The 55,802-nt window shown below is 73.9% G+C and carries 53 protein-coding genes and 3 pseudogenes (1 of these 56 running past the window's edge); 29 read left to right on the top strand and 27 right to left on the bottom strand.

Going from position 1 to position 55,802, the window contains the following annotated elements; all coding sequences use genetic code 11:
• The 3 genes in view from ACP4J0_RS24975 to crtI are tightly spaced (each overlapping or abutting the next) and all read right to left on the bottom strand, a layout consistent with a single transcriptional unit that may run on beyond the window.
• On the bottom strand, positions 1-387 hold the start of the coding sequence (locus ACP4J0_RS24975; protein ID WP_426600916.1) for a DUF5914 domain-containing protein. The gene continues 648 nt to the left of window position 1, outside the view; the window shows 387 of its 1,035 coding nt (coding positions 1-387); it begins with the start codon at positions 385-387; its stop codon lies beyond the left edge, outside the window.
• The gene (locus tag ACP4J0_RS24970; RefSeq protein WP_426600914.1) at positions 384-1,391 is read right to left on the bottom strand and encodes a phytoene/squalene synthase family protein; all 1,008 of its coding nucleotides are present in this window, start codon (positions 1,389-1,391) and stop codon (positions 384-386) included. Before ACP4J0_RS24970 ends, ACP4J0_RS24975 begins: the two co-directional genes overlap by 4 nt.
• A complete protein-coding gene (gene crtI, locus ACP4J0_RS24965) occupies positions 1,388-2,905 on the bottom strand; it encodes a phytoene desaturase family protein (protein WP_426600912.1) in 1,518 nt (505 codons plus the stop codon). Before crtI ends, ACP4J0_RS24970 begins: the two co-directional genes overlap by 4 nt.
• A 526-nt stretch (positions 2,906-3,431) precedes the next feature.
• Here crtI and ACP4J0_RS24960 point away from each other — a divergent pair.
• The 3 genes and pseudogenes from ACP4J0_RS24960 (at position 3,432) to ACP4J0_RS24950 (ending at position 7,186) form a co-directional block, all read left to right on the top strand.
• The gene (locus ACP4J0_RS24960) at positions 3,432-4,640 is read left to right on the top strand and encodes a lycopene cyclase family protein (protein WP_426600911.1); all 1,209 of its coding nucleotides are present in this window, start codon (positions 3,432-3,434) and stop codon (positions 4,638-4,640) included.
• Positions 4,641-4,679: 39 nt separating this feature from the next.
• A pseudogene (locus tag ACP4J0_RS24955) lies at positions 4,680-5,399 on the top strand (class I SAM-dependent methyltransferase); the annotation flags it as partial.
• 233 nt (positions 5,400-5,632) lie between these two features.
• On the top strand, positions 5,633-7,186 hold the full coding sequence (locus tag ACP4J0_RS24950; RefSeq protein WP_426600910.1) for an FAD-dependent oxidoreductase: 1,554 nt from the start codon (positions 5,633-5,635) through the stop codon (positions 7,184-7,186).
• A 247-nt stretch (positions 7,187-7,433) separates the two neighbouring features.
• Here ACP4J0_RS24950 and ACP4J0_RS24945 read toward each other — a convergent pair whose 3' ends face one another.
• From ACP4J0_RS24945 to ACP4J0_RS24935, 3 genes are read right to left on the bottom strand one after another with little or no spacing between them, the layout of a single operon-like run.
• Entirely contained in the window at positions 7,434-8,315 is an 882-nt protein-coding gene (locus ACP4J0_RS24945; protein ID WP_426600909.1) for an SDR family oxidoreductase, read from the bottom strand.
• A gap of 47 nt (positions 8,316-8,362) precedes the next feature.
• Positions 8,363-9,982: a phytoene desaturase family protein gene (locus ACP4J0_RS24940; RefSeq protein WP_426600908.1), complete on the bottom strand. Its 1,620-nt coding sequence runs from the start codon at positions 9,980-9,982 to the stop codon at positions 8,363-8,365.
• Positions 9,975-10,481: an SRPBCC family protein gene (locus ACP4J0_RS24935; protein ID WP_426600906.1), complete on the bottom strand. Its 507-nt coding sequence runs from the start codon at positions 10,479-10,481 to the stop codon at positions 9,975-9,977. The genes ACP4J0_RS24940 and ACP4J0_RS24935 overlap by 8 nt, the downstream gene beginning before the upstream one ends.
• Positions 10,482-10,529: 48 nt before the next feature.
• Here ACP4J0_RS24935 and ACP4J0_RS24930 point away from each other — a divergent pair.
• A pseudogene (locus tag ACP4J0_RS24930) lies at positions 10,530-10,940 on the top strand (glycoside hydrolase domain-containing protein); the annotation flags it as partial.
• Between the two features lie 189 nt (positions 10,941-11,129).
• Positions 11,130-12,290, top strand: a complete 1,161-nt coding sequence (locus tag ACP4J0_RS24925; RefSeq protein WP_426600966.1) for a S1 family peptidase — start codon at positions 11,130-11,132, stop codon at positions 12,288-12,290.
• A gap of 105 nt (positions 12,291-12,395) precedes the next feature.
• Here the strand turns inward: ACP4J0_RS24925 and ACP4J0_RS24920 are convergent, their stop codons facing one another.
• Together ACP4J0_RS24920 and ACP4J0_RS24915 are read right to left on the bottom strand one after the other, a co-directional pair.
• Positions 12,396-12,827, bottom strand: a complete 432-nt coding sequence (locus ACP4J0_RS24920) for a hypothetical protein (protein WP_426600905.1) — start codon at positions 12,825-12,827, stop codon at positions 12,396-12,398.
• A gap of 231 nt (positions 12,828-13,058) precedes the next feature.
• A complete protein-coding gene (locus ACP4J0_RS24915; RefSeq protein WP_426600904.1) occupies positions 13,059-14,405 on the bottom strand; it encodes a cation:proton antiporter in 1,347 nt (448 codons plus the stop codon).
• 1,111 nt (positions 14,406-15,516) lie between these two features.
• Here ACP4J0_RS24915 and ctaD point away from each other — a divergent pair.
• Both ctaD and ACP4J0_RS24905 read left to right on the top strand, forming a co-directional pair.
• Complete coding sequence (ctaD, locus tag ACP4J0_RS24910) at positions 15,517-17,235, top strand: cytochrome c oxidase subunit I (protein ID WP_426600903.1); 1,719 nt, start codon at positions 15,517-15,519, stop codon at positions 17,233-17,235.
• A gap of 240 nt (positions 17,236-17,475) precedes the next feature.
• Positions 17,476-18,318: an MBL fold metallo-hydrolase gene (locus ACP4J0_RS24905; RefSeq protein ID WP_426600902.1), complete on the top strand. Its 843-nt coding sequence runs from the start codon at positions 17,476-17,478 to the stop codon at positions 18,316-18,318.
• Between the two features lie 121 nt (positions 18,319-18,439).
• On the opposite strand, the gene ACP4J0_RS24900 is transcribed toward ACP4J0_RS24905, so the two are convergent.
• On the bottom strand, positions 18,440-18,853 hold the full coding sequence (locus tag ACP4J0_RS24900) for an SRPBCC family protein (protein ID WP_426600901.1): 414 nt from the start codon (positions 18,851-18,853) through the stop codon (positions 18,440-18,442).
• A 194-nt stretch (positions 18,854-19,047) separates the two neighbouring features.
• Here ACP4J0_RS24900 and ACP4J0_RS24895 point away from each other — a divergent pair, with 194 nt between their 5' ends.
• Entirely contained in the window at positions 19,048-20,205 is a 1,158-nt protein-coding gene (locus ACP4J0_RS24895; protein WP_426600965.1) for a PP2C family protein-serine/threonine phosphatase, read from the top strand.
• 24 nt (positions 20,206-20,229) lie between these two features.
• On the opposite strand, the gene ACP4J0_RS24890 is transcribed toward ACP4J0_RS24895, so the two are convergent.
• On the bottom strand, positions 20,230-20,562 hold the full coding sequence (locus ACP4J0_RS24890; protein ID WP_426600900.1) for a hypothetical protein: 333 nt from the start codon (positions 20,560-20,562) through the stop codon (positions 20,230-20,232).
• A gap of 149 nt (positions 20,563-20,711) precedes the next feature.
• On the opposite strand from ACP4J0_RS24890, the gene ACP4J0_RS24885 reads away from it, so the two are divergent.
• The 3 genes from ACP4J0_RS24885 to ACP4J0_RS24875 are packed head-to-tail and all read left to right on the top strand — an operon-like array spanning position 20,712 to position 22,431.
• The gene (locus tag ACP4J0_RS24885; protein ID WP_426600899.1) at positions 20,712-21,410 is read left to right on the top strand and encodes a nucleotidyltransferase family protein; all 699 of its coding nucleotides are present in this window, start codon (positions 20,712-20,714) and stop codon (positions 21,408-21,410) included.
• Entirely contained in the window at positions 21,407-21,703 is a 297-nt protein-coding gene (locus ACP4J0_RS24880) for a BON domain-containing protein (RefSeq protein WP_426600898.1), read from the top strand. The genes ACP4J0_RS24885 and ACP4J0_RS24880 overlap by 4 nt, the downstream gene beginning before the upstream one ends.
• A complete protein-coding gene (locus ACP4J0_RS24875; protein ID WP_426600897.1) occupies positions 21,703-22,431 on the top strand; it encodes a metallophosphoesterase family protein in 729 nt (242 codons plus the stop codon). The genes ACP4J0_RS24880 and ACP4J0_RS24875 overlap by 1 nt, the downstream gene beginning before the upstream one ends.
• A 15-nt stretch (positions 22,432-22,446) precedes the next feature.
• On the opposite strand, the gene ACP4J0_RS24870 is transcribed toward ACP4J0_RS24875, so the two are convergent.
• Positions 22,447-23,085: a GNAT family N-acetyltransferase gene (locus ACP4J0_RS24870; protein ID WP_426600896.1), complete on the bottom strand. Its 639-nt coding sequence runs from the start codon at positions 23,083-23,085 to the stop codon at positions 22,447-22,449.
• 109 nt (positions 23,086-23,194) lie between these two features.
• Here ACP4J0_RS24870 and ACP4J0_RS24865 point away from each other — a divergent pair, with 109 nt between their 5' ends.
• The 4 genes from ACP4J0_RS24865 (at position 23,195) to ACP4J0_RS24850 (ending at position 27,569) form a co-directional block, all read left to right on the top strand.
• Positions 23,195-25,684 carry a molybdopterin oxidoreductase family protein gene (locus tag ACP4J0_RS24865; RefSeq protein WP_426600895.1) on the top strand — a complete coding sequence of 830 codons (2,490 nt, stop codon included), beginning with the start codon at positions 23,195-23,197 and terminating at the stop codon, positions 25,682-25,684.
• The gene (locus ACP4J0_RS24860) at positions 25,681-26,172 is read left to right on the top strand and encodes a hypothetical protein (protein WP_426600893.1); all 492 of its coding nucleotides are present in this window, start codon (positions 25,681-25,683) and stop codon (positions 26,170-26,172) included. Before ACP4J0_RS24865 ends, ACP4J0_RS24860 begins: the two co-directional genes overlap by 4 nt.
• 163 nt (positions 26,173-26,335) lie before the next feature.
• A complete protein-coding gene (locus tag ACP4J0_RS24855) occupies positions 26,336-26,917 on the top strand; it encodes a DoxX family protein (RefSeq protein ID WP_426600892.1) in 582 nt (193 codons plus the stop codon).
• An 88-nt stretch (positions 26,918-27,005) separates the two neighbouring features.
• Complete coding sequence (locus tag ACP4J0_RS24850) at positions 27,006-27,569, top strand: hemerythrin domain-containing protein (RefSeq protein ID WP_426519946.1); 564 nt, start codon at positions 27,006-27,008, stop codon at positions 27,567-27,569.
• 114 nt (positions 27,570-27,683) lie between these two features.
• Here ACP4J0_RS24850 and ACP4J0_RS24845 read toward each other — a convergent pair whose 3' ends face one another.
• Complete coding sequence (locus ACP4J0_RS24845; RefSeq protein WP_426600891.1) at positions 27,684-28,694, bottom strand: NAD-dependent epimerase/dehydratase family protein; 1,011 nt, start codon at positions 28,692-28,694, stop codon at positions 27,684-27,686.
• 438 nt (positions 28,695-29,132) lie between these two features.
• Here ACP4J0_RS24845 and ACP4J0_RS24840 point away from each other — a divergent pair, with 438 nt between their 5' ends.
• Positions 29,133-30,491 (top strand): MFS transporter, encoded by a 1,359-nt coding sequence (locus ACP4J0_RS24840; RefSeq protein WP_426600890.1) that lies wholly within the window; start codon positions 29,133-29,135, stop codon positions 30,489-30,491.
• A 175-nt stretch (positions 30,492-30,666) separates the two neighbouring features.
• Here ACP4J0_RS24840 and ACP4J0_RS24835 read toward each other — a convergent pair whose 3' ends face one another.
• The 3 genes from ACP4J0_RS24835 to ACP4J0_RS24825 form a co-directional block, all read right to left on the bottom strand.
• Positions 30,667-31,206: a hypothetical protein gene (locus ACP4J0_RS24835; RefSeq protein ID WP_426600889.1), complete on the bottom strand. Its 540-nt coding sequence runs from the start codon at positions 31,204-31,206 to the stop codon at positions 30,667-30,669.
• A gap of 326 nt (positions 31,207-31,532) precedes the next feature.
• Entirely contained in the window at positions 31,533-32,297 is a 765-nt protein-coding gene (locus ACP4J0_RS24830) for a maleylpyruvate isomerase family mycothiol-dependent enzyme (protein WP_426600888.1), read from the bottom strand.
• 71 nt (positions 32,298-32,368) lie between these two features.
• A complete protein-coding gene (locus tag ACP4J0_RS24825; protein WP_426600887.1) occupies positions 32,369-32,692 on the bottom strand; it encodes a hypothetical protein in 324 nt (107 codons plus the stop codon).
• A 92-nt stretch (positions 32,693-32,784) separates the two neighbouring features.
• On the opposite strand from ACP4J0_RS24825, the gene ACP4J0_RS24820 reads away from it, so the two are divergent.
• Positions 32,785-33,654 carry a fructosamine kinase family protein gene (locus ACP4J0_RS24820; protein ID WP_426600886.1) on the top strand — a complete coding sequence of 290 codons (870 nt, stop codon included), beginning with the start codon at positions 32,785-32,787 and terminating at the stop codon, positions 33,652-33,654.
• A gap of 12 nt (positions 33,655-33,666) precedes the next feature.
• On the opposite strand, the gene ACP4J0_RS24815 is transcribed toward ACP4J0_RS24820, so the two are convergent.
• The gene (locus tag ACP4J0_RS24815) at positions 33,667-35,325 is read right to left on the bottom strand and encodes a catalase (RefSeq protein ID WP_426600885.1); all 1,659 of its coding nucleotides are present in this window, start codon (positions 35,323-35,325) and stop codon (positions 33,667-33,669) included.
• A gap of 200 nt (positions 35,326-35,525) precedes the next feature.
• The gene (locus tag ACP4J0_RS24810) at positions 35,526-35,762 is read right to left on the bottom strand and encodes a hypothetical protein (protein ID WP_426600884.1); all 237 of its coding nucleotides are present in this window, start codon (positions 35,760-35,762) and stop codon (positions 35,526-35,528) included.
• Positions 35,763-35,995: 233 nt separating this feature from the next.
• Between ACP4J0_RS24810 and ACP4J0_RS24805 the strand changes: the two genes are divergently transcribed.
• Genes ACP4J0_RS24805 through ACP4J0_RS24795 form a run of 3 tightly spaced genes read left to right on the top strand, consistent with a single transcriptional unit; the run spans position 35,996 to position 38,568 of the window.
• Positions 35,996-36,661 (top strand): TetR/AcrR family transcriptional regulator, encoded by a 666-nt coding sequence (locus ACP4J0_RS24805; RefSeq protein WP_426600883.1) that lies wholly within the window; start codon positions 35,996-35,998, stop codon positions 36,659-36,661.
• Between the two features lie 10 nt (positions 36,662-36,671).
• Positions 36,672-37,472, top strand: a complete 801-nt coding sequence (locus ACP4J0_RS24800) for an SDR family NAD(P)-dependent oxidoreductase (protein WP_426600882.1) — start codon at positions 36,672-36,674, stop codon at positions 37,470-37,472.
• A 55-nt stretch (positions 37,473-37,527) separates the two neighbouring features.
• A complete protein-coding gene (locus tag ACP4J0_RS24795) occupies positions 37,528-38,568 on the top strand; it encodes an NAD(P)-dependent alcohol dehydrogenase (protein WP_426600881.1) in 1,041 nt (346 codons plus the stop codon).
• A gap of 204 nt (positions 38,569-38,772) precedes the next feature.
• Here the strand turns inward: ACP4J0_RS24795 and ACP4J0_RS24790 are convergent, their stop codons facing one another.
• Entirely contained in the window at positions 38,773-40,305 is a 1,533-nt protein-coding gene (locus ACP4J0_RS24790; protein ID WP_426600880.1) for a helix-turn-helix domain-containing protein, read from the bottom strand.
• Between the two features lie 205 nt (positions 40,306-40,510).
• On the opposite strand from ACP4J0_RS24790, the gene ACP4J0_RS24785 reads away from it, so the two are divergent.
• Entirely contained in the window at positions 40,511-41,131 is a 621-nt protein-coding gene (locus ACP4J0_RS24785) for an L-threonylcarbamoyladenylate synthase (protein WP_426600879.1), read from the top strand.
• Positions 41,132-41,429: 298 nt separating this feature from the next.
• Positions 41,430-42,185, top strand: a complete 756-nt coding sequence (locus ACP4J0_RS24780) for a dienelactone hydrolase family protein (RefSeq protein ID WP_426600878.1) — start codon at positions 41,430-41,432, stop codon at positions 42,183-42,185.
• Between the two features lie 44 nt (positions 42,186-42,229).
• On the opposite strand, the pseudogene ACP4J0_RS24775 reads toward ACP4J0_RS24780, so the two are convergent.
• From ACP4J0_RS24775 to ACP4J0_RS24760, 4 genes and pseudogenes are all read right to left on the bottom strand, one after another.
• Positions 42,230-42,331 (bottom strand): annotated as a pseudogene (locus ACP4J0_RS24775) (TauD/TfdA family dioxygenase); the annotation flags it as partial.
• 165 nt (positions 42,332-42,496) lie between these two features.
• Entirely contained in the window at positions 42,497-44,866 is a 2,370-nt protein-coding gene (locus tag ACP4J0_RS24770; RefSeq protein WP_426600877.1) for a SpoIIE family protein phosphatase, read from the bottom strand.
• A gap of 32 nt (positions 44,867-44,898) precedes the next feature.
• Positions 44,899-45,396 (bottom strand): peroxiredoxin, encoded by a 498-nt coding sequence (locus ACP4J0_RS24765; protein WP_426600875.1) that lies wholly within the window; start codon positions 45,394-45,396, stop codon positions 44,899-44,901.
• The gene (locus ACP4J0_RS24760) at positions 45,393-45,773 is read right to left on the bottom strand and encodes a DoxX family protein (RefSeq protein WP_426600873.1); all 381 of its coding nucleotides are present in this window, start codon (positions 45,771-45,773) and stop codon (positions 45,393-45,395) included. The genes ACP4J0_RS24765 and ACP4J0_RS24760 overlap by 4 nt, the downstream gene beginning before the upstream one ends.
• Before the next feature lie 194 nt (positions 45,774-45,967).
• Here ACP4J0_RS24760 and ACP4J0_RS24755 point away from each other — a divergent pair, with 194 nt between their 5' ends.
• The 3 genes from ACP4J0_RS24755 (at position 45,968) to hemC (ending at position 48,879) form a co-directional block, all read left to right on the top strand.
• A complete protein-coding gene (locus tag ACP4J0_RS24755) occupies positions 45,968-46,948 on the top strand; it encodes an ATP-dependent DNA ligase (protein ID WP_426600871.1) in 981 nt (326 codons plus the stop codon).
• Positions 46,949-47,092: 144 nt separating this feature from the next.
• The gene (locus ACP4J0_RS24750; protein WP_426600869.1) at positions 47,093-47,869 is read left to right on the top strand and encodes an NPP1 family protein; all 777 of its coding nucleotides are present in this window, start codon (positions 47,093-47,095) and stop codon (positions 47,867-47,869) included.
• Between the two features lie 74 nt (positions 47,870-47,943).
• Positions 47,944-48,879 (top strand): hydroxymethylbilane synthase, encoded by a 936-nt coding sequence (gene hemC / locus ACP4J0_RS24745; protein ID WP_426600868.1) that lies wholly within the window; start codon positions 47,944-47,946, stop codon positions 48,877-48,879.
• 18 nt (positions 48,880-48,897) lie between these two features.
• Here hemC and ACP4J0_RS24740 read toward each other — a convergent pair whose 3' ends face one another.
• Positions 48,898-49,422: a hypothetical protein gene (locus ACP4J0_RS24740; protein WP_426600867.1), complete on the bottom strand. Its 525-nt coding sequence runs from the start codon at positions 49,420-49,422 to the stop codon at positions 48,898-48,900.
• Between the two features lie 298 nt (positions 49,423-49,720).
• On the opposite strand from ACP4J0_RS24740, the gene ACP4J0_RS24735 reads away from it, so the two are divergent.
• Complete coding sequence (locus tag ACP4J0_RS24735; protein WP_426600866.1) at positions 49,721-50,515, top strand: SigB/SigF/SigG family RNA polymerase sigma factor; 795 nt, start codon at positions 49,721-49,723, stop codon at positions 50,513-50,515.
• A 21-nt stretch (positions 50,516-50,536) separates the two neighbouring features.
• Here ACP4J0_RS24735 and ACP4J0_RS24730 read toward each other — a convergent pair whose 3' ends face one another.
• Together ACP4J0_RS24730 and ACP4J0_RS24725 are read right to left on the bottom strand one after the other, a co-directional pair.
• Entirely contained in the window at positions 50,537-50,917 is a 381-nt protein-coding gene (locus ACP4J0_RS24730; RefSeq protein WP_426600865.1) for an ANTAR domain-containing protein, read from the bottom strand.
• 2 nt (positions 50,918-50,919) lie between these two features.
• Complete coding sequence (locus tag ACP4J0_RS24725; RefSeq protein ID WP_426519899.1) at positions 50,920-51,153, bottom strand: hypothetical protein; 234 nt, start codon at positions 51,151-51,153, stop codon at positions 50,920-50,922.
• Between ACP4J0_RS24725 and ACP4J0_RS24720 the strand changes: the two genes are divergently transcribed.
• A complete protein-coding gene (locus ACP4J0_RS24720; RefSeq protein ID WP_426600864.1) occupies positions 51,145-51,951 on the top strand; it encodes a VOC family protein in 807 nt (268 codons plus the stop codon). The genes ACP4J0_RS24725 and ACP4J0_RS24720 overlap by 9 nt on opposite strands.
• Before the next feature lie 14 nt (positions 51,952-51,965).
• Here ACP4J0_RS24720 and glgX read toward each other — a convergent pair whose 3' ends face one another.
• Complete coding sequence (glgX, locus tag ACP4J0_RS24715) at positions 51,966-54,113, bottom strand: glycogen debranching protein GlgX (protein WP_426600863.1); 2,148 nt, start codon at positions 54,111-54,113, stop codon at positions 51,966-51,968.
• Entirely contained in the window at positions 54,110-54,625 is a 516-nt protein-coding gene (locus tag ACP4J0_RS24710) for a pep a2 (RefSeq protein ID WP_426600862.1), read from the bottom strand. The genes glgX and ACP4J0_RS24710 overlap by 4 nt, the downstream gene beginning before the upstream one ends.
• A gap of 296 nt (positions 54,626-54,921) precedes the next feature.
• Between ACP4J0_RS24710 and ACP4J0_RS24705 the strand changes: the two genes are divergently transcribed.
• Positions 54,922-55,194: a DUF5133 domain-containing protein gene (locus ACP4J0_RS24705; protein ID WP_426600860.1), complete on the top strand. Its 273-nt coding sequence runs from the start codon at positions 54,922-54,924 to the stop codon at positions 55,192-55,194.
• A 51-nt stretch (positions 55,195-55,245) separates the two neighbouring features.
• Positions 55,246-55,802, top strand: a 557-nt coding sequence (locus tag ACP4J0_RS24700) for a maltotransferase domain-containing protein (protein ID WP_426600858.1), incomplete at its 3' end; no start/stop codon positions are given.

The raw sequence follows: 55,802 nt of genomic DNA, 5'->3' as shown, positions 1-55,802 counted from the left end.
CTCCCAGCCGGCGAACGGGGCGCCGCTCAGGGCGAGTCCGTGCCAGTGGCACACGAGCGTGCCGCACCGCACCGGGCTGTCGGCCAACGGGGCACCGAGGTGGGGGCACACACCGGGTCCGCCCACCAGGCGCCCGTGCGCGTCCCGCCAGACGACGACCTCGACACCGGCGACCGTGCCGGACAGCGGACGGGTGGACCGTACGCCGGTGCTCGCGCCGAGGACGTACCAGTTGCCCGAGGGGCGTGCCCGGGCGCGCTCGAGGGCCCCGGCGATGACGGCGGGCCGGGCCTCGCGCCAGGTGGGCCGCTGGGCCTGCCAGGGGACGGGGCGGCGACGCAACCGCAGGGGCCAACGCCCCCGGTGCGGGCGGGGGTTCGGACTCATCCGGTCTCCTTCGCGGAGCAGGCGTCGGGCCGGTTCGGCACCGGCGCGGCGCCGCGGGCCGCGGCGGCGCGCGCTCCCAGCCGGGCGGCGAGCACGCGCGAGAGCCCGTCGGCCGCGACGGCCGCGCGCCGTCGGCGGCGCACCACCGCGCGCCGGTGCAGTACCGCGTACCCGTCGTCCGCGATGGCGTCGAGGATGTGCCGGTAGAGGATGAACGCGGTGCGGATACAGGGCCGCGCGACCGGGTCCAGCATGGCGAGTCCGGGTGCGGCCTCGCGGTAGACGGCGCGGGTGAGGTCCTCGGCGGCTCGCAGCGCGGCGGTGATGCGCCGGTCGTGGCGGCCGGTGCGTCTGCTCCACAGCAGCAGGTCCCGCTGGACGCCGTGCGCGGCCAGCAGGTCCGCCGGGAGGTAGATCCGGCCCCGGTCCAGGTCCTCGCCGACGTCCCGCAGGAAGTTGGTCAGCTGGAAGGCGACACCGAGCGCGGCGGCGTGCGGCGCGGCCCGGGCGCGGGAGGTCACGGTGCCGAGCACGGGCAGCATCTGCAGTCCGATGACGGCGGCCGAGCCGTGCATGTAGGCGCGCAGGTCGTCGTAGGTGGCGTAGTCGGTGACCGTGAGGTCGCTGCGCATCGAGGCCATGAAGTCGGTGAAGTGTGCCGGTTCGATGGCGTACCGGGCGGCGGTGTCGGCCAGGGCGAGGACCACGGGTTCGGCGGCGGGCCGCGCACCGGTCAGCGCCTGCCTCAGTTGCTCTTCGAGGCGGGCGAGGGTGGCCGCCCGCTCGGCGGTCGTCGCCTGTGCCCCCGTGTCGTCGACGATGTCGTCCGCCCACCGCGCGAACCCGTACAGGGCGTGCACGGCCGGCCTGCGGTCGGCGGGCAGGAGGCGGGTCGCCAGGAAGTAGGTGCGGCCGTGGCGTGCGTTGAGGAGCCGGCAGTGGGTGTAGGCGGAGCGCAGGGCCGGGTCGGTGATGCCCGCGGCGTCCAGTTCGCGGTGGGTCATCGGCGGCCGCCCCTCGCCGCCGTGGCGCGGGCCGGTGTTCCGGTGATGCGGGCGGCGGCCAGCTTCCCGGAGATCAGCACGGTCGGCACGCCGACTCCCGGGGTGGTCCCGCAGCCCGCGAGGACCGCGTTGTCCGTGCCGCGCACCAGGTTGCGGGGGCGGAAGGGCCCCGTCTGGGCGAAGGTGTGGGCGACGGAGAAGGGCGTGCCCGCGGCATGTCCCTGGGCGGTCCAGTCGGCGGGCGTCACCAGGCACTCCTCCTCGATGGCGGCGGCGATGCCGGTCAGTCCCCGGCGTTCCAGGGTGGCGAGCAGGCGGTCGCGGTAGCGGGGAGCGAGGTCGGTCCAGTCCCGGGCGCCCGGCCCGGTGTCGGTGTTGGGACAGGGCGCGAGGACGTAGTGGAGGTGGCGGCCCTCGGGGGCCAGGGACGGGTCGCCGGCGGTGGGCCGGGTGATCAGCAGGGAGGGGTCGGTCATGAGGGTGCCGGTCCTGGTCAGCTCGTCGAAGGTCCGGTGCCACGCGGCGCCGAAGGAGAGGGTGTGGTGGGCGAGGTGCGGCCAGGTGCGGGTGGTGCCGGTGTGCAGGACGACGGCGGAGGGCGCGTGCCGCAGTCCGAGCGGGCGGCGCGGTCGGCGGCCCAGCAGCCGGTGGACGGCGGGCAGGTCGGGGGTGAGGACGACGGCGTCGCAGGGGATGCGTTCGTGGGCGGTGACGACCGCGGTGACGCGGTTGCCGGAGCGTTCCAGGCCGGTGACGTCCCGGCCGAGGCGCAGGTCGGCTCCGGCGTCGGCGGCGGCGTCCGCCATGGCGCGGGGCAGGGCGTGCATGCCGCCGCGCGGGAAGTACACGCCGGCCACGGTGTCCATGTAGGCGATGACGGCGTAGGCGGCCAGCGCCCGGGCCGGTGCGACACCGGCGTACAGGGCCTGGAAGGAGAAGACGCGCTTGAGCCGTTCGTCCGTCAGGAAGCGTCCGATGCGTGCGTCCAGCCGGCCGAAGCCGCCGAGGGCGGCGAGCCGGGCCAGGTCGGGGGTGAGCAGGCCGAGCGGCGAGTCGAAGTTGGTGTCGATGAACCGGCACATCTGCACGGCGTACAGCTGCCGCAGCCAGGCGCGCAGCCGCCGGTACCCGGCCGCCTCCCGGGCCCCGGCGAACCGTTCGACCTCCGCCTCCATCGCGTCCGCGTCGGTGTGGACGTCGAGCGTGCCGCCGTCGGCGAAGCACGCCCGGTAGGCGGGGTGCAGGGGGAGGAGTTCGACGCGGTCGGCCAGCCGGTCGCCGACGGCGGCGAACGCCTCGTCGGCCAGTTGGGGCATCGTCAGGACGGTCGGGCCCGTGTCGAGGCGGTAGCCGCCGAGCTCGCGCCGTCCGGCACGGCCGCCGGGCAGGGGGTCGCGTTCCACGACCGTCACCCGCCGTCCGGAGCCCAGCAGGTGCAGTGCGGCCGACAGGCCCGCGAGCCCCGCCCCGACGACCACGACGTGGTCGGTGCGGCCGGTCACCGTCCGCGTCATCGCGGGGCCCCTCCCGTGGGCGGCCGGTCCCGCGGCTGTTCCCGGCCGTGGCCGGCCGTTCCGTGGCGCATCCCGGATCCTCTCGTCGTCGGCCGCGGCGGTGGGCCGTGCCGGGCACGCCGGCCGCCGCCGCTTCGGGCGGACGGCGCGCCGCGAACGCACCGTCCGTCGTCGGTCATGGGCCGCCGCCGGTGGGTGACCCGGCGTCATGTCTTCCCCCGTCGCCTCCGGCGCGACGCCGCCCGGGCCCGTTCACACCCGGCTGTCACCCGTCCGGCGGGTGTCCGCCGCGCCGGGTGGGTAGCCGCGCCGGGCCGTCCAGCGCGCCGTGCGTCCGCGGGCCGCGCGGGGGCGGAATACTCCGGCGGAACCGAGCCGTCGCACGCTCGTCGTACACGTTGTCGTGCGGACCGTCATACGGGGCCGTCCTACAGGGACGTGGTGCGGCCCGTCGTACAGGGACGTCGTACGCCGGTCCGACCGCGGCGGCCGGGCGGGCGGGCGGGGCGGACGGAAAGGAGGCGCCGTGGTCGACGCGGACATCGTGGTCGTCGGTGCCGGGGCCGCGGGGCTGTCCCTGGCCCACCGGCTGCCGGCCCCGGCGGACGCACCGCACCGGGCGGTGCCCTCCGTGGTCCTGATCGATCCGCCGCCCGGCCCGCTGCGGGCACCGCGCCGCACCTGGTGCTTCTGGGAGTCGGGCCCCGGCCGCTTCGACCCGGCGACGACGGCGTCGTGGGAGTGGCTGCGGGTGCGCGGCCGGGACGGGGCGGTCGTCCTGCGGCACATCGCGCCCGCGCGCTACAAGATGATCCGCTCGGACGACTTCGAGGCGCTGGTGGACCGCGACCTGAAGGACCGGCCCGGGGTGCGTCGTCTGGAGGCCACCGTCGGCACGGTGACCACCCTGCCGGACGGAACCGCGTGCGTGTCCGCCACGGACGCCGCCGGGGCCCGGGCGGGCCTGCGCGCCCGCTGGGTCTTCGACTCCCGCCCGCCGGACCGTCCGCCGCCGGCCCGCACCCGCCTCCTCCAGCACTTCCGCGGCTGGTTCGTCCGCACCCGGCAGCCGGTCTTCGACCCGGGGGTGGTCGAGCTGATGGACTTCCGCACCGTCCAGCCGGCGCACGGCCTGTCCTTCGGCTACGTCCTCCCGACCGGCCGGCACACCGCACTCGTCGAGTACACCGAGTTCGGGCCGGCACCGCTGACGTCCGGCGCGTACGACAGCGCACTCGAGGACTACACGCGCCGCGTCCTGCGCACCGGCGCCACGGAGATCCTGTCGACGGAGCAGGGGGTGATCCCGATGACCGACGCCGTCTTCGAGCGGCGGGCCCGGGGCTCCGGTGCCGTCTTCCGGATCGGCGTCGCGGGTGGGGCCACGCGCGCCTCCACCGGGTACACGTTCGCCGCCGTGCAGCGGCAGTCCGACGCCATCGCCCGCGCCGTGCGCGCGGGCCGCCGCCCCGTGCCGCCGCCCCCGCACCCGGCGCGGGCCCGGCTGATGGACGCGGTGCTGCTGCGCGCGCTGGGGACCGGGCGGGTGGACGGCCCCGACCTCTTCTTCCGGCTGTTCGACCGCGTACCCGCCGGGCGGCTGCTGCGCTTCCTCGACGGGCGGTCCCGGCTGTACGAGGACGTCGCGGTCGGGATACGCACCCCTGTCCTGCCGATGCTGCGTACGGCGGCGGAGCTGCCGTGGCTGCCGCGTCGCCACACCCCCGTCCGCTGAGAGCCGCCGGTCCGAGAGACCCCGTCACCAGGAGCGCCGATGCCCTTGCTGCGCGACGCCGCGCTGACCGCCGCCTTCGACCACGGCGCCGGCCGCTACGACCGCATGGTCGCGCTCAACCCGGGATACCACGCCCAGTTGCGCCGCTCCGCCCGCCGGCTCGGCCTCGCGGACGGCGGCGCCGGCCGCCGGGTGCTGGACCTGGGCTGCGGCACGGGCGCGTCGACGGCGGCGCTGGCCGCGGCCTTCCCCGCCGCGGAGATCGTGGGGGTGGACGCCTCGGCGGGCATGCTGGCGCGGGCCGAGTCCAAGCGGTGGCCGCCGCGGGTGCGCTTCGTGCACGCCCCGGCGGAGGAACTGCACCGGGCCGGGCCGGCCGGGCCCTTCGACGCCGTCCTCGCCGCCTACCTGTTCCGGAACCTGACCGATCCCGACGCCGTCCTGCGTACGGTGTACCGGCTGCTGGCTCCCGGGGGCAGGCTGGCGGTGCACGAGTACGCGCTCAGTGGGCGGCGCGCGCACCGTCTGGTGTGGGCCGCGGTGTGCCGGGGCGTCATCCTGCCGCTGGGCACGGTCACGGGCGACCGGGACCTCTACCGGCATCTGCGGCGCAGCGTCGCGGCGTTCGACACCGCGCCCGCGTTCGGCGAGCGGCTGGGCCGGGCCGGGTTCGAGCGGGTCCGGATCCTGCCGCTGCCGGGCTGGCAGACGGGCATCACCCACACCTTCGTCGGCCGCCGCGCCGACGCGGAGACGGGCGGGGCGCCCACGGGCCGCACGGAGACGGGCCGGGCAGGGGCGGACCGGGCAGAGGCGGACCGGGCGCAGACCGGCGGCCCGCGAGCCCGCGGTACGCGAACAGGCCAGGCGGTGACGGACCGGGCGCCGACGACCGGCACGCAGACAGCCGGCACGGAGACGCACGGCCGGCGAACCGACCGCACGGAGACGGGCGGCACGGAGACGGGCGGCACGGAGACAGGAGGTGCCCGGTGAACCGGGGCGCCGGAGCGCGGCCTCCTGGGCGGGACCGGCGCGCACAGGCCGTCGCTCCCCGGCCGGGCCGGGCGCGGGTGAGCGGTGATCCGCCGTCCGTGGCGGTGATCGGCGGTGGCATCGCGGGGCTGGCGGCGGCGACCGTCCTCGCCGAGCGGGGGGTGCGCGTGGTGCTCCACGAGCGCGAGCCCGTGCTCGGCGGCCGGGTCGCGGGCCGGCCGGTCGAACTGCCCGACGGCACGCCCGCCACGATGAGCCGGGGCTTCCACGCCTTCTTCCGCCAGTACTACAACCTGCGGAGTCTGCTGCGCCGTTGCGATCCCGGCCTGGGCATGCTGACCGGCCTGCCGGACTATCCGCTGCGGCACAGCAGCGGGCTGCGCGACGGTTTCCGCCGGGTACCGCGCACTCCCCCGTTCAGCGCCCTCGGCTTCGTCGCCCTGAGCCCCAGCTTCAGGCCGCGCGACCTGCTGGCCATGCGACCCGCCGCGGCACTGCCCCTCCTCGACGTCCGCGCGCGCCGCGTCCACGAACGGCTGGACGACGTCAGCGCCCACGACTTCCTCGACACCCTGCGCTTCCCCGCGGCCGCGCGGCATCTGGCCTTCGAGGTGTTCTCCCGCAGCTTCTTCGCGGACCCGCGGGAGCTGTCGGCCGCGGAGATGGCGCTGATGTTCCACATCTACTTCCTCGGCTCCAGCGAAGGACTGCTGTTCGACGTCCCCCGCGAGCCGTTCCCGCAGGCGCTGTGGGATCCGCTCGCGGGGCACCTGACGCGGCATGGGGCCGAGGTGCGGACGAACACGTCCGTCGAGGCCGTCCGGCCCGGTCCGCCCGGCAGTCACCTGGTGGTCGACGCCGCCGGTGCCCGGCCGTACGACGGGGTCGTGCTCGCCCTGGACACCGGCGGCCTGCGGGAGGTGGTGGGCCGCTCACCCCACCTGGGTGACGCCGCGTGGCGCGAGCGGGTGGCGCGGCTGCGGAATGCTCCGCCGTTCCTGGTCTCCCGGCTGTGGCTGGACCGTCCGGTCGCGTCCGGCCGGCCCGGTTTCCTCGGCACCAGCGGCTACGGCTCGCTGGACAACGTCAGCGTGCTGTCCCACTGGGAGGGCGAGGCCGCGCGCTGGGCGGCGCGCACCGGCGGGTCGGTCGTCGAACTCCACGCCTACGCCCTCCCGTCGACGGCGCTCCCGGAGGTGGAGGAGAAGCGCCTCGTCGATCAGTTGCACCGGGTGTATCCGGAAACCCGCAAGGCCCGCGTCGTCGCCGCGCGGCACGAGTGGCGGGCGGACTGCCCGCTGTTCACCGTCGGCGGCCACCGCGACCGTCCGACGGTCCGCACACCCGACCCGTGCGTCGTCGTCGCCGGGGACCTGGTCCGCACGGATCTGCCCGTGGCCCTGATGGAACGCGCCGCCACCTCGGGGTTCCTCGCCGCCAACGCCCTGCTGGAGCGGTGGGGTGTGCGCGGCGAAACGCTGTGGACGGTGCCGGACCAGGGCCGGTCCGCCCTGCTGCGTGCCGTGGCGCGACGGTTCGGGGCGCGCTGAGACCACGCCTGCGGCTGCCGGGGCGGTGGGCGCGCCGACACCACACCTGCGACACCCGGAACGGTAGACCCGCCGACACCACACCTGCGACACCCGGGGCGTGGCCCGCGCCGCGGTACCGGGGTGGCGGCATCCCGCGCGGGCCGGGGCCGTTCACGGGCGCCCGGGGCGTTCGCCTCGCCGGGCGCCACGCCACGGGCGGGCCGGGAGGGCCGCACCGCGCAGCCGTCGCGCGGCGACTGCGGTTCTAGGCTCCCGTCCCGTGCGCCGCGCGGTCGGCCCGTCCGCCCGCGCCGAGCGGGCCGGTGGGGTTCAGGGCACCCGCGGCCTCCAGCCGGGGCAGTTGGCGGCGGGACAGCCGCATGACCACGGGCGGCAGGGCGCCGCGCCCTGCCTGTACCAGGCGCAGCCAGCCGGGCGCGTACACGGCGGTACGGCGGCGCTCCACGGCGCGCACCAGCCTGGCGGCGACGTCGTCCGCCTGGAGGACACGGCGGGCCGGGGGCGGCATGTGCGCGCGCAGCTCGCGCAGGACCGCGTGCCGGTCGGCGTCGCGGATCATGTCGGTGTCGATCCAGTTGAGGTAGGCGATGCCCACGGCGATCCCGTGGTGGGCCACCTCGGCGCGCAGCGAGTGGGTGAAGGCCTCCACGCCCGCTTTGGCGGCGCAGTACGCGCTCATCATGGGGGCGGCGCCGAGCGAGGCCAGGGAAGCGACCTGGAGGTGGTATCCCGCGGTGCGGAGCAGGTCCGGCAGGAAGGCCCGGGCCGTGTGGGCGCTGCCGGTCAGGTTCACGTCGACGACGCGTCGCCACTCGGCCGGGTCCGACATGGCGAACGGGCCGCCCTCCGCGATGCCCGCGTTCGCCACCACGACCGACGGCGGCCCCAGACGGCCGCGGACCTCGTCGGCCGCGTCGTCCAGCGCGGCGGGGTCGGTGACGTCGGCCTCGACGGCGAGCGCCGGGCCCGGGAGCTCCGCCAGCACGGCGTCCAACCGCGGCTTCTCGTGGCCGAGCAGGGCGATCCGGGCCCCCCGGCGGGCGCACTCGCGGGCCAGGGCGGCGCCCACTCCGCGCGCGGCGCCGGTCACCACGACGGTGCGGTCGCGGAGGGGGCCGTCCGTCACCGGCCGGCTCTTCCGCCGGGGAACACGGGGGCGGTCGCACGCGGACGTCACCGCTTGTCACCCGTGCGGTCGCGGCGGGTGAGGCCGCGTTGCACGCGCGTGAGGCCGGCGAACCGGTGCTGGCGCAGGGCGGCGCGGGCGGCGTTGGACCCCGGCGCCCCGTGCACCCCGCCTCCCGGATGGGCGCCCGCGGAGGCGAGGAAGAGGCCGGTCACCGGGGTCTCCGGCCGCCCGGTGCCCGGCACGGGCCGGAAGACGAGCTGCTGGTGCATGGCGGTGGTGCCCCCGTTGATGGAGCCGCCCACCAGGTTGGCGTTCATGGCCTGGAGGGCCGGCGGGGCGAGCACGCGGCGGGCCCGGATCAGCGCCCGGAAGCCGGGCGCGAAGCGTTCCACCTGACGCTCGACGCGGTCGGCCATGAGTTCCCGCTCCTTGGTGTCCCAGGTGCCGGTGATGCCCTCGTCGCCCGCGTCGCCCCGGATGTCGTGGGGGACGTGGGTGTAGGCCCAGGCGGACTCGGTGCCGCGCGGTGAGCGGGTCGGGTCCGTGGTCGTCATCTGGCCGAACAGCGAGAAGGGGCGGTCGGGGACCTGCCGCATGGCGATCTGGGCGGCGAACCGGGTCAGCTCGTCGAGACCGTCGGCCAGATGCACGGTTCCGGCCCGGGCCGCGTCCTCGCACCGCCAGGGCACTGGGCCGTCCAGCGCCCAGTCCACCTTGAAGGTGGCGAAGTCCCACTGGAAGCGCCGCAGGTCGGCGAGGACCTGGTCCGGGAGGTGCTCCGGGGCGAGGAGATCTCCGTAGAGGGCGGGGACGGACACGTCGGCGAGTACGGCGCGCCGGGCGGCGACCGTCTCCCCGCCGGCCGTGCGGACGCCCACCGCGCGCCGGCCCCGGACCAGGACGCGCTCGACGCGCTCCCCGCAGCGCAGGATGCCGCCGCGCGCCCGCAGCCGGTGGACCAGGGCCGCGGTGAGGGCGCCGGAGCCGCCGACCGGCACGGGAAAGCCGTAGGTCTGTCCGAGCATCGACATGAGCCAGCCGAAGCCGCCGCTTCCGGCGGCCTCGGGTGCGAGGTCGGCGTGCAGGGCGTTGCCGGCCAGGAGCAGTTTGCCGCCCTCGCCGCGGAACTCCTCCTCGCCCAGGCGGCGCACCGGCAGCACCAGGGTGCGCGCCAGCCGGAGCCCGCCCCCGCCGCGCAGCCGCAGGGCCAGCCGGGCGCCGGCCCGGATCGGGGGGAAGGGCGTGAAGAGGGCGTCCAGGATGTCGGCCCGGTAGCGGTCCCACACCTCGTGCAGGCGGTCCCAGGCGGCGCCGTCCCCGGGTGCGAAGGCGTCGAGGGAGGCGGCGGTGGTACCGATGTCGCGGTCGAGGACCGCGCACGTGCCGTCGGTGAGGGGATGGGCGAGCACGTGGGGAGCGTGGCCCCAGCGCAGCCCGTGGTCCTCCAGTCTCAGTCCGGCGAGGACCGGGGAGGCGGCGGCGAGCGGATAGAAGGAGCTGAACAGGTCGTTGACGAAACCGGGGGCGACCTCGCTGTCGTGGCGCACCGCTCCGCCCGGCTCGGGCTGCTCCTCCAGGACCTCCACGCTCCAGCCGGCGTCCGCCAGCAGGTTCGCCGCCACCAGCCCGTTGGGGCCGGCCCCGATCACGACGGCGTCAGGCACGGCCGCCTCCCGACCCGAACCCCACGCTGCCGGCCGACTCCGGCGGATCCGGCCGGCACTGGTCCCCTGCCTGGGACTCGCACAGACTGGCGAGCCGGGCGAGCATCGCGCGGTGCCGCACCTGGATCAGCGCCTCGACGCCCACGTTGTGCAGCAGGCCGCCGGGACCGCGCAGCGGGTGTTCGTCCACGAGCACCAGGCACTGGTCGCCCCAGGGGCGCAGCTCGATGGCGATCCGGGCCGTGCCGAGCCTGCCCGCCTTCGCCTCGAGCTCCAGCACGGAGCCCTCCACGCAGTGTCTGACCACCGACTCGTTGTTCAGCCGCACCGGCCCGATCCGCACCTCGTAGGCGATCGTCGCGCCGACCTGCGGCCACTGTCCGGCCTTGGGGGTGACCTCGGACGGGCCCACCACCCACTTCACGTACTGGTTGCCGTCCGCCAGCACGTCCCACACCGCCTGCGGGCTCGCCTGGATCAACCGATGCCGAACCGCCACGCCTGCCTCCCGCGTCCAGAAGCCGTCTCTGCAAGGACGCAGCACTGAGTGCCCCGTCCGCGACCGGCCAACCGGGGTGGTCGGGGCACTCCCCCGCAACGGTGCGAGGGGCAGCGGCCCGACCCGGAGCAGTACCCGGCCTCCCACCGCGCCGCGCAGGACGCCTGCCACTGCCGGGGCGGCGCCGCCGGGACGCCGGAGGACGCGGTGGCCGACTCGGCGCAAGCCGCGTGGGCGAGGCCGCTGGGCCGGGAGGAGGAGGCCGAGGCCTTCGCCGACCGGGCCGTGTGGTGGCGCGACGTCTTCTCCCCCGACGCGACGCCCGACGGCGGCTACGTCCCGGCCCGCGACCCCGACGCCTCCCGGGGCAGCGTTCGGCCCGGCCACCGGAATCGGCTTCGCGCAGGGCGCCGGTGCCACGTACACGTGAAGGTGCCGCAGGACGTGCAGGAGCCGGCGGCGGCGATGGGGCGGCCGGGAGGTCGCGGCCGGCCGGCGGCGCTCCCCGGAAAGGCCCTGCATTGGCATGGACCTGACGTTGCACCCTGGCTAAGCTCGAACCAACCCCGACGAGAGCGCTCTCAGACCGCGGTTGTTCCACCGATCTGTTCCACCCCCACCTTGTTGGAACGACGAAGGGCAACTCCCGTGAGACGCAGCAGACTCAGGCACCTCGGCCTGGCCGGCCTCCTCCTGCTCGGCAGCCTGACCGCCGTCGGCACGCTGCCGGCCTCGGCCGCCGACTCCCCCACCGCATCCGCCGAGGAACCGGCCTCCGCCGGTCTCCTGGACGCCATGCAGCGGGACTTCGGCCTCACCCGGGCCGAGGCCGAGGACCGGCTCGCGGCCGAACGCCGCGCCACCGACCTCGCACCCACGGCACGGCGGGCCGCCGGCGACGCCTTCGGCGGCGCCTGGTTCGACGCCGCCCGCGGGCAACTGACCGTGGCCGTCACCTCGGACGCCACCCCCGCGACGGTCCGGGCCGTCGACGCCACCGGTGCGCACGTCCGCACCGTCGAGCACAGCGCCCAAGAGCTCGACGCCGCCAAGGCCCGCGTCGACCGCCTGGACGCACCCGCCGGCGTCAGCGGCTGGCACGTCGACCCGGCCGCCAACACGGTGATCGTCGACGTGGTCGAGGGCGACCGTTCCGACAACGATGTCCGGCGGTTCGTGGACCGGGCCCGCGAGGCCGGCCCCGTCACGGTCCGGACGGTGCCGTCGGCCCCGCGGACCTTCGCGGCGGGCACCGTCGGCGGCGACCCCTACTACACCGGCAACGTCCGCTGCTCCATCGGCTTCTCGGTGCACGGCGGGTTCGTCACCGCCGGGCACTGCGGCGGTGCGGGAGCGGCGGTCCGCGGCTGGGACGGTTCACACATCGGAACGTTCCAGGGCTCGTCGTTCCCGGGCAACGACTACGCCTGGGTCAGCGTGGGCAGCGGCTGGTGGACGGTGCCGGTCGTGCTCGGCTGGGGCACGATCCCGGACCGGCTCGTGCGCGGATCGAACGAGGCACCCGTCGGCGCCTCGGTCTGCCGCTCCGGGTCCACCACCCACTGGCACTGCGGCACCGTGCTCGCCAAGAACGAGACGGTCAACTACAGCCAGGGCGCGGTGCACCAGATGACGAAGACCAGCGTCTGCGCCGAGGGCGGCGACTCGGGCGGCTCCTTCATCAGCGGTGACCAGGCGCAGGGCGTCACCTCGGGCGGCTGGGGCAACTGCTCCAGCGGCGGGGAGACCTGGTTCCAGCCCGTCAACGAGATCCTGAACCGCTACGGACTGACGCTGCACACGGCCTGACCCGGGGGCGGCGGGGAGGACTTCGCCGGGTGACCGGCGGGGTCCTCCCCCAGTCAGAAGCCACCCCGTCAGAAGCGGCCCGGCCCGGTGCCCGACTCCGCCCCGTCAGAAGCCACCCGGCTCCGGCGCCTCGGGACCGCTCGCCGTGGTCAGCCGACGGTAGGCGGCCCGTGCGTGGACCAGGCGGGCCAGTGCCGTGCCGACGAGGGCCGCGCCGAGCAGACACGCCAGCCAGACCGCGTCCCGCCGGCCGGCCCAGGTCAGCGTGCCGGCCGGCGGGACGGCGAAGCCGTTGAGGGACAGCCAGCACAGGAGGGCCGTTCCGGGAGCGGCCGTGAAGCGGGCGCGGAGTCCGAGCAGGGCCGCCAGCAGGGAGAGCACGGCCAGTGCCAGTCCCGGGCGGCCCGCGCCCACGGTGCCGTTGAGGAGCGCCACCAGGGCGAGGGCGCCGCCGAACGCTCCCGCCCACACCAGCGGAGCCGCGACCGGCCGGGGGACGGGTCTGGCACCCCTGCCCAGGGGCACCCACTCGATCATGCTGACGGCTCCTTCCGGTCCCGGACGGCTCCGACCACGGCGTCGGACACCGGCCCTGCGGGCAGATTGTCCCACCGCGGCGCGCAGTGACGTACCGGCCGGGGCGGTGGTACCGGGGCTCACCGGCCCACCGGCCGGGACCGTGTCCGCGCGCACCCCGGCCCTGCGAAGTCCTCCCGCACCGGCCGCTGTCCGAACCGCCGGCCCCCGTCGCCGGGGCCCTCCCCGGGCCTACCGGTCGACTCCCGCGTGCTCCGAGGACGAGGCCGAAGTCGGGGCCGCAGTCGAAGCCGAGGCCGATGTCGAGGCCGGAGCCCGGTCCGACGCCGGCGCCGACGGTTCGTCCGCTTCCGCGTCCGCGCCGGGCCCGCCGTCCGGAGCCGTGGCGGGCGTACTCGACCCGGGGAGCAGCCTCCCGGCGGCCCGCAGGGCGCCGGCGAGCACGTACGCCCGTCCCGCGACGACGGGACCGAGGACGGCGAGGACGAGGACGTATCCGGCGATGAAGGGAGCGAGCCGCCCGTCGAGTCCCGCGCCCGCGGCCATGGCGGCCAGGATGAGCGCGAACTCCCCCCGGGCGACCAGGGTGGTGGCGATCTCCGCGGCCGGTTCGGAGCCGTAACCGTACACACGGGCGACGCACAGCCCGGCGATGACGTTCATGACGACGGTCAGTGCCGCCGCCGCGGCGACCGGGCCGGCGACGGTGGCGAGGTCGCCGGGGTCGATGGCGAGTCCGAAGGCGAAGAAGAAGATCGCCGCGAAGGCGTCCCGGAGCGGGTGCACCAGTTCGCGGATCCGTGGTCCGGAGGGGGTGCCCGCGAGGATCAGCCCGACCATGAAGGCACCGATGGCGTCGGCGACGCCGAGGACCTCGGAGATTCCGGCCACGAGCACCGCGGCCCCGAGGAAGCTGATGACGAGCAGTTCGTTGTCCCGGGTCGCGATCAGGCGGCCGACGAGCCGGGTGCCGTAGCGGGCCGCGGCGGCCAGCACCAGCAGGAAACCGAAGGCCTTGCCGGCCTGCAGGGCCATGTCCCAGGCGCCGTGCGCGCCCGCGACGACCGGCTGGAGGGCGGCCAGGTACAGCGCGAGGAAGATGTCCTCCACGACGATGACGCCGAGGATGAGACGGGTCTCCGGGCGGCCGATCCGGCCCAGGTCGATGAGGATCTTGGTGACGATCGCGGAGGAGGAGATGCCGAGCACGCCGGCGAGCACCAGCGCCTCGCGCACTCCCCAGCCGAGGACGAAGCCGAAGCCGAGCCCGGCGCCGACGTTCAGCAGCAGGTAGACGCCGCCGGCGGTCAGCAGCCGTTTGCCGCCGTTCTTGAGGTCGTCGAGGTGGAACTCCAGGCCCAGGTAGAAGAGCAGCAGCACCAGTCCGAGCGCGGAGAGCATCTCGAAGTCGTGCGCGTCCTCCACCAGGACGAACCCGGGGGTGTGGGGGCCGAGCAGGATGCCGGCGAGCATGAACAGGGGGATCGTCGGAAGTCCGATCCTGCCGCCGAGGCGGGCGAGGAACGCGGCGGCCAGAAAGGCGCCGCCCATGGCGAGCAGGGTGTCAGCGTGTCCCACGGGCCACCGCCTTCGACCGCGCGGAGGGTCGGGAGGGCTTCACTCGGCAGGGATGGATGCGCATTCTCCTTCGTGTGTGACACGTCATCTGTGGTACGGCCGGACGTCGTCGGCCGGCACCGGCGCCGTGGCACCGCGCCCGTTCGGCCCGGGGGCGGCGCCGTGGCGCCGCCCCCGGGCCGAACGGGGGCGCGGACCGGACCGCGGAGGCACGGGCGGACGCCCGGACCGGACCGCCGGGCGCACGGACGGGCGGGCGCCGGGTCCGGTCCGCGTCCACGGCGCTACGCCACGGCCGCCACCGGCCGCCCCGGCACCCGCGGCGCGGACGGCACGCCCGGAACAGGCCGTGCGGCAACACCCGCGAACGGGCGGGACGAGGGCTGGGTGCGCAGCGATCCCCGGCCCTCGGAAAGGCCCCGGAGCGCGGCGTCGCTCCACGGTCACACACCGGGCCGGTGCCGCGGCATCGGGGACGGCACCCATAACGTCCGGTGGCCGACACCCATCATCGGCCGGGAGCGCGCGTCGCTCCGCGGCCGAGACGTACCCGCGGCGCTACGGAAGGGGGCGCACCACGGTCGGTCGGCGCCGACCGCCCGCCACGGTTCCCGCCGACCGCCCGTTCCCGCCGACCGCCCCACGCAGTCCGCCCCGCCGCGGGATGCGGCGGGGCGGACGACGTCGCGGACGGTCCGTCAGCACGGCGTGGTTGCCATGAGCTTCTCGAACGAAGCCATGCAGTCCGGGCAGTGACGTGCCCGTTCGCCGTCGGATGCCTCGATACGTTCGCGGAGTCGCTGTCCGCACAGGGTGGCCGCGGCCGATTTGGCCATCACGTGCCACACCAACGCTCCGCCCGCCTTCTCCGGGCCCACGCACATTTCGTACATGTTCGGCCTCCCAGCCTGGACGCCGCTGACACCCTCCAGGAGACACCGGATCGGCCGCCGTCAGTAGTGAGCGAGGGCCATTCGGGTGACGGCCGCTTCGTCCCTCCGAGGCGGTGACGCACCCGGACGGATAGAAACGATCTGCCAATCGGCCCTACCTGGGTGGGCGCGTGACGTGGCGTCGACGCAGGCGGCCGGGGTTCGGATGCTCTGGTCGGATGGCGACACAGACCGAACCGATCACGCCGGTCCCGGCGGCGGAACCCCGCGGCAAGGGGCGGGTGGTCATCTCCTGGCTGACCACGACCGATCACAAGCGGATCGGTCATCTGTACCTCATCACGTCGTTCGCGTTCTTCCTGATCGCCGGAGTGCTGGCGATGCTGATCCGGGCGGAGCTGGCCCGGCCGGGTCTGCAGCTGCTCTCCAACGAGCAGTACAACCAGGCCTTCACGATGCACGGCACGATCATGCTGCTGCTGTTCGCCACCCCGACCTTCGCCGGATTCGCGAACGCCGTCATGCCGTTGCAGATCGGTTCCCCCGACGTCGCCTTCCCACGGCTGAACATGCTGTCGTACTGGCTCTTCCTCTTCGGCGGACTGATCGTGCTCGCCGGTTTCCTGACCCCGCAGGGCGCGGCGGACTTCGGCTGGACCGCCTACACGCCGCTGAGCGGCCCGCTCCACGCGCCCTACCTCGGCGGTGACCTGTGGATCATGGGGCTGGCGCTGTCCGGGTTCGGCACCATCCTGGGATCGGTCAACTTCATCACCACGATCATCTGCATGCGCGCGCCCGGCCTGACCGTCTTCCGCATGCCGATCTTCGTCTGGAACGTGCTGCTGACCTCGGTCCTGGTGCTGCTGGCCTTCCCGGTGCTGGCGGCGGCGCTGCTGGTGCTGGAGGCGGACCGCCACTTCGGCGCGCACGTGTTCGACGCGGAGAACGGCGGGGCGATCCTGTGGCAGCACCTCTTCTGGTTCTTCGGCCACCCCGAGGTGTACATCCTCGCGCTGCCGTTCTTCGGGGTGGTCACCGAGATCATCCCGGTCTTCGCCCGCAAGCCGGTCTTCGGTTACATGGGGCTGGTCGGTGCCACCATCGCCATCGCCGGGCTGTCGGCCACCGTCTGGGCGCACCACATGTTCGCCACCGGTGCCGTGCTGCTGCCGTTCTTCTCGTTCCTGACCTATCTCATCGCCGTCCCGACCGGGGTGAAGTTCTTCAACTGGATCGGCACGATGTGGAAGGGGTCCCTGTCCTTCGAACCGCCGATGCTGTGGGCGGCCGGCTTCCTGGTGACCTTCCTCTTCGGCGGACTGACCGGGGTGATCCTCGGCTCGCCGCCGCTGGACTGGCACGTCACCGACTCGTACTTCGTCGTGGCGCACTTCCACTACGTCCTGTTCGGCACGATCGTGTTCGCGATGTTCGGCGGGTTCAGCTTCTGGTGGCCGAAGATGACCGGCCGCATGCTCGACCACCGGCTGGAGAAGGTGCACTTCTGGACGCTGTTCGTGGGTTTCCACACCACGTTCCTGGTGCAGCACTGGCTCGGTGTCGAGGGCATGCCGCGCCGGTACGCCGACTATCTGGCCGTCGACGGCTTCACGGCCCTCAACACCCTGTCCTCCATCGGCGCGTTCCTGCTCGGCCTGTCCACACTGCCGTTCCTGTACAACGTCTGGAAGACCGCCAGGTACGGCCGGCCGGTCCGGGTCGACGACCCCTGGGGATACGGCCGTTCACTGGAGTGGGCGACGTCGTGTCCCCCGCCCCGCCACAACTTCCACGCGCTGCCGCGGGTGCGCTCCGAGTCTCCGGCCTTCGACCTCAACCACCCCGAACTCGTCCGGCTCGACCAGGCGGAGCAGACGGGGCGGCGCGACGCCGTGGAGCCTGGCCAGGGGCAGGGGCACAAGGGCGACCGCTGACCGTCGGCGCACCGCACTTGGCTGTCCGGACCAGAGGCATGGATCGCCGGGAAGCTCCACGGACGGCCGCGAGCCGCCGCGAGCGCCGCCGGCGGGCCGGCGGGCGATCGCGGCTCCGACGGCCCGGGTGAGCCTTCGCGGGGTGAGCCTTCGTGGGAGGGGTACTCCGTCCTCCCGTGAGGGTTCCGGCCCGGGCGGCCGGGCCCGGCCCGTGCTCCCGGACAGGATCGGATCACCCACATGTCCCCGTCCTCCGACGACTCCCTGCGGATCCACTTCGTCGGCAACGCGACCGTGCTGCTCCAGTACCGCGAGCTGAGCCTGCTCACCGATCCGAACTTCCTCCACCGCGGCCAGCGCGCCCACCTCGGGTACGGCCTGGTGAGCCGTCGTCTGACCGAGCCCGCGCTCGAACCCGGCGACCTGCCCGAGCTCGACGCCGTACTGCTGTCGCACCTGCACGGCGACCACTGGGACCGCCGGGCCCGGCGGCACCTGTCCCGGTCGCTGCCGATCGTCACCACCCCGCACGCATCCCGCCGGCTGCAGGGCGTGCACGGGTTCCACCGGGCCGTGGGGCTGCGCACCTGGCAGGAGGAGACCGTGCGGCACGCGGACGCGCGGGTACGCATCACGGCACTGCCCGGCCGGCACGCCGGGCAGCCCGTCCTGCGACGCCTGCTGCCGCCGGTGATGGGCAGCCTGCTGGAGTTCGGCCCGGCCGACGGTCCCCCGCGGCACCGGCTCTACGTGTCCGGCGACACGCTGCTCTTCGACGGCCTGGACGAGATCGCCCGGCGTTTCCCCGGCCTGGACCTGGCCGTGCTGCACCTCGGCGGCACGACCCTGCCCGGCGGTTTCGTGGTGACCATGGACGGGCGCCAGGGCGCGGAACTCGCCCGGCGCCTCGGCCCCCGGCTGATCCTGCCGGTGCACTACGGCGACTACACCGTCTTCCGCTCCCCGCTCGACGCCTTCCTGGCCGAGGCCGACCGGAAGGGGCTCGCGGACCGGATCGTGCACTGCCGGCACGGACAGCGGGCCGTCCTCGGCCCGGACGGCGGGCCGCCCGTCGTGACGTAGCGGGCGGCGACCGCCGCGACCCACCCGGCGACCGTGTGGACACCGCAGACGTGGGCGCCGCAGACGTGGGCGCCCTCCTCCGCGTCCAGCCGGCCGTGGTGTGCCCTGCCGTACGACGCGTTCACCCGGCCGCGTTGTCGGTGCGCATCCGCACCTGCTCCTCCAGGCGCCGCAGGCTGCTGTCGAGGGCGTCGGCCACGGCGTGCTCCCCGGGATCGTGTCCCTCGTCGAAGAACGACAGGTGCACCGTCACCTCACTGGCTCCGCTGTCGATGCCGGCGACCTGGAGCCAGCCGGCGTAGCTGCCCTGCTCGCGGGTGCCCCATTCGAGCCGCATCTGCTCCGGCCGGGCACTGAGCAGTGCGGAGGTGTCCTGGTCGGTGCGGTCCTCGTGCACGGTGACGGCCGGCAGGTCCTCGGCTTCCACGTGCAGGTCCCGGGGCAGCCAGGCGTCCAGTTGCCCGACGTTCGAGGCCTGGTCGAAGACCTGTTCGGGCTGGGCGGGCATGGTGCGGGAACGCTCGTACTCGGTCATGTGGCACCACTCCTTCGCGCTCGGTGCCGTACGAGGTGACGCGTGCCCTGTTCTGCCCCGGCCGAAGCGCCCGGCGCGTGACCCGCTCGACGGGCGAGGCCCGGCGCGCGGTGCCAGACTGCTGCGCAGCGTGCCCCGGCACGACGGGTTTCTCGACGAGGGGAGACGAGGTGTCGACGTCAGAGGCGACCGACATGCTGCTCGAGTTCCTCGCCGATCCCGGCCATCTGACGTTGGACCTGCGCACCGCCGTGGCCCGTTGCGCCAAGGCCCTGGACCTCCAGCACGCCGTGGTCTACCTCGTCGACCTGCAGCAACGGCATCTCGTACCGCAGACCGACGTGGCGTCGGCCATACCCGTCGACGGCTCACTCGCCGGCTGGGCCTACCGTACGCAGGCGCTGCGGGTGGAGGAGTCGGAGACCGGCGGTGTCACGGCGTGGCTGCCCCTGGTGGACGGCGCCGAGCGACTCGGCGTGCTGGCGGTGCACTCGTCGGCACTCACCTCCACCGCGCTTGTCCGGGGGCGGGCGCTGGCCTCGCTGCTGGCCATGATGATCACCTCGAAGCGGGCCTTCGAGGACTCCTTCGTCCGGCACACCCGCACCCAGCGGATGCACCTGCCCTCCGAGATGCTCCGCGCGTTCCTGCCGCCGCGCACCATCGGCAACGCGCACGTCGTGTCGACGGCCGTCCTCGAACCGGCCTACGAGCTCGGCGGCGACGCCTTCGACCACTCGCTCACCCAGAAGACGCTGCACGTCTCGGTCATCGACTCCATGGGTCACGACCTGGCCTCCGGGCTCACCAGCGCGGTGGCGCTGGCCGCCTGCCGCAACGCCCGGCGCAACGGGGCCGACCTGCCCACCCTCGTGGAGTGCGTCGACGACGCCCTGGCCGGCTGGCTGCCGGAGCAGTACTGCACCGCTGTCATCGCCCAGCTGGACTTCGAGACCGGTCTGCTGCGCTGGAGCAACTGCGGCCACCCCGCGCCTCTCCTGATCCGGGACGAGCAGTTGGTCGTCGACGCGCTGGAGCGGGACGCCGACCCGCCGATGGGCGCGCCGGCCCAGCTCTCCACCGAGCCGCGCCGGACGCACGAGGTGAGCCTGCAACCCGGTGACCGGGTGCTGATGTACACCGACGGGGTCACCGAGGCGCGTACCCGGGAGGAGAAGCTGTTCGGGCTCGAACGGTTCGCGGACTTCGTCATCCGCGCCACGGCGGGCGGCGAGCTGGCGCCCGAGGCGCTGCGGCGCCTGATCCACTCGATTCTGGACTCGCAGACCGGCGGGCAGCTGCGGGACGACGCGACGATCCTGATGTTCGAATGGCGGCCGCCGGTCCGCTGACCCGCCGCGCGGTGGCCCGGCACGTCAGATCCGGTGCCCCCGCGCACGCAGCCACTCGTGCACCGTGTCCTTGTCCGACGGGGTGATGCGCACGGGTCCCTCCACATAGGGGCCCTCGTCCTCGGTGAAACCGGTGTCCGTGACCCTCGCGGTGACCCAGGTGGCCAGGTCCTGGGCGGCCCCCTCGGACAGGGCACCCCGTTCCCAGCCGGTGCGGGCCTCGTGGGCCGCGGCGGGGTCATGGGCTCCGGTCTCCGCCAGCCACGCCGCCACCAGCCGTTCCACGGTCCCGGTCCGGTGGTCCTCGGACCCGGTCCGCCGCCGCTCCCGTCCCCGCCGTTCCCGCTCGTCGTTCATGCCGTCCGAGTGCCCTGAATCGGCCCGGTCCCCCACCTCCGGGGCGGCCTTCGTGTCGGCGGTACCGCGCCGGGTACCCGAAACCCAGAGGAGGGCCGATCCGATCCGGCCCGACCCGCAGGAGGCGACAGCCCGGGAAGGGGACAGCGATGACGCAGCACGCCGACGACCGCGCTCTCGACCAGCGCGCCGGCGTTTCCGAGCTCCGTCTGGCAGCGGGGGACCCCGGACTCGTCCCCCAGAACGACGCCCGCCACGAGGATCTTCCGCTCGACCGCAACCAGGCGATCCTGCAGGCGGCCAAGCAGGTGGGCTCGATCCTGAAGAAGAAGGAGCACCCGTTCGCGCTGGCCGGCAGCGTCGCCGTGTACGCGCACGGCGGCACCCAGAACCTCCAGCACGACGTCGACTTCTGCATCCGGCCCGACGACGCGGAGGCCGTCGCCACGACGCTGCGGGAAGCGGGCCTGGCGGTGTACACGCCGCCCGAGGACTGGCTGCTGAAGGCGAACTGCCTGGGACAGCAGGTCGACCTCATCTTCGAACTGGCGCACGAGCCCGTCACGGCACAGCTGCTGGCCCGGGCGCAGGACCTGTCGGTCGACTCGGTACTCATGCCGGTCCTGTCGCCCACCGACCTGCTCCGCGGTCTGCTGGCGGCCTTCTCGGAGCACCACTGCGACTTCGGGGCGGTCCTGCCGATCGCCCGCACGCTGCGGGAGAAGATCGACTGGGACGAACTGCGCCGCGACTGCGGCGACGCCCCGATGCCCGCCGCGTTCTTCTTCATCCTCGAACGGCTGGAGATCATCCCTCCGGCCCCTTCCGCGCAGGAGGAGCAGCGATGAGCGACCCCGTCGCACACCAGGGACCCGCGGCGAGCGACACCGCTTCCGCTGCCGGGAACGTCGAGTACCGCGTCGCCCACCTGCACGACCGGCTCGCCGCGGAGGAGCTCGGCGAGCTCGGGGTCCGGGCCGAGATCCGGGCCGGCGCGATCGTGATCACCGGCACGGTGCCCTCCGCCCAGTGCCGCCAGACCGTCCTGCGCGTCGCCCACGAGGAGCTGGCCGGGCTCACCGTGCACACCGACGTCGTGGTGGCGGAGACGACCGGCCCCGACCATGCGGAGGAGCTGTGATGATCCGCGTCGCCGCCGTCGGAGACATCCACATGGGGCCCGACAGCCAGGGACTGCTGCGGCCCGCCTTCGAGACCCTGCCCGACTGTGCCGACCTGCTGCTGCTCGCCGGGGACCTCACCCGGCACGGCACGCCGGAGGAAGCACGGGTGGTGGCACAGGAGGTACGTGACCTGCCGGTGCCGGTGGTGGCCGTCCTCGGCAACCACGACCACCACGACGAACGGCCCGAGAAGGTCACCGCACTCCTCCAGGACGCCGGCGTGCGCGTGCTGGAGGGCGAGGGGACCGTCGTGGAGTGCGCCGGGACCCGGGTGGGCATCGCCGGGGTCAAGGGGTTCGGCGGCGGTTTCGTCGGGCGCAGCGCGGGAGAGTTCGGCGAGCCGATCATGAAGGAGTTCGTCCGCACCACCCGCCGCTCGGCGGACAGCCTGCACGCCGCGCTGAAGGAGCTCGCCGACGAGGGCTGCACCGCCCGGGTGGCACTGACCCACTTCTCCCCCGTCGCCGACACGCTCGCCGGGGAGCCGCCGGAGATCCACCCGTTCCTCGGCAGCTATCTGCTGGCCGAGGCGATCGACACGGCCGGCGCGGACCTCGCCGTGCACGGCCACGCCCACCTGGGCTCCGAGCACGGGATGACGGCGGGCGGGGTACGGGTGCGCAACGTGGCGCAGCCCGTCATCCGCCGGGCGTTCAACGTCTACCGGCTGGGCGCGGCCGCCTGAGCACCGCCCGGCGCGTCAGGGCCGGCCGGTGTCGTCCGTCGTGCGTCCGAGGCAGGTGACGTCCGCGGGATCCAGGCCCGCCGTCTCGATCACGTGGAAGCCCATACGGTCGTAGAAGGCCCTGGCCGGTGTGTTGGCTGTGGACATGACCAGGTGGACGGCCGGGACGCCGCGCTCCCGGAGCGCCCGCCAGAACGTGCGCATCAGCGCCCGGCCGTGTCCGCGGCCCTGCCGGTCGGGCAGCAGGTCGATGTGCAGATGGGCCGGGTACGCGGCCAGCTCGGGGACGATCATGCGCTCCGGGTCGTGCAGCAGCTTGGCCATGGCCTCGTCGGGGGTGCCGGGCGGCCCCTCCGGCGCCGGATAGCGGTCCGCGACCCGCGGCAGCCACTTGGCGCGGAACTCCTCCACGAAGCGCGGGGTGTCCGCCGTGCCGAGGATGTAGCCGACGGCCCGGCCCTGTCCGTCGTCCAGTACGAAGGCCAGGTCCGGGTCCAGGTGGACGTAGGGGGCGGCGAAGATGGCGGGCAGGAGGGCGGGGTCGGCGTACACGGGCCGGCTGTCCCGGCCGTTGTGCGCGGTGCGGATGCAGATGTCGTCGAGGGCCGGGGCGTCGGCGGGACGGTACGGGCGTACGTGGGCAGTCGGAGTCACCGCAGCATCCTGCCCGCCTGGGAGCGCTCTCACAAGTGATCGGCGTCGAACGCCGCCGCCCGGGTACCCGGCGGCCGGCAAGGTGACGGAAGTCGGCGGGAGGCCGGTAATGGAGGATTCGGCGGACCGGATCGCACAGCCGTGGGGCGGCAGGGTGCCCTACGGGCGGCACGAGACCTGGCCGGCCCGGGTGGACACGTTCCTCGCGGAGGGGGTGGACCCCTCGTCGGTGGAGCGGTGGGTGCAGTCGGCGTCGATCCTGCACTCCGACGGCGACGCCATGGACATCGCGGTCGCGGACGGCCGGATGGTGGGCGTACGGGGCCGTGACGTGGACCGGGTCAACCGGGGCCGGCTCGGCCCGAAGGACCTGTTCGGGTGGCAGGCGAACGCCTCCCGGGACCGGCTGACCCGGCCTCTGGTACGGCGGGACGGGCGGCTGGTGGAGACGGACTGGGACACGGCGATGGACCTGGTGGCCGCCCGCTCGCGCGAGCTCCTCGACGAGCGGGGCCCCGGCGCGATCGGCTTCTACACCTCCGGCCAGCTCTTCCTAGAGGAGTACTACACCCTCGCGGTGCTCGCCCGGGCCGGCATCGGCACCAACCACCTCGACGGCAACACCCGGCTGTGCACGTCGACGGCCGCGGAGGCACTGAAGGAGACCTTCGGCTGCGACGGACAGCCCGGCAGCTACGACGACTTCGACCACGCCGACGTGGTCGCGCTGTTCGGCCACAACATCGCCGAGACCCAGCCCGTGCAGTGGATGCGGCTGCTGGACCGCATGGAGGGGGCCGATCCGCCGCGCCTGCTGTGCGTGGACCCACGGCCCACGCGGGTGGCCCGGCACGCGGCCGTGCACCTCGCGCCCCGGGTCGGCACCAACGTCGCCCTGCTCAACGCGCTGCTGCACGAGACGATCCGGCACGGGAGGATCGACCGCGACTTCATCGCCGCGCACACCGTCGGCTTCGAGGAGCTGGCCGACCGCGTCGCCGACTGCACGCCCGAGTGGGCCGCGGGCATCTGCGACGTCCCCGCCGCCCGGATCGAGGAGGCGGCCGAACTCGTCGGCACCACCGATGCGTTGGTCTCCACCGTCCTCCAGGGCGTCTACCAGTCCCACCAGGCCACCGCCGCGGCGGTGCAGATCAACAACCTGCACCTGATCCGGGGCATGCTGGGCCGCCCGGGCGCCGGCCTGCTCCAGATGAACGGCCAGCCCACCGCCCAGAACACCCGCGAGTGCGGCGCCAACGGCGACCTGCCCGGCTTCCGCAACTGGCAGAACGACACCCATGTCGCCGACCTCGCCAAGGTGTGGAACGTCGAGCCGGAGACCATCCCGCACTTCGCGCCGCCCACGCACGCGATGCAGATGTACCGGTACGCCGAGCAGGGCTCGATCCGGATGCTGTGGATCAGCGGCACCAACCCCGCCGTATCGTTGCCCGAACTCCCCCGGATCCGCTCGATCCTGACGCAGGAACGGCTGTTCACGGTGGTGCAGGACCTGTTCCTCACGGAGACGGCGCAACTGGCCGACGTGGTGCTGCCCGCCGCGACCTGGGGCGAGAAGACAGGCGCGCTCACCAACGCGGACCGCACGGTGCACCTGTCCGAGAAGGCGGTCGAACCGCCCGGCGAGGCCAGGCCCGACCTGGACATCTTCCTGGACTACGCGCGGCGCATGGACTTCCGGGACAAGGACGGCGGCCCGCTGATCACCTGGGACGACCCCGAGTCGGCGTTCGAGGCGTGGAAGCGGTGCAGCGCGGGCCGCCCCTGCGACTACACCGGTCTGACCTACGCCAAGCTGCGCGACACCAGCGGCATCCAGTGGCCCTGCGACGAGTCGGCCCCGGAGGGCACCGCGCGGCTCTACACGGACGGCATCGGCTGGGCCCACCCGGACCTGTGCGAGAGCTACGGCAAGGACCTGGAGACCGGGGCGTCGCAGGAGGTCGTGGAGTACCGCTCGCTCAACCCGGACGGCAAGGCGATGCTGAAGGCCGCCGCCTACCGGCCGCCGCACGAGGAGCCGGACGAGGAGTTTCCGTTCCAGCTCACCACGGGCCGGACGATCTACCACTTCCACACCCGTACGAAGACCGGACGGGCGCCCCAGCTCCGCGACGCCGCCCCGGACGTGTGGGTGGAGATCTCCACCGCGGACGCGGACCGGCTCGGCCTCGGCGAGGGCGACCTGGTCGAGGTCGCCGGCGGACGGGGGTCCCTGCGGGGGCGGCTGCGGGTGACCGGCATCCGGCCGGGGCTGCTGTTCGTGCCGTTCCACTACGGCTACTGGGACACCGAGGACGGGTCGGGCCCGGGCCCGGACACCCCCGGGCGGGCGGCGAACGAGACGACCGTCACCGACTGGGACCCGGCCTCCAAGCAGCCGCTGTTCAAGACGGCCACTGCCGCGCTCACCCTCGTCGAGCGCGGCGACGGCAGGCCCTCCCCCGCACCCACCACCACCGCGTCGGCACCGGCCGCCGGCGCCAACGCGCGGCCCACCGCCGGCGGAGCGGCGGCGCACACGGCACAGACGCCGACGCGGTTCCCGCACGGCCGCGAGGAAGGCGCCCGGTGAACGGCATCACCCTGACCCTGCGCACGCTGCACCGCGGCGAACGGCACCTGGCGCACGACCTGGTGACCGTCGCCGAACGGCACCGCACCGAGCACGAGGTCCATCACGTCGCCACCGACCTCGCCGTCTGGTCCCGCGAACACGTCCGGCGGCTGGCGGAGGTCGCCGCGCAACGCGACGTGAAGCTGGGCGACGCGCCGGACCACTCCTGGGACGGCGTCTTCGCGACGCTGCGGAAGAAGGCGTCGGAGGCGGTGGTGCACCGGCCCGAGCCGGGTCTGCTGCTCCTGCGCGACCTGCGGGAGCTGCACGTCGCCGCCGCGGAGAACTCGCTGCACTGGGAGATGCTCGCCCAGGCCGCCCAGGCGTCCGGGGACGGCGAGCTGCTGGGGCTCGCCTCCGCCTGCCATCCGCGGACGCTGCGCCAGATGCGCTGGACCAATACCATGATCAAGAACCTGTCACCGCAGATCCTGAACAGCCTGTGACCTGCGTGGAGCCCGCACGGTGCGGGGCCGGCGAGCGCCGTCGCCGCGCCGGGCGCCGAATGGCGCCGCCCGGTCCGGGCACCTGATGATCCCCGTAGGCGGCAGGTCTTCGGTAGTGATCTGCGGGTCCCGCGGTACCTCTTGGAGAGAGCGAGAGAGCGTCATGAGTCTTTTGCGTATGGTCGGCCGCCCGATGCTCGCCTCGATGTTCGTCGCGGGTGGTCTGCAGTCCCTGCGCAGGCCGGAGGAGGTGGCCCCGGCGGCGGAGCCGGTCGTGCGGCCGGTGGCCGACCGGGTGGCGGTGCTGCCGGACCGCACCGAACAGCTCGTACGGCTCAACGGCGCCGTCCACGTGGTCGGCGGGGTCATGCTCGGGCTCGGCCGCTGTCCGCGGGCGGCCTCGCTGGCCCTGGCGGCGACGCTGGTCCCCACCACCCTGGCGGCGCACCGCTACTGGGAGGCGGAGGACCCGTCCGACCGCGCCCAGCAGCGCGTCCACTTCCTGAAGAACCTGTCGATGATGGGCGGGCTGCTGATCGCGGCCGACGACACCGGCGGTGCCCCCTCCCTGCTGTGGCGGGGCCGGCACGCCGCCCGGGACCTGCGGCACGACGCCCGTCTGGTGCGCCGTTCGATGCGGGCCGCGGCAGGCCCCGCGGCGGCCGCGGGCGGTGTCCGGGCCAGGCTCGGCGCCGGGGTCCGCACCTGCCGGTCGTCCTGGCCGCTCCGCGCCCGGCACCGGTGAACGGGGCGTTAGCCCGCTGAGTGTGGGGGGACCCGACGCCCGTGGCGGGTCGGTCCCGTAACCGCCACGACCTGGATGGAGGTGGAACATGGGACACGGAGGAAACGTCATCGACGAGCTGACGACCGATCACCGTGAGGTCGAGGAGCTCTTCGGCAGGATCGAGGCGCTGCCGTCCGGTCACAAGGACCGCAAGCTGTACGCCGATCAGGCCACGATCGAGCTGATCCGGCATTCGGTGGCGGAGGAGGCGTATCTCTACCCGGCCGTTCGTGAGCACGTGGCGAACGGGGGTGCCCTCGCGGACAAGGAACTCGAGGACCACGCCGAGGCCGAACAGATCATGAAGGACCTGGAGGGCTGCGCGGCGGACGACGCCGACTTCGACCGGTTGATCGGCATGCTGATGAGCGAGATCCGTGCGCACGTCGCCGACGAGGAGGGCAACCTCTTCCCCAGGCTCCGCGAGGCATGCCCCGCCGAAGCCCTGGACCAGTTGGGCGACAAGGTCCGCCGGGCGAAGAAGACGGCGCCGACGCGACCGCACCCCTCCGCCCCGGACAAGCCCCCGATGAACAAGCTCCTGGCGCCCGGGGCGGGGATGGTCGACCGGGTGCGGGACGCGATGTCGGGGCGGGGCAAGCCCGGCTGAGCGCGCCGCGACCATTGCCACCCAGTGGCCGCGTGCGAGGGGCCCGTCGCCCACGGCGACGGGCCCCTCGCACGCACGCGCTCGGCCGTCGCGTGGGACTGACTCACGTGGGGCTCAGGCCCACCACTCCCCCGCCCGTTCGGCGGTCGTCGCCGTCGGGACCGGATCGGGCCGTCCGCGGAAGGAGTCGACGGTGCGTTCCAGACCGTCCTGCCAGGTCACGCCCGGCAGCCAGCCGAAGATCTCGCGGGCGAAGCCCGTGACCGGCCGGGGCTCGACGGGCCGGTCGTCCGGCCCGTCGACGAACGCCAGCGGCGAGTCGGAGCCGGCCAGGTCGATCACCCGGCGGGCGATCTCGGCGGCCGTGGGCTCCTCGTCGCCGCCGATGTCCACGGGCCGTACCGAGCGGCCGGCCGCGACCAGCAGCACGCCGTCGACCATGTCGTCGACGTAGCAGAGGGGGTGGGTCCGGTTGCCGTCCCCGGTGACGGTGACCGGCCGGCCGGCCAGCGCCTGCTGGATGAAGGCGGCCGGTGTCCCCCCGTCGTCCGTCCGCATGCCGGGGCCGTAGCCGTGGAACAGCCGGACGATCCCGGCGTTCGAGCCGTGGGCGCCCGCGTGCGCGGCGACCAGTGCCTCGGAGAACCGGACGGCCTCGGCGCAGGCGTTGTGCGGGCCGACCGGGTCGGCGTCGCTCGCGTGGTGGGCGCCGGGCGGCGAGGAGGCGAGGAGGAACCGGGCGCCGTCCCGGCCGGCGACGGCCAGCGCCGCCCGGGTGCCGAGGCTGCCGGCGTCGAGGATCTCCCCAGGCCGGTCCGGCCAGGCGGCCTGGGACGCGGGGCCCGCCAGGTGCAGGACAAGGTCGTAGGGGCCGGTGAGCGCGTCCGCGCAGCCGGGCTCGGTGATGTCCCGTTCCAGGAAGCGGAAGCCGGGGCGGCCGGCGAGGTGGGCCACCTTCTCGGCGCGGCCCGTGGAGAGGTTGTCCAGGCAGTCGACTTCGACACCCGAATCCAGCAGGCGGGTGCACAGACGGGAGCCGAGGAACCCCGCGCCGCCGGTCACCAGGACCCGGCCCCAGGCCGGGCGGGCCGCTGCCCGCGGGCCGAACGCCGCCATCGGCATCATGAGGCGACCTTCCTTCCCCTGCGAAGCGCTGACGAGCGTGCCCCGGGTGCCCCGCCGAGTCGCTTTCATGCTCTGACGGCTGCCGCGGCCCCTTCCGTACGGACCGCGCGGGCGGGCAGGCAGGCGGTCGGGCAGGCAGGCGGTCGGGCGGACAGGCGGGCCGCTGTGGCCACCGTCACGGCCGGCGCCCCCGGCACCGGGGGCGCCGGGAGCTGTGATCAAACCCACTCGCCCCGTCAAGTACGGGCACGGGGCGGGGATTTGGTCCCGGCCGACCGAGCTGGAGGGTGGGCACCGGCGATGACTCGCCGGTCCCTTCTGTCACGATGGTCGGCGCCGTCATCCGGCTCAGTGGAGTGGCCGCGCAGTGCAGCCGGTCTTCTCGCTCCCGTCCCGTTCCCCTTCCGGGTCTCACGACTCGTCTTCGAGTGGCGCACTGTGTCTTCTTCCCCCGCCCCCGCCCCCGCCCCGACGGCCCCCGCGCCGCCTCCCGCCCCGGCACCGGCCGAGGCCGCGTCCCGTTCACCGTGGCGGTCCCTGAGGTACCGCAGCATGCGCTGGTGGTCGGTCGCGAACTTCGTGTCGAACGCCGGTACGTGGATGCAGCTCACGGTGCAGAACCTGCTGGTCCTGCAGATCACCGGCTCCGCCGCCGCGACAGGTCTGTCGATGTCCGTCCAGGCCGCGCCGGCGCTGCTGATCAGCGTGTTCGGCGGTGCGGCCGTCGACCGTTGGCCGCGGAAACTGACCGCCGCGGTCAGCCAGGCGCTGCTCGGCGCGGTCGCGTTCGTGACGGCGCTCATGGTGGCGCTCGACCGGCTCGACGTGACCTCCCTCATGGTGCTGGCCGCCGTCACCGGCGTCATCGCCACCGTCGACGGCCCGGCGTGTTCGCTGCTGGGCAACGATCTCGTGCCGCCTCAGGACGTGCCCTCCGCGATCGGGGTGGGCGCGCTGGTCCACCAGGCGGGCCGGCTCACCGGCGCCGCGTTGGCCGGGGTGACGGTCGGCTTCCTCGGCACGGCCGCCGCCTACGCCGCCAACGGGCTCTCCTTCCTGTTCGTGGCCTCGGTCATCCCCTTCCTGCGTCCGGCACGCGGAGCGGTCAAGCACGTCGGCGGCGCGAAACGCCGCGGTACGGCGGACGCCATGACGGTGCGGGAGGGGCTGGCCTTCTTCGCGCGCCGTCCCCGGCTGCTGGCGCTGGCCGGTGTCACCGGGGTCAGCGCGGTCTTCGGGCGCAACTACCAGCTCACCCTGGCCGTGCTCGTCACCGGACCGCTCGCGGGCGGCGCCGGGGCGTTCGGCACGGTCTCCACGGTGCTGGCGGCCGGCGGCATCGTCGGCGCGGTCCTGGGCGCCCGGCTGCGCCGGCCCTCCGTACGGATCGTGGGCGCGCTGGCGGCGGCGGGCGGACTGCTGCAGGTGGTGGCCGGACTGTCGCCGTCGCTGGCCGTCCTGCTGGTGATGGTGCTGCCGATGGCCGTGGTGGAGTCCGTCTCCGACACCGCGGGCACCGCGGTGCTCCAGACCGACCCGCCCGCGCACATGCGGGGCCGGGTGCTCGGGGTGTGGGGCAGCGTCGGCACGGTGTGGAGCCTCGGCGGCCCGCCGGCCCTCGGGCTGCTGATGGAGCTGGCCGGCGCGCGCGGCGCCCTCATCGCGGGCGGACTGATCATCGCGGGCACCATCGGCGCGGGTTACCTCCTGCGCGGGCGCCGGTCCACGGCACCGGTGACGGTGCGTGCCGGGGACGCCGACGCGCCCGAGAGGGTGGCTCTGGGGGCGGCTGCCTGAGCAGGGGGGCCAGGGCAGGCGGCACTCGGGGCGGCTGCCTGAGCGGGGGGTGGCCGAGGCGGCCCGGTCCGGCGGAACCCCGTGGAACGTCTGCCGGGCCGGGCCGTGGAACGTCCGCTCCGCCGTCGGTGCGGGCCGGGCGGGTGACGCGGACCGGCGCCGGCCGGGCAGGGGTCTAGGCGGCGAGCGCCCTGCCCGGGTCCAGCCGGGCGACGAGCTGGGCGTGGTGCAGTTCGGCGACGGGCCCCGCGAGGTCGGGGTGGCGCAGCAGCGCCGCCGCCCGCCGGTCGTGCTCGTCGGGCGCGAGCAGGCGACGGAACTCGACCGGCGTACCGGACGGCGTACGGGTCGTGCGGCCGCCCTCGTCCAGCGCGGCCACCGCCAGGGCGGCGAGTTCCGGATCGGTCAGCAGGCAGGCCGCCCAGCTCGCCACGACCTCGTCCACCCAGGTGCGCCAGGCGTCCCCGTCCGGGTCGGGGGCCGCCGTGCCGTCCGCGCCGGTGATCCAGTCCAGCCGGGCGGAACCTCCGGGGCCCGCCACGTCCATCAGCGCGACGTCCATCGGGGTCGGATAACGCAGCCGGGCCGCGACCGTCACGGCCTGCCGCGCCTGCGCCTCGCACAGGGCGCGGGCCAGCGCGCCGCCGGACGCCGGATAGGCGCACGTGAGCCACTGGGTGGTCGCCGCGATGACGGGGGAGAGATCTGTATGCACTGCCGGGCCGTCCGAACTACTCGTCGTGGGGACAGGGAGTCTGGTCGTCGTGGGGACCACGGATCCCCGAAGACCGTAGCCCGCGGCTCTCGGCGCGGAACATGGCCCGGCTCTCGTCGGCGGCGTGGCCTCGGACACATCCGCGGCCCGGCCCGCGGACCCGGAGACGTGTGGCCCGGCCCTCCGCGCACCCCGTCCCCGGGTGTCCTGGTCCTCGCCGTGCCGCGCCCCAGGGGGACTGCCGGAGGCCGCGGCCGCCCGCCGTGCCCGCCGCCGCGCCGGCCGTGGTGCCGGGCGCGGTCGCCCCGCACCGGCCGGGCGTCCGCTCACTCGGTCGCCACGACGATGCAGCGCCGCAGCTCCTCCACCGCCTCCGGGGCCCCCTCGACCGTCACGCCGTCGTCCCCGTCGACGCCCTCCCGGTTCCACAGCCGGCGCAGCACGGCCTCCGGGGTGCCGCTGAACGTCACGTCGGCCGGGCCGTCGCCGGCGCCGTCCGTCACGGTGAACTCCCCCGGGCCGGTCCGCACCCGCCACGCCGCGTCACCGGCCCGCACCAGGAACGTACGCCCCGGCGAGCCGGCCAGGACGTCGGTGAAGTAGTCGCCCCACTCGGCGACGGAGTACGCGGCGAAGACCTTGAGCAGTTCGTCGATGCCGTCCACGGCGAGATCGGCCGGGACGGGCGCGACGGGCCGGCCGGTGGCGAGTTCGGCGTCGATGCGGTGGACGACGGTCTCCTGTGCCATCCGCCGCATCCAGAAGCCGACGCTCTGGTCGGGGCCGTACCAGGTGGCGGCCGGATCCTCGGGAGCGCGGACGGCGAAGTCGGCGCGCAGTGCGGTGTAGCCCCGGTCGAGCAGCGCCGTCGGCTCCTCCTTCGCGAACTCCTCCGGCGGCCAGGGCTCGCGCTCGACGCCCTCCCGCATGGCGACGCTCTTGTGCAGGTAGACCTCGCCGACGTGACGGGTCAGATCGGCGACGGTCCAGCCGGGGCAGGTGGGTACCGGCGCGTCGGGGTCGGTCTCGACGACCGCCCGCAGCCGGTCGTGGTCGGCCGCGAGGCAGTCGAGGAAGCGGGTGAATTCCATGCCGCAGAGCCAAGCACACGCTCAGGGACGGGGCACCGCGTTTTCCCGCCCCGGTGGGAGCCGGCCCGCGCTCACCAGGCCACGCTGGGAACCGCGGGTCGGCGCACGGCCTCCGCGGCGTCCCGCAGATGGAGGGCGACGGTGATCAGGGCACGCAGGGCGGAGGGGCGGAGGCTCTGGGCGCTCTCGGCGGCCAGGACCAGCAGGCACCCCGCGGCCTGCTCGACGACCGGGACCGAGAACGCGAAGTCGCCGCCGTCGGCCCCGCGGAACGCACGCCAGGGGGTCGCGGCGCCGTCGATGGCCTTCTGGACCGCCTGCTCGAGGTGGAGCGCCGCCTGTTCGCACACGGGGGCGGGCAGGGTGATGGTGCGATGGAACGCTGAACTGGTCATAGTCCCACTGCTCCCCCGTACCCGGGGTGCCCGATCGGCGTACCGGGCGTTTTTCACCGGGTCGGCCGCAGCCCGGCCCTAGTCTGGTGGGCGTGTGCCCCGCCTCCTCGCCCTCGGCCGCCGCGGCCCGCTTCACCGGCCGGTCGGTGACCGGTGAGCGCCCGCTGTCCGGGGCGCTCACCGAGGTCACCCTCGACGACGGGCGCACGGTGATGGTCAAACGCGGCGACGGCACCGGAGCGGCGCGGGCCGAGGCCGCCGGGCTGCGCTGGCTGGCGGACGCCCACGCGGTACGGATCCCCGCGGTGCACGGCGACGACGAGCGCTGGCTGGTCACCGACCGTGTGGCACAGGGCGGGGCGAGTGCCGGGGCGGCGGTCCGGTTCGGCCGGGAGCTGGCCGCGCTGCACGCCGCCGGGGCGCCGGCGTTCGGTGCCGCGCCGCCCGGCGGACCCGAGGACGCGTACATCGGGCTCGCCCCGATGCGCAACGTCACCGGGAGCGACTGGCCGCGCTGGTACGCCGAGCACCGGGTACTGCCCTATCTGCGCGGCGCCGTCGACGCGGGTACCGTCCGGGCGGCCGAGGCGGCCGACGTGGAGCGGGTGTGCGAGCGGCTGCCCGAGCTGGCCGGGCCCGCGGAGCCGCCCGCCCGGCTGCACGGAGACCTGTGGAACGGCAACGTGCTGTGGGGCGCCGACGGGCACGTCCGTCTGATCGACCCGGCGGCGCACGGCGGGCACCGGGAGACCGACCTGGCGATGCTGCGCCTCTTCGGCTGCCCGCACCTGGACCGGGTCCTGGACGGCTACCGGGAGGCGGCGCCGCTCGCCGAGGGCTGGGCCGACCGCGTCGGCGTGCACCAGCTCTTCCCGCTGCTGGTGCACGCCGTGCTGTTCGGGCGCGGCTACGCCGTGCAGGCGCTCACGGCGGCCAGGGCGGCGCTGCGGCGCCCGGGGTGAGCGGGGTGAGCGTCAGCGCGTCACGACGTGCCGCTCGTTGGGGACGCAGTGGGTCATCGTCAGGCCCTCGACATCGCGCGGCGGGTTCTTGCCGAGGTTGGCCAGCCGCTCGCGGTCCTCGTCGGTGAGGTCCTGGCTGGCCAGCGGCTTCAGGTGCGAGATGTCCTGCGGGCTGATGCCGAGGCCCTCGCCGACCCGCAGGCCGAGGTCGTTCTCGACCAGCAGGAAGTGCCACACCATGCGCTCCTGCACCGGGCGGTCGCACTGGGAGAGCAGATTGACGAAGTTCGCCACGAGGTCGTCGCGCTCCCACTGCTCCATCAGCAGATAGCGCTGTCCGGCCTGCAGGTAGTCGTTGGTGCGCGGGATGCGTGCACGGGTGAGCCGCCCACGGATCTCCGGTCCCTGATCGTCGTGGGTGGGGTACTGGCCCTCGCGCAGGCCGCCGGTGATCGACGGCTCGTAGTTGACGATCGGGTTCTCGCCGCCGCCGTCCTGGTGGTAGGCCATCTGGCCGTCGCGCTGGTTGGTGCGCACGTCGGCGTGCTTGGCCTGGTTGACGGGCAGCTGGAGGTAGTTCGGGCCGACCCGGTGGCGCTGGGTGTCGCTGTAGGAGAAGGTGCGGCCGACCAGCATCTTGTCGTCGGAGAAGTCCAGTCCGTCGACGAGCACGCCGGTGCCGAAGGAGATCTGCTCGTTCTCGGCGAAGTAGTTGTCCGGCATCCGGTCGAGCACCATGCGTCCGACCGGCTTCGCCGGGAACTCCTGTTCGGGCCAGGTCTTGGTGTCGTCGAGCGGGTCGAAGTCGAGCTCCGGGTGGTCGTGGTCGTCCATCATCTGGACGAGCAGCTCCCACTCGGGGTAGTCGCCGCGGGTCACGGCGTCGTAGAGATCCTTGGTGGCGTGGCCGAGGTCGTGGGCCTGGACGTTGGCGGCGTCCTCCTCGGTCATGCTGCGGACGCCCTGCTTGGGCATCCAGTGGTACTTCACGAGCTTGGTCTCACCCGTCGCGTTGACCCACTTGTAGGTGTTGACGCCGAAGCCCTGCTGGTGGCGGTAGTCCGCCGGGATGCCGCGCGGGCTGAACAGGTTGACCAGCATGTGCATGCACTCCGGCGTCTGCGACATGAAGTCGAAGATGCGCCGGGGCTGCTGCGTGAAGGTCACGGGGTCCGGCTTGAGGGCGTGGATGACGTCCGGGAACTTGATCGCGTCGCGGATGAAGAAGACGGCGAGGTTGTTGCCGACGAGGTCCCAGTTGCCGTCCTCGGTGTAGAACTTCACCGCGAAGCCGCGGGGGTCGCGGGCCGTCTCGGCGGAGTCGCGCCCGCCGATGACGGTGGAGAACCGGACGGCGAGGTCGGTGCGCTTGCCCCGCTCCTGGAACAGCTTGGCCCGGGTGTAGCGGTCGATCGGCTCGTCGCCCCAGGCCCCGTACGCCTCGAAGTAGCCGTACGCGGTCACCCCGCGGGCGTGCACGACGCGCTCGGGGATGCGCTCGCGGTCGAAGTGGCTGATCTTCTCCAGGAACTGGTAGTTCTCCAGCGTGGCGGGGCCGCGGGCGCCGACGGTGCGCTGGTTCTGGTTGTCGTAGACGGGGTGCCCCTGCCGGTTGGTGAGCACTTTGCGGTCGTCGCCCGGGGCGGGTCCCTGGCTCGATACGTCCGTCATGTTCGTGGGCTCCTTCGACTCGTGGCCGGCTCGGACGCGGCCCTGAGCTGCGAGGCGGCCGTCGGCCGCACACATGGGCGCCCGAGTACCCACAGTGATACGTCCGACACATACCGATTTGCATTGCTTTTCCGCATGTCGTGCCGAAGGCCCGGACGCCCGGTTCACGGGGGCGTCCGGGCCCTCGCGGGCCGGTCGCGTCAGCTGCCGTTCAGTCGCGCGCGCAGCAGACCCTTGCCCAGTTCGGCGCCCTTGCGGCTGTCCGCCTGCGCCTTGCGGAACAGCTCCGCGACCTCGGTGTCCTTGTTGCGCTCGGCGTCCTGGATGTACGTCTCCAGGCGCAGCGCGTTGTTCAGACACGACTCGACGTACCAGATCAGGTTGTAGTCCTTGTCCTGCGTGCCGGTCACGCCGCCGGTCTCCGTGCCGCTGGCCATGCGGGCCTCCTCGAGGTGGTTTCGGTCCGAAGCGCGGGCCGGGTACCCGGGGCGGCACGGGACACACGGCGCCCACGGTCCGGACCCGGAACCGTCCCCCGACCGGCCCGACACTGGCCCTGACCCTGACCCTGACCCTGACCCTGAGCTTGAGCTTGAGCTTTGGCCAAGTATCAAATGTCCCGCTGGGTCATGTGTCCCACTGGGACATATCCAGGTGTACCCTCGGAGGCATGACGGCGACGAAGCCCTCCACCCCCACCGAGGACCGGCGGCAGCGCAAGGCGCGGCAGACCCGCGACGCACTGGCCACCGCCGCCTGCGACCTGATCCTGGAGCGCGGGCCGGCGGCGACCACCGTCGAGGCCATCGCCGAGCGCGCGGACGTCACACGCCGCACGTTCAGCCGGCACTTCGCCGGCAAGGAGGACGCCGCCCTCGACTTCGTCCGCCGCGACGGCGACCGCATCAACGCACTGCTGCGGTCCCGCCCCGCCGACGAACCGCCCCTGCTCGCCTATCGCAGGGCCGTGCGCGACTGGCTGGCCGACCGGGACGACCCGGCCTGGCACGTCCGTCCCCGGATGCGCCGGCTGCTGGCCCTGGCCGACGGCGAGCCCGACCTGTTCGCCGCCTACCAGCGCATCCGGGTCGACGCCCAGGAGGAGTCGATCCGCATCGTCGCCGACCGGCTCGGCACGGACGAAGCCCGGGACGTACGCCCCGCCGCCCTCGTCGACGCCGCCGCCGGAGTCCTGATCGCCGCCCTGCGCATGTGGGCACGCGGCGGCGACCGGGACTCGGGAGCCGCAGACCTCGCCGCCCTCGTGGAGCGGGCCTACGACGCCCTGACCTCGGAGGCCGCGTCCGCGACCCCCGACAGCACCACCGAAGAGTGAGAAACGCACCATGAGCACCACCACCAGCACCACCACCGGCGCCGGTCCCACCGCCGACGCCGCCGAGTTCGCCGGCCGCACCGCCCTCGTCACCGGCGCCGCCTCCGGAATCGGCCTGGCCACCGCCCGCCGCCTCGGCACATGCGGCGCGAACGTCGTCGTCGCCGACTACAACACCGAGGGCGCCGAGAAGGCCGCGGCCGAGCTGGCGGCAGCGGGCGTCCGCGCGGCGGCCGTCGAGCTGGACGTGACCCGTCCGGAGTCCGTCGAGGCCGCCGTGAAGTCCGCCGTCGACACCTTCGGCGGCCTGGACCTCGCCGTGAACAACGCGGGCATCGGCGGCCCGAGCGCCCCGACCGGCGAGTACGACGTGGACGCCTACCACCGCGTCGTACGCACCAACCTCGACGGCGTCTTCTACTCGATGCGCTACGAACTGCCCGCCATCGAGGCGGCCGGCAAGGGCGGCGCCATCGTCAACGTCGCCTCCATCCTCGGCTCGGTCGGCTTCGCCGGCTCCCCCGCCTACGTCGCCGCCAAGCACGGCGTGGTCGGACTGACCAAGGCGGCCGCCGCCGAGTACGCGGCCAAGGGCATCCGGGTCAACGCGGTCGGTCCGGGCTTCATCGACACCCCGCTGCTGAAGACCATGGACGAGGCCGCCTACAACAGCCTGGTCGCCCTGCACCCGGCCGGCCGCCTCGGGCGCTCCGAGGAGGTCGCCGAGCTGATCGCGTTCCTGCTGTCGGACCGGGCGTCCTTCGTCGCCGGCGGCTACCACCTGGTCGACGGCGCCTACACCGCCGTCTGAGACCGGCCACACACCAGGGGGAGAACGAACCGGGGGAGAACAGAGGAGTCCGACCATGAAGGCACTGCAGTACCGCACCATCGGGGCGCCGCCCGAGGTGGTCACGGTCCCCGACCCGGAACCCGGCCCCGGCCAGGTGCTGTTGAAGGTGACCGCCGCCGGCGTCTGCCACTCCGACATCGCGGTGATGAGCTGGCCCGCCGAGGGCTTCCCGTACGAGCTGCCGCTCACCCTCGGCCACGAGGGCGTCGGCACGGTGGCGGCGCTGGGCGCCGGCGTCACCGGGCTGAACGAGGGCGACGCGGTCGCCGTGTACGGGCCGTGGGGCTGCGGCACCTGCGCCAAGTGCGCCGAGGGCAAGGAGAACTACTGCCTGCGCGCCGACGAGCTGGGTATCCGTCCGCCGGGACTCGGGCGGCCGGGTTCGATGGCCGAGTACCTGCTCGTCGACGACCCCCGGCACCTGGTCCCGCTGAACGGGCTCGACCCCGTCGCGGCCGTACCGCTGACGGACGCCGGGCTGACTCCGTACCACGCCATCAAGCGGTCGCTGCCCAAGCTGGTCCCCGGGTCGACCGCGGTGGTCATCGGCACCGGCGGGCTCGGACACGTCGCCATCCAGTTGCTGCGCGCGCTGACGTCCGCCCGGGTCGTCGCCCTCGACGTCAGCGAGGACAAGCTGCGTTTCGCCCGTGAGGTGGGCGCCCACGAGGCGGTGCTGTCGGACGCCGGGGCGGCGGACGCGGTGCGCGAACTCACCGGCGGTCTCGGCGCGCAGGCCGTGTTCGACTTCGTCGGGGTCGCGCCCACCGTGAAGACGGCGGGTGCCGTCGCGGCCGTCGAGGGCGACGTCACGCTGGTCGGCATCGGCGGCGGGTCGATCCCCGTCGGGTTCGGCCTGCTGCCGTTCGAGGTGTCGGTCAGCGCCCCCTACTGGGGGAGCCGCAGCGAGCTCATCGAGGTGCTGGACCTGGCCCGTGCGGGTGCCGTGTCGGTGCACACCGAGACGTACTCCCTGGACGACGCTCCGCTCGCGTACGAGCGGCTCCACGAAGGGAAGGTCAACGGCCGAGCGGTGATCCTGCCCCACGGCTGACCACCCGCCCCGGGGCTGGATCAGCCCCGGGACCGCTGCGCCGCCGGACGGGGCCCGCGCCCCGGACGAACGGGCGGCGGACGAACGGGCGGCGGGGGCGCGACCGGTCCCCCGTTCCGGTCGTACCCCCGCGGCCCGTCGAACCTACGTGGACGGCTCGGCCGTTGTGAATCGCGTCGATGCCCGCTGCCGGGCGGGAAGGACTCACCCGTGCACAGGTGAGTCCGGATGGCCCGGTTTCGTCCCGTACAGGAGCGGCTGGTCGAGGTCGCCCGCCGCCAGATGGGCGAGCACCACCTCGTACAGGTCGCTGCCGGCGGCGAGCAGTTGGCGTTCGAGGACGGGCTCGGCGCTGCGGACGTGCTCGCGCACCGTCTGGGCGTGCACGCCGAGCGTCTGCGCGGCCCGCTCGGCGTTGCCGCCGACGGCTATCCAGGTGCGCAGCGTGCGCCGCAGGTTACGGGCGTCCGGCTCCAGGCGGCCGAGCAGGCCGTCGGCCCAGGTGCGCAGCGCGGCCCCGGCCAGCAGGTCGGTGAGGCAGGCCGCGCCGGACCGGGCGGCGCCACCGCCGACGGGATGCTCGGCGAGGCCCGCCTGGGCGTTCAGGGCGAGGTGGACGGTGGCGCGGACGGTCAGGTCGGTGAAGTCCGTGCGCAGCAGTGACTCGACCCGGTCCATGCGGGCGCGGACCGTGTTGCGGCTGACGCCGAGGATCTTCGCCGTGTTGACGGCGGTGAACTCCAGGCCGAGCCGGGTCGTGGCGAGCAGTTCGGCGCGGGTGTGGTGCGGCAGGGCGTCGAGCGGGCTCAGCAGGCGGGCCGTCCAGGCGTGCAGCGCCGCCGGGTCCATCAGGCGCTCGGGGCGGGTCCGCTCCGCGTACACGGCGGCCTTGTCCGGGCGGAACCGGGCTACCGCCAGCGCGCTCACCGCCTGTCCGTACGCGGTGGCGGTGCGCGCGAGGCTCTGCCGTGCGCTGCCGCCGAGGAAGACACCGGGGAGGCGGCCGACGAGCGAACGCAGCTCCTGACCGGCCGTCTCCCCGGGCGTGAGGACGATCACGTGACCGTCCATGGCCGGGCACCGCACGACGAGCGCCCGTTCCCCCGTCGCCGACAGGCATTCCTCGGCGAGGTCGTCCCGCTCCTCGGCGCGGCTCTCGACGACGTAGACGCACGCCTCCTCGGTGTCGAGCAGGCCCGGCCAGAGTCCGGCGGCCACGCGGCGGGCGGAGACGGTGTCCTCCACCATCAGCAGTTGCAGGATGGCCAGGCGCAGGTCGGAGGTGGCCCGCCGCAGCCGGTGTCCGGCCGCGGTCGATTCGTGGCCGGCCAGCAGCAGCTCCACCACCTGGGCGGTGTGCGTGACGATGTCGGAGACCCGCCGGTCGAAAGGGGCCTCGCGCGCCACCGCGAGAACGGCGGCCGGCGCCGGATGGACCCGCTCCACACGGACGAGCCGCAGGTGGCGGCCCCGGTCCTCCAGAGCGGCGGAAGCGATCCGGCCGGAGGTGATGTCGGCGACCAGGTCCTCGTCCAGCTGTGTGCGGGTGCCCGCCAGCAGGCGGCCGGTGCCGTCCTGCAGCGACACGGCCGCGTGCGCGGCCGAGGCGAGCCAGGTCACGACCCTGCGCACGTCGCGTCCGGCCGGCCGCAGGTGGTCGAGCAGTTCCGCCGCCCAGTCCGCGTGCTCACCGGCCCCGGTCGTCCACTGCCGTGTCCCGTCCTCTCGGCCCGCCACGTCGGCCTTCTCCTCGTCCTCGCTCGCTCCCGGCCCAGGCCGGGGACGTTACCGCATGGCCGGGCACACGCGGCACTTCGGACGGGCACCAGCGTGCGGACGGGAACCGCCGTGCGGACGGGGACCGCCGTGCGGACGCGCGCCGGACCCGGGCCGCCGACCAGGCCTGTCGGTCCGTCCGTCCGAGCGGGCATAAGCTCGGTGAATGGCGAAGTACTTCGACGTGCACCCCGACAACCCCCAACCGCGCAACATCGCCCAGGTCGCCGACAGTGTCCGCTCGGGGGCGCTGATCGCGTACCCGACGGACTCCTGCTACGCGCTGGGCTGCCGACTGGGCAGCCGCGACGGGATCGACCGCATCCGGTCGATCCGGCAACTGGACAACCGGCACCACTTCACGCTGGTGTGCCAGGACTTCGCGCAGCTCGGCCAGTTCGTACAGATCGACAACGACGTGTTCCGGGCGATCAAGGCGTCGACCCCGGGCAGCTACACCTTCATCCTCCCGGCGACGAGGGAGGTGCCGCGCATGCTCCAGCATCCGAAGAAGAAGACCGTGGGCGTGCGCATCCCCGACCACGTCGTCACCCAGGCCCTGCTGGCCGAGCTCGGTGAACCGCTGCTGTCCAGCACCCTGCTGCTGCCCGGCGAGGAGGAGCCGATGACCCAGGGCTGGGAGATCAAGGACCGGCTCGACCACGTGGTGGACGCGGTGATCGACTCCGGTGACTGCGGCACCGAGCCGACCACGGTCGTCGACTTCTCCGGCGGTGAGGCGGAGATCGTGCGGCGGGGCGCCGGAGACACGACCCGGTTCGACTGACTTCCGGGTTCGACCGGCTTCCGGGTTCGACTGGCTTCCGGGTTCGACCGGCTTCCGCTCCCCGCCCCGACGGGCGGGGACTCCTGCCCCGGTCGGCCGATCCGCCCCGGTGGGTTCCTGCGGTGCCGGCGACGTCGACCGCCGTGTGGTGCCGGCGGGCGGTGCGACCGCGCCCGGGGTCCACGACGCTCCCGGGCAGGGCGTGCCACGATGACCATGATCCGCCGGTGCCGCGGGCGGGGCTCCCCCCGCGGCACGACGATCGCCCACCGAGTCACCACAGAGAGGCAGCCCCGCCATGACCGCCGTACAGGGAACCGCTGTCGACATCCCCACCGAGGACGGCACCGCCGACGCCTACCTGGCGCACCCCGCCGACGGGAGTCCACGTCCCGCGGTCCTGCTCTACATGGACGCCTTCGGGCTGCGCCCCCAGCTGAGGAGCATGGCCGACCGGCTGGCCGGCGCCGGCTACGCCGTACTGGTGCCGAACGTCTTCTACCGGCACGGGCGGGCGCCGGTCGCGGAGCTGCCCGAGTTCATCGATCCGGGGGCGCGTCCGGACATCTTCCAGCGCCTCGGCCCGATCATGCGCTCGCTGACGCCCGACCGGGCGATGCGGGACGCCGGTGCCTACCTCCGCTGGCTGGCGGACGCACCGGCGGCGGCCGACGGCCCGGTCGCGCTGACCGGCTACTGCATGGGCGCCGGGCTCGCCCTGCGCACGGCCGGCACGTATCCGGACCGGATCGCCGCGGCGGCCGGCTTCCACGGCGGGAACCTGGCGACCGAGGGACCGCAGAGCCCGCACCTGGTGGCCGGACACATCACCGCCGAGCTGTACTTCGGCCACGCCGACCACGACGGGTCCATGCCGCCCCCACAGCAGGAGCGCCTGGCGGCGGCCCTGGCCGCGGCCGGCGTCCGGCACCGCTGCGAGGTGTACGACGGCGCCCCGCACGGTTACACGCAGGCCGACACCGCGGCGTACGACCCGGAGGCGACGGAGCGGCACTGGGAGGCGCTGCTCGACCTCTTGAAGCGGACGTTCTGATACCGGAACCGGCCCCACCGGCCCCGACGGCCCCGCCGACCCCACTCACCGGCGAGCATCACGCCCTGCCTGGTCCGCGGGTGGTCGAGGTGGGCGTTGTCGCTCGGGGCGAGGTGGATGGTGGCCCGGTTGTCCCAGCAGGCGACACAGGCCCCGGCCGGACGACCGGCGGCGGGGCTCGTGGGCACGGCGCCCGGACCCACGGCGTGCCCGTTCCGCACGGACCGGCCGCACGCTCGCGCGCGTCGCCGCGAAGGCCCTCCAGAGGTCTGCGGGCAGAAGCCGCCGGAGGCCTGCCGGCGGAGGCGTCGCTAGAGGTCTGCGGGCAGAGGCCGCCAGGGGTCTGCCGGCAGGGGCTGTTCGGCCCAGATGGTCTTGCCGGTGCCCGTCTGCCGGCTGCCCCAGCGCTCGGTGAGCTGGGCGACCAGCAGCAGACCCCGGCCGCCCTCGTCGTAGGCGTTGGCGCGGCGCAGGTGCGGGGAGGTGGCGCTGCCGTCGGAGACCTCACAGATGAGGGCGCTGTCGCGGATGAGGCGCAGGCGGATGGGCGGCTCGCCGTACCGGATCGCGTTGGTGACGAGCTCGCTGACGACCAGCTCGGTGACGAACGCCCCCTCGTCCAGTCCCCACTGCGTCAGCTGCTCGGTGACGGACCTCCGGGTGGCGGCCACGTGCGCCGGGTCCGGGAGGACGTCCCAGGTGCGTATCCGGTCCGTGCCCAGCGCCCGGGTGCGCACCAGCAGCAGCGCCACGTCGTCACTGGGCTCCTCCGGCATCACCGCCTTGAGCACGGTGTCGCACAGGGCGTCGAGGGAGTTCGCGGGCGCGGTCAGCGCACGGCACAGTTCCGCGGTGGCGTGGTCGACGTCGCGGTCGCGGTCCTCGACGAGGCCGTCCGTGTACAGGGCGACGACGGAACCCTCGGGCAGTTCCACCTCGGTCGCCTCGAACGGCAGCCCGCCGACACCGAGCGGCGGCCCGGCGGCCAGGGGGACGAGCCGCGTGGTGCCGTCGGGCAGGACGACGGCCGGCGCGGGGTGCCCGGCCGACGCCAGGGCCAGCCGGCGGGAGGTGGGGTCGTAGACGGCGTAGAGGCAGGTGGCGCCCAGTTCCGCGGCCTCGTCGTCCGAGTCGCCGGCCGCCAGGTGGCCGACCAGGTCGTCGAGGTGGGTGAGGAGCTCGTCGGGGGGCAGGTCGACGTCGGCCAGGGTGCGGACGGCCGTGCACAGGCGGCCCATCGTCGCCGTGGACGGGATGCCGTGGCCGACGACGTCACCGACGACGAGCGCGACGCGGCTGCCGGACAGCGGGATCACGTCGTACCAGTCGCCGCCGATGCCGGCCGCCGACACGGACGGCAGATACCGGTGGGCCACCTCGACCGCCGCCTGCCCGGGCAGGCCCTTGGGCAGCAGGCTGCGCTGGAGGGTCAGGGCGGTGGAACGCTCGCGGGCGAAGCGGCGGGCGTTGTCGATGCAGACCGCGGCCCGGCTGGCGAGTTCCTCGAGGAGGGCGGTGTCGTCGGGGACGTGCGGTGGCTGGGGCGCGGCGCGGGCGGCCACCGCGACGCCCAGGGTGGTGCCCCGGGCCATCAGCGGCACCGCCAGGGTCGAGCGGACCCGCTCCCGGTAGGAGCGGTTGTGCGGGGCCTGCTCGTTGCGGACCCGCATCCACCGGTCGAAGTCCGGGTCGCCCGGACCGGTGAGCACCGCCCGCCCCTCTCTCAGTGCTCGCGCGGGCGCCGAGTACGGGGGGTACGTGTCGATCTCGCCCAGGTGCACGGAGGCCCGGGGGAAGCCCTCGGTGGTGGTGCCGTGCGCGACCCGCCGCAGTTCGACGGCCTCGGCCGGCACCGCGAACGGCTCCTCCGCGCCCAGGACCCAGTCGAGCAGGTCGACGCTGGCGAAGTCGGCGAGAGACGGGACGAGGAACTCGATCAGTTCCTCGGCGGTGCGCACGACGTCCAGGCTGGTGCCGATACCGGCCGCGGCCTCGTTCAGCAGGGCCAGCCGCTGCCGCGCCCGGTGCTGTTCGGTGCTCTCGAAACCCGCCACGGCGACGGCGGCCACCTCGTCGGACGCGTCCCGGACCGGCCACATCTCTATGGTCCAGGCGTGCTCGCCGAGCCGGGAGGAGGCGGGGGTGGAGGTCTCGTAGCGCGCGGGCCGGCCGGTGTCGACGACCTCCCGCAGGTGCCGCATGAATCCCGACCCGTTGGCGTCGACCTCGTCCATGATCTCCGGCAGCCGCCGTCCGATCAGGTCCTTCGCGGGCAGCCCCAGCATCCGGCGCGCCGTGTCGTTGACCCGGAGGTAGCGCTGCCGGGTGTCGTGGACGGACATCGACACGGATGCCTGCTGGAAGGTCTCCCCGGTCAGGCGGAGCGTCCGCTCGGCGGAGGGCTCGACGGTCACCGCGTACCCGTCCGGTGTGCCGGCCGCCCCCAGCAGCGGGGCGCCGCGCAGCCGGAGGGTCACGGTGGAGCCGTCGCGGTGGCGGAGCAGGGCGGTGCCCGCGAGCCCGGACAGGGCGGCGGGCGGCACGTCCCGGGCGAGCAGCTCCCGTGCGTCCCGGCCGACGACCTCCTCGGCCGGATAGCCGGTCAGCCGCCGGGCGCCCTCGCTCCACCCAGTCACCGTGCCGTGGGCGTCCAGGGTCGCCACAGCGGAGGCATGCTCCATAGCGTCCAGGATTGACCCTTTGTGGTCCGGTTTCAACCGCGGCGGAACCGGCGGGCACGGCCCTGTCCACGGTGGGCACGCAGCGCGGCGAGGGCGCGGTCGGCGTGCGTGTTCATCCTCAGCTCGCTCCGGACGACCTCGAGCAGGGTGCGGTCCTGCCCGATGACGAAGGTGACCCGCCTGGTGGGGGCCGGGCCGAACCCCCGCTTCACCCCGAACAGCTCGCGGACCGCTCCGTCGGCGTCCGACAGCAGCGGCATGCCGAGCGTGTGGCGCCCGGCGAACTCCTGCTGCCGTTCGACGGGGTCCCCGCTGACGCCGACGGGGCGGGCGCCGGCCGCGGCGAACTCGGCGGCGAGGTCGCGGAAGTGGCAGGCCTCCGCGGTGCAGCCCGGGGTCAGGGCGGCGGGATAGAAGAACAGCACGACGGGCCCGTCGGCGAGCAGCTCGGACAGGCGGCGCGGCGCGCCGGTCTCGTCCGGCAGCACGAAGTCCTCGACCGTGTCGCCCACCGCCGGGGAGCGGCTCACGACCGGCCCTCGCTGCCCTTGGCGACGCCCCGGGCCCACAGCACGAGCGGCACCTGCAGGGGCAGCCGGCCGTAGGCGGCGGCCTTCTGCGGTGCGGGGCGGTGCCGCTGGTCCACGGCCATCTTGACGTTGGCGGGGAACACCCCGACGAAGAAGGCGGCCGCGGTCAGCGCGGCCGCCCTGCGGGTGCGTGGCAGCGCGACGCCCGCGGCGAGCGCGAGTTCGGCGACGCCACTGGCGTACGTCCACGTCCGGGGCGTGCCGGGCAGGCCGCGCGGCACGATCGCGTCGAAGGTGCGGGGGCGGGCGAAGTGGGCGACGCCCGCGGTGGCCAGCAGGCCGGCGAGCAGCAGGGGTGAGCGTTCGGACCGGGACACGGTTCCTCCTCCGGGGGCCTGCCGCGCGATATTACTCGGACGTAACAGCGGATCCGGCGCGGACCGCCTCCGCCCGCTGACGGCAGCAGCGCCGGGACCGGCGCCGCACCGGGACCGTGCCCGGACCGGCGCCGTTCAGGCGAACCTGGCGGACAACGCGCGTGACGGCGCGCGGGCGCGTCGAGGACTGACCCGTGGAGCTGCCGCTGATCCCTCCCATGCTCGCCACCCCCGGTTCCCTGCCGCCCGCCGCGCAGGACGCGCGCTGGGCCTACGAGACCAAGCAGGACGGCCAGCGCGTGGTGGCCTACCTGCCCGGCGACGGCGGTGTGCGGCTGCGCGCCCGCTCGGGACAGGACATCACGGCCGCCTACCCCGAACTGGCGCCGCTCGGCGCCGCGCTCGGCTCCACCGCCGCCGTACTGGACGGGGAGGTGCTGGCCCTGGACGAACGGGGCCGCGCCGACTTCCAGTTGCTGCAGTCCCGCATGGGCCTGGCCCACGCCCCGGACCGGGCGGCGCGGCGGGCGGTGCGGGTCCCCGTCCACCTGGTGCTGTTCGACGCCCTGCACCTGGCGGGCGAGTCCCTCCTCCGCCTCCCCTACACCCTGCGCCGCGACCGGCTGACGGACCTCGGCCTCGGCGGGCCGTCCTGGTCGACCCCGGCCGCGCTGGTCGGCCACGGCGAGCAGGCCCTGCGGGCCACCCGCGAGCACGGCCTGGAGGGCCTGGTGTGCAAGCGGCTCGACTCGGTGTACGAGCCGGGCGTCCGCTCCCGGGCCTGGATCAAGATCCGCAACATGCGCAGCGAGGACGTCGTGGTCGGCGGCTGGCTGCCCGGCAAGGGAGGGCTCACGGGCCTGCCCGGCGCCGTCCTGGTCGGCCAGCGCGCCGCGGGCCGGCTGCGCTACGTCGGCGGGGTCGGCACCGGCTGGAGCGCGGCCGAGCGCATCGAGCTGGCCGCGCTGCTGCGTACCGCCGCGACGGACGTGTGCCCCTTCGACCCCGTGCCGCCGGTGCCGGGGGCGCACTGGGTCGTCCCCCGGCTGGTCGGCGAGGTCCGTTACAGCACCCGCACCCGGGAGGGCATGCTGCGCCAGCCGTCCTGGCTCAGGCTCCGCCCGGACCTCGCACCCGAGGAGTCGGCCGCCGACATTCCGGACGACATGGTGTGACCGTGTGACGCGGTGTCAAGTATTGGGCTGCCCTTCACCGCGGGGACGCCCGTGACCCCTTGGCGCGGGAGTGAAAAGACGGGACGCTGAACTCCCCTTCCCCCCACAGCCGTTGGGCTGCGCCCGGATACAGAGGAGGACGCGATGCCGTCGCGTACCGCCCCCGCCCGCCGCAAGAGATGGCTCGCCGCACCGCTCGGTGCCCTGGCCCTCGTCGTCGCCTTCCCCTCCACCGCCTTCGCCGCTCCGCCCCCGGGACTGCCCGGCAACGCGGACAGCCTGGAGCGCGCGTACCAGCCCGCCTACGACTACGACGGCGACGGCTGCTACCCGACACCGGCCATCGGCGCCGACGGAGCGGTCAACGGCGGACTCAAGCCGACCGGCGCCCTGAACGGCAATTGCCGGGACGCCTCCGACCTGGACAACACCAACGGCTACTCGCGCACCAAGTGCGACAACGGCTGGTGCGCCTACATGTACGGCCTCTACTTCGAGAAGGACCAGGCGCTGCCCGGCAGCAGCCTCGGCGGCCACCGGCACGACTGGGAGCACGTCGTGGTGTGGGTGCGGGACGGCAGCGTCCAGTACGTCTCGACCTCCAACCACGGCTCGTTCAGCGTGCACGCGAGGTCGGCGGTCCGCTTCGAGGGCACCCACCCGAAGATCGTCTACCACAAGGACGGCATCAGCACCCACTGCTTCCGCCTGGCGACCTCGGGCGACGAACCGCCGGAGAACCACAAGGGCGGCTGGCAGTACCCGACCCTGGTCGGCTGGAACGGCTATCCGGCCGGCCTGCGCGAGAAGCTGAGCTCCTACGACTTCGGCAGCGCCAACTTCGGCCTGAAGGACGGCAGCTTCGCCTCCCACCTGACGGCCGCCAAGCCCTCCGGCATCTCCTTCGACCCGAACGCCTGACGGGCGCGGCCGGCGGGGGGCCGGTCGGGCGAAGCGCGGGACCCGGGCGGCCCCGGGAGCACTATCGTGTCCCCATGTCCGCCCCCGAACTGATCCGCATCGTCTCCCGCGACTCCCCCATGGCCCTCGCTCAGGTCGAGCGCGTCCGGGCCGAGTTGGCGGCCCTCCACCCCGGCGTGCGCACCGAGGTCGTGCCGGTGAGGACCACCGGCGACAAGTGGCTCGGCGACCTGTCCCAGGTGGAGGGCAAGGGCGCGTTCACCAAGGAGGTCGACGCCGCGCTGCTGTCGGGCGAGGCCGATCTCGCGGTGCACTGCGTCAAGGACGTGCCCGCCGACCGGCCGCTTCCGGCGGGCACGGTGTTCGCCGCGTTCCTGGAGCGGGACGACATCCGCGACGCCCTCGTCCACCCGGGCGGGCTCACCCTGGACGAGCTGCCGGCCGGGACCCGCGTCGGCACCTCCTCGGTGCGCCGCGTCGCCCAGCTGGCCGCCACCCACCCGCACCTGACGTGCGTGCCGTTCCGGGGCAACGCCAACCGGCGGCTGGCGAAGCTGGCCGCGGGCGAGGCCGACGCCCTGCTCCTCGCGGTCTCCGGCCTGGAGCGCATCGGACGCCGTGACGTGATCAGCGAGATCCTCTCCCCCGAGACGATGATGCCGCCGATCGGCGCGGGCATCCTCGCCCTGCAGTGCCGGGAGGGCGACGCCGCGCTCATCGACGCGGTCAGCGGTCTCGGTCATCCCGCAACGCACCGGGAGGCGACGGCGGAGCGCATGTTCCTGCACGTCCTGCAGGGACACTGCAACAGCCCGATCGCCGGGTACGCCCGGGTGGACCGGAGCGGGGAACTCTCCCTGCGGGCCTGCGTCTTCACCCCGGACGGCAAGACGCGGCTGAACGCCCACGAATGGGCCGGCCGGCTCGACCCGGCGACCCTCGGCACGTCGGTCGCCGTGGCGCTGCTGCGTCAGGGCGCCCGCGAGATCATCGACGGCATCGCGCACTGAGGGCCGCCCGCCCGAGGATCAGGCGGAGCCCTCCTCCGCCTGGTCGCGCAGGAAGGCGCTCACCTGGTGTGCCAGGCCGTCCTCCCGCGCCGTGACGGACAGGGGCCCGGTGGCCCCGTCGGGCAACCCGAGGCCGCCGGTCCACAGCCGGCGGTCGGCCCACTCCTCATCCACCCGCAACTGCACCTGGACGTCCACCTGGCCAAGGCCCGCCTCCGGGCCCGCCGCGTAGAGCACGGCGGTGGCACGGCGCAGCGGGTAGACGTCGAAGCCCTCGATGAACTGGGAGTTGCGCCAGTCGAGGAAGGCGCCCTCACCGTCGGGGCCGATCCGTACGTCGATCTGGCCGTCCTCCAGGTGGATGCCGAGGTGCCGGCCGCCCCGGTTCTCGACGGTCACCCGGACACGGACGTACGTCAGCCCCTCGGCGGCGTCGTCGCGTCCACGCGGCGGCTCGGCCGGCTCAAGGCCGTGGACGCGGACCCGCAGGCCGGGGTGCTCGTCGTACTCCTGCCAGTCCCCGACCACGTTCGGCTCGTACACGGTGCCCCTCTCGACCTCTCGACGCTGCTTCCTATCTGTGCGCTCAGTGCACTGTCAAATGAGCGGAATGCGCCGTGGCCAGGGACTTCGCCCTTCTTGCTCGGCGATCAAGCGTTACGCAGGGACGATCCGCCACCGCCCCCGCCGGACGATCACCCAGAGCGTGCCACACATCACGTTCCGCGGCGCCCCCGTCTCACTCACCGGTCCGCATCCGTTCGGGTGGCCGTTCGGGACATTCGCGCTCAGTATCCATATATATGAGGATTTGCCAGCCCCCCTGCTGAGGGAGGTGCGCATGACGCGTATCGCCGGCAGAACCAAGCCGCACCCCCACGACGACGCCCCCGACACGGCCGCGGCGTTCGACCGGCTCGTCGGGCTGCCCGAGGGACCGGAGCGCAAGGCGCTGCGGGACGAACTGATCCAGGTCTGGCTGCCCATGGCGGAGCGGATCGCGGTCCGCTTCCGCGGACGCGGCGAGAACCTGGAGGACCTGTACCAGGTCGCGGCCCTCGGACTGGTCAAGGCCGTCGACCACTACGACCCGCGACGCGGCCACGCCTTCGAGGCGTACGCGGTGCCCACCGTGACCGGGGAGATCAAGCGGCACTTCCGCGACCACATGTGGACGCTGCACGTGCCGCGCCGGATCCAGGACCTGCGCAACCGGGTGCGCAGGTCCGCGAAGGAGCTGGCGCAGACGACACCGGGCCGTGCCCCCACGATCGAGGAGATCGCCGAGCACGCTCAGCTGACCACGGTCGAGGTCCGTACCGGCATGGAGGCCCTGGAGTGCTTCTCCGCCCTCTCGCTGGAGGCGGAGATGCCCGGCACCGACGGGTACGCCCTCGGGGACGCGCTCGGCGGCCCGGATCCGGCCTTCGACGCGGTCGTGGACCGGGTGGCCGTCCGGCCCTGTCTGGAGGCACTGCCCGAGCGCGAGCGCACCATCCTCTATCTGCGGTTCTTCGGCGGGATGACACAGAGCCGCATCGCGCAGCAGCTGGGCATCTCCCAGATGCACGTCTCCCGGCTGCTCAGCGGCTGCTTCGACCGGATCCGCGAGGAGATCCTCACGGAGGTCCGGTGAAGCGGCGGCAGCGCTCCGGACTCAGCCCTCCGGCGGGGCGCCGGGGATCTGGGTGGGGCCGTGGCGGTCCAGGGAGTCCTCGAGGGCGGCCCGGATCTCCGGCGGCATCACTCCGGTGCGCCCCCAGATGAGTATCATTTCTGCCACGTTGCGCAGTTTTATGTTCGTATGCTGGGAAACTTCCTTCAGTACGATCCAGCCCTGGTCCGGTGTCACCCTGCCGAGGGCGACGGTCATCCCGATCGCCTGGTCGACGACCGCGTGCGAGACGACCGCCTCCTTCAGCTGCCGGACCTGCTCCTGCAGCTGGAAGATCTGCTCCGAGCCGGTCTGGTCCGAGCCGGTCTGGTCCGAGCCGGTCTGGTCCGAGCCGGTCTGGTCCGAGCCCCAGTCCGTGGGCATGGTCACCTCCGGATCCGGCGGGTCACCGCCGCCTGTGCCGCGCGGTACCGCTCCGACGCCTCCATCGTCGCCACCTGTGCCTCCTTGCGCCACTGGGCCGTACGGGGCGTGTCCGCCACCGTTTCGGCGCCGCGGCCGGGGTACTCGGCAGGCGCCCGCCGCACTCCCGGCCGGACACTGGTGTGGAGCCGGTGACTGCCGGTGGACGAGATCAGGACGCGACTGCCATGAACCACGACATGTCCCTTTCCGCCGGCGGGGAGAGCCTGCTGTCCCCGCACTCCGTCTACGGGGCCCCCTGCTGGGTGAGCCTGACCAGCCGCGATCTGAAGGCCACCGAGGAGTTCTACTCCGCCGTGCTGGGCTGGCAGTGGCGGCCCGCCAAACTGGGCGAGCCCTTCCGCATCGCCCTGGCCGACGGGTCGCCGGTCGCCGGGATCGCCGCGGTCGCCGGAATGTGGCAGATGGCCGTGGCGTGGATGCCGTACTTCGCCGTGCGCAGCGCCGACGAGGCCGCGTCGCGCGTGCAGGAGCGCGGCGGCACGACCGCCGTCGGGCCGATCTCCCTCCCGCCCGGACGGGCGGCCCTGCTGGCCGACCGGGACGGTGCGACCTTCGGGATCTGGGAGGGCGAACTCTTCTCGGACTGGGAGACCTGGCGCGCCTCGCGCCCCGCCTTCATCCGGCTGCACACCCGTGACGCCTTCGACGCCGCCATCTTCTACGGCGAGATCTTCGACTGGGCGTCGGGGCCCAGCGGCTGCTGCGAGGTCCAGTACGAGGGCGACGAGGTGGTCCTGCGCAACCAGGGGGACGTGGTGGCGCGCATCGAGTCGGGCGCCCTCGAAGCGGCGCCCGACCCGGCCGTCCGGCCGCACTGGCAGGTCCACTTCGCGGTCGAGGACGTCGCGGCCTGCGCCCGCACCGCCGAGCGGCACGGCGGCAGCGTGCTGTCGCTGAGCGGTGACGAAGCCGTGCTCCGGGACGCCGACGGCGCGCAGTTCACGGTGACCGCGCGCCGCCTCGGCAGCTGATCCCACGCCGGTGCTCACCCGCCGGTGCGGGACGGCCGGGAGAGCAGCAGCAGACTGCGTTGCTCGACGGTCAGGACGGTGCCCGCCTTGTGCTCCGCCTCGTCGGGAACGCCCTCCGGGTCGGCGGTGTCGATCAGGGTCGTCCAGCGCTCGCCGTAGGTGGCGTCGGGCAGCCGGAAGTCCGCCGGCTCCCAGTGGCTGTTGAGCAGCAGCAGGAAGGAGTCGTCCGTGACGGGCCGGCCGCACGGGTCGGGTTCGGCGATGGCGTCGCCGTTGAGGAAGACGCCGACGGCGTGTGCGTCGGAGCGCTGCCAGTCGTCGTCGGTCATCTCCCGCGCGTCGGGCAGCAGCCACACCAGGTCGGGCAGCGGCTGGTCCGCGTGGGTGAGGGTGTCGCCGCGGAAGTAGCGGCGCCGGCGCAGGACGGGGTGGCCGGCCCGCAGCGCGATGACGCGGCGGGTGAAGTCGAGCAGCGCGCGCTGCTCCCCGTTCAGCCGCCAGTCGACCCAGGAGATCTCGTTGTCCTGGCAGTAGGCGTTGTTGTTGCCGCGCTGGGTGCGGCCCAGTTCGTCGCCGTGGCAGAGCATCGGGATGCCCTGCGAGAGCAGGAGCGTGGCGAGGAAGTTGCGCTGCTGGCGGCCGCGCAGTTCCCGGACGGCCGGGTCCTTGGTCTCGCCCTCGGCGCCGCAGTTCCAGGAGCGGTTGTGGCTCTCGCCGTCCCGGTTGCCCTCGCCGTTGGCCTCGTTGTGCTTGTCGTTGTAGGAGACGAGGTCGCGCAGGGTGAACCCGTCGTGCGCGGTCACGAAGTTGACGCTGGCGCGGGGGCGGCGCCGGCTGTGCTGGTACAGGTCGGAGGAGCCGGTCAGCCGGGAGGCGAACTCGCCGAGCGTGTGCTCCTCGCCGCGCCAGAAGTCCCGTACCGCGTCCCGGTACATGCCGTTCCACTCCGACCACAGCTGCGGGAAGTTGCCCACCTGGTAGCCGCCCTCGCCGACGTCCCAGGGCTCGGCGATCAGTTTGACGCGGCTGATCACCGGGTCCTGCTGGATGAGGTCGAAGAACGCCGACAGCCGGTCCACCTCGTGGAACTGCCGGGCCAGGGTGGCCGCGAGGTCGAAGCGGAAGCCGTCGACGTGCATCTCGGTGACCCAGTACCGCAGCGAGTCCATGATCAGCTGGAGTACGTAGGGGTGCCGCATCAGGAGGCTGTTGCCGGTGCCGGTGGTGTCGTAGTAGTGCTGCCAGTCGCCGTCCACCAGGCGGTAGTACGAGGCGTTGTCGATGCCGCGGAAGGAGAGGGTGGGGCCCTTCTCGTTGCCCTCGGCGGTGTGGTTGTAGACCACGTCGAGGATCACTTCGAGGCCGGCCTCGTGCAGGGTCTTGACCATCGACTTGAACTCGGTGACCTGCTGCCCGCGGGTGCCGAGGGCGGCGTAGCCGTTGTGGGGCGCGAAGAAGCCGATGGTGTTGTAGCCCCAGTAGTTGGACAGGCCCCGGTCCTGGAGCACCCCGTCGTGCACGAACTGGTGCACCGGCATCAGCTCCACGGCGGTCACGCCGAGGGACGTCAGGTGGTCCACGACCGCCGGGTGCGCCAGCCCGGCGTAGGTGCCGCGCAGTTCCTCGGGCACGTCGGGGTGGGTGCGGCTGAGCCCGCGGACGTGGGCCTCGTAGATCACGCTCTCCGAGTACGGGCGCCTGGGCGGGCGGTCGTCCCCCCAGTCGAAGAACGGGTCGGTGACCACGCCGAGCATGGTGTGCCCGGCGCTGTCGCCCGGGTCGGCCCTGCCCTTGGCCCGCTCGAAGAGGGACGGGTGGTTGTCGACCGTCCCGTCCACGGCCCGCGTGTACGGGTCCAGGAGCAGCTTCGCCGGGTTGCACCGGTGGCCCACGGCGGGGGCCCACGGACCGTGGACCCGGTAGCCGTAGCGCTGCCCCGGGCCGACGCCGGGCAGGTAGCAGTGCCAGACGAAGCCGTCGACCTCGGGCAGCGGGACGGTGCTGTGGGTGCCGTCGTCGTCGACGAGGACGAGCTCCACTCGTTCGGCGACCTCGCTGAACAGCGCGAAGTTGGTGCCCTGCCCGTCGTAGACGGCCCCCAGGGGGCAGGGGTGCCCGCTCCACACGGGCGACCCCTTCCAGTTCGGCCTGGCGCGGGTCACCGGGCCTCCTCCAGAACGCCGTTGCCCGTACTCGCCGGGCCGGCCAGCCGGGCGACCGGCATGATCTCTCGCGGCACTTCCAGCCCCTCCTGGGTGATCGGTTCCGGCGCCGTCGCGACCAGCGGAACGCGTTCGCCCGCCCGGGCGCGCTGCGAGAACCAGATGACCTTGGCCCCCGTGTCGGTGGCGCAGCAGCCCCAGCCGTCGCTGGTGGCCGCGAGGTGCTGCAGGCAGGTACGCAGGTCCTGGTCGGGACGGAGCGCGTGGTCGTTGCCCCCCACGGCCGTGATGAGGTGCTGGTGGTTCCACCACATCTCGATCGACGTGTTCTTGTCGCTCGCGTGCTCGTCGATGGCCCGGAGCAGCATCTCGGCGCCCGAGCAGACGGGTTCGACGAGGTTCTCCAGGTTCCAGAACCGGAGGTGAGCGGCCAGGATGCGCCTGACCTGTCCGACCCGTTCCGGGCTCACTTCCACGTCGAGGTGGTAGTAGCAGGGCACTGCGGTCTTCATCGTCGTGGCTCCTCACCGCGAAGGCTCTCGCTCCTCCTCGCCCCTTGGGGGACGAGCTCCCCGAACACGAAGCGTGAGCACCGATCGCTTCTGAGTCACTCCAGAGTGGGAGCGGTAGTCCATTCGTGCAACACGAGCGGCGGACGCACCGGAACCGGCCGGAGCCGACCGGAACCCGTCCGGATCCCGGCACGGAAAAAGTTGAAGATCCAACAAGACGGCGCGTCACCAGCCGTGCACCATGTGTGAAGAACTCGATCGTCCGTACCCCCGGACCGTCCGGAAGGTGACCGGCCATGCTGCTTCCCGCGAAGAGCGAAGTCGCCCGGCAGCTGCGGCGTTACCGCGCCTGGGAACGCTCGATGCTCGCGTCCCCGGCGGACGTCGGCGTCCGGTCCACCTTCGAGGACTCCGGTTACACCCTGTGCGTGCTGATGGGGAAGCGGTGCGCCCGCGAGGCAGCGGATGCCGCGGAACGGTATCTGCGGACGAACCTGGTCACCCATGCGCAGGAACAGGAGGACCGGCTCTCATCGTCGGGGCGGAAGACCCCCTCCGGCGCGGCTTGACCCGAACGGCCGGGCGGCGCCCGGCCACGAGCACGGCGGAGGTGAGAACGGATGAGTACGACCGTGGGGATCGGACGTATCCCGGTGCGGGACGTCCACCCGGTGGTGGAGCACGGCAGGCGCCCGGCGAAGGCAGTGGTGGGAGAGACGTTCGAGGTCACCGCCTCCGTGTTCCGCGAGGGACACGACGCGGTGGCCGCCAACGTCGTGCTGAAGGACCCCGAGGGCCGGCCGGGCCCGTGGACGCCCATGCGGGAGCTGAGCCCGGGCAGCGACCGCTGGGGCGCCGAGGTCACCCCGGGCTCCCCGGGCGACTGGACCTACCGGGTGGAGGCGTGGAGCGACCCCGTGACCACCTGGCAGCGTCACGCACGGATCAAGGTGCCGGCCGGCATCGACACCGGCCTGGTGCTGGAGGAGGGCGCCGAGCTGTACCGGCGGGCCGCGGCGGGGGTGCCGAAGGACGCCGGGCGCGATGTGGTGCTGGCCGCGGTGACGGCCCTGCTCGACGACACGCTGCCGGTGGCCACCCGGCTGGCGGCGGCGCTGACGCCCCGGGTGGACGCGGTGCTGGCCCGGCACCCGCTGCGGGACCTGGTCACCACCTC

The organism is Streptomyces sp. WG7, assembly GCF_049975785.1.
In the GTDB taxonomy this organism is placed as follows: Bacteria; Actinomycetota; Actinomycetes; order Streptomycetales; family Streptomycetaceae; genus Streptomyces.
This window is presented reverse-complemented; position numbering and strand designations above follow the sequence as displayed.

Coding starts and splice junctions, on each gene's coding strand:
- ACP4J0_RS24720 (WP_426600864.1), top strand. CDS start 51,145: ATGAACCACGACATGTCCCTTTCCGCCGGCGGGGAGAGCCTGCTGTCC.
- ACP4J0_RS24920 (WP_426600905.1), bottom strand. CDS start 12,827: ATGATCGAGTGGGTGCCCCTGGGCAGGGGTGCCAGACCCGTCCCCCGG.
- ACP4J0_RS24750 (WP_426600869.1), top strand. CDS start 47,093: ATGCCGTCGCGTACCGCCCCCGCCCGCCGCAAGAGATGGCTCGCCGCA.
- ACP4J0_RS24970 (WP_426600914.1), bottom strand. CDS start 1,391: ATGACCCACCGCGAACTGGACGCCGCGGGCATCACCGACCCGGCCCTG.
- ACP4J0_RS24880 (WP_426600898.1), top strand. CDS start 21,407: ATGAGCGACCCCGTCGCACACCAGGGACCCGCGGCGAGCGACACCGCT.
- ACP4J0_RS24810 (WP_426600884.1), bottom strand. CDS start 35,762: ATGGCCAGCGGCACGGAGACCGGCGGCGTGACCGGCACGCAGGACAAG.
- ACP4J0_RS24785 (WP_426600879.1), top strand. CDS start 40,511: ATGGCGAAGTACTTCGACGTGCACCCCGACAACCCCCAACCGCGCAAC.
- crtI (WP_426600912.1), bottom strand. CDS start 2,905: ATGACGCGGACGGTGACCGGCCGCACCGACCACGTCGTGGTCGTCGGG.
- ACP4J0_RS24875 (WP_426600897.1), top strand. CDS start 21,703: ATGATCCGCGTCGCCGCCGTCGGAGACATCCACATGGGGCCCGACAGC.
- ACP4J0_RS24780 (WP_426600878.1), top strand. CDS start 41,430: ATGACCGCCGTACAGGGAACCGCTGTCGACATCCCCACCGAGGACGGC.
- ACP4J0_RS24805 (WP_426600883.1), top strand. CDS start 35,996: ATGACGGCGACGAAGCCCTCCACCCCCACCGAGGACCGGCGGCAGCGC.
- ACP4J0_RS24770 (WP_426600877.1), bottom strand. CDS start 44,866: ATGGAGCATGCCTCCGCTGTGGCGACCCTGGACGCCCACGGCACGGTG.
- ACP4J0_RS24850 (WP_426519946.1), top strand. CDS start 27,006: ATGGGACACGGAGGAAACGTCATCGACGAGCTGACGACCGATCACCGT.
- ACP4J0_RS24830 (WP_426600888.1), bottom strand. CDS start 32,297: ATGGAATTCACCCGCTTCCTCGACTGCCTCGCGGCCGACCACGACCGG.
- ACP4J0_RS24795 (WP_426600881.1), top strand. CDS start 37,528: ATGAAGGCACTGCAGTACCGCACCATCGGGGCGCCGCCCGAGGTGGTC.
- ACP4J0_RS24905 (WP_426600902.1), top strand. CDS start 17,476: ATGTCCCCGTCCTCCGACGACTCCCTGCGGATCCACTTCGTCGGCAAC.
- ACP4J0_RS24900 (WP_426600901.1), bottom strand. CDS start 18,853: ATGACCGAGTACGAGCGTTCCCGCACCATGCCCGCCCAGCCCGAACAG.
- ACP4J0_RS24710 (WP_426600862.1), bottom strand. CDS start 54,625: ATGAAGACCGCAGTGCCCTGCTACTACCACCTCGACGTGGAAGTGAGC.
- ACP4J0_RS24855 (WP_426600892.1), top strand. CDS start 26,336: ATGAGTCTTTTGCGTATGGTCGGCCGCCCGATGCTCGCCTCGATGTTC.
- ACP4J0_RS24825 (WP_426600887.1), bottom strand. CDS start 32,692: ATGACCAGTTCAGCGTTCCATCGCACCATCACCCTGCCCGCCCCCGTG.
- ACP4J0_RS24865 (WP_426600895.1), top strand. CDS start 23,195: ATGGAGGATTCGGCGGACCGGATCGCACAGCCGTGGGGCGGCAGGGTG.
- ACP4J0_RS24890 (WP_426600900.1), bottom strand. CDS start 20,562: ATGAACGACGAGCGGGAACGGCGGGGACGGGAGCGGCGGCGGACCGGG.
- ACP4J0_RS24705 (WP_426600860.1), top strand. CDS start 54,922: ATGCTGCTTCCCGCGAAGAGCGAAGTCGCCCGGCAGCTGCGGCGTTAC.
- ACP4J0_RS24730 (WP_426600865.1), bottom strand. CDS start 50,917: ATGCCCACGGACTGGGGCTCGGACCAGACCGGCTCGGACCAGACCGGC.
- ACP4J0_RS24845 (WP_426600891.1), bottom strand. CDS start 28,694: ATGATGCCGATGGCGGCGTTCGGCCCGCGGGCAGCGGCCCGCCCGGCC.
- hemC (WP_426600868.1), top strand. CDS start 47,944: ATGTCCGCCCCCGAACTGATCCGCATCGTCTCCCGCGACTCCCCCATG.
- ACP4J0_RS24815 (WP_426600885.1), bottom strand. CDS start 35,325: ATGACGGACGTATCGAGCCAGGGACCCGCCCCGGGCGACGACCGCAAA.
- ACP4J0_RS24895 (WP_426600965.1), top strand. CDS start 19,048: ATGCTGCTCGAGTTCCTCGCCGATCCCGGCCATCTGACGTTGGACCTG.
- ACP4J0_RS24885 (WP_426600899.1), top strand. CDS start 20,712: ATGACGCAGCACGCCGACGACCGCGCTCTCGACCAGCGCGCCGGCGTT.
- ctaD (WP_426600903.1), top strand. CDS start 15,517: ATGGCGACACAGACCGAACCGATCACGCCGGTCCCGGCGGCGGAACCC.
- ACP4J0_RS24800 (WP_426600882.1), top strand. CDS start 36,672: ATGAGCACCACCACCAGCACCACCACCGGCGCCGGTCCCACCGCCGAC.
- ACP4J0_RS24735 (WP_426600866.1), top strand. CDS start 49,721: ATGACGCGTATCGCCGGCAGAACCAAGCCGCACCCCCACGACGACGCC.